This is a genomic window from Nocardiopsis sp. SBT366 (genome assembly GCF_001083815.1).
Classification (GTDB): Bacteria; Actinomycetota; Actinomycetes; order Streptosporangiales; family Streptosporangiaceae; genus Nocardiopsis; species Nocardiopsis prasina.
Window position 1 is genome coordinate 56,567 of record NZ_LAVM01000007.1, and the last position, 49,180, is coordinate 105,746.

The 49,180-nt window shown below is 70.7% G+C and carries 46 protein-coding genes (1 of these 46 only partly in view); 7 read left to right on the top strand and 39 right to left on the bottom strand.

The annotated features are described in order from the left end of the window. On the bottom strand, positions 1-89 hold the beginning of the coding sequence (locus tag ADX84_RS03430; RefSeq protein WP_049567309.1) for a 3-oxoacid CoA-transferase subunit A. Its footprint begins 607 nt before the window's first position; the window shows 89 of its 696 coding nt (coding positions 1-89); its start codon is at positions 87-89; its stop codon lies off the left edge, out of view. After that, complete coding sequence (locus ADX84_RS03435) at positions 86-1,291, bottom strand: thiolase family protein (protein ID WP_049567314.1); 1,206 nt, start codon at positions 1,289-1,291, stop codon at positions 86-88. Before ADX84_RS03435 ends, ADX84_RS03430 begins: the two co-directional genes overlap by 4 nt. A gap of 71 nt (positions 1,292-1,362) precedes the next feature. On the opposite strand from ADX84_RS03435, the gene ADX84_RS03440 reads away from it, so the two are divergent. Together ADX84_RS03440 and ADX84_RS03445 are read left to right on the top strand one after the other, a co-directional pair. After that, entirely contained in the window at positions 1,363-2,244 is an 882-nt protein-coding gene (locus ADX84_RS03440) for a LysR substrate-binding domain-containing protein (RefSeq protein WP_049567319.1), read from the top strand. A gap of 315 nt (positions 2,245-2,559) precedes the next feature. After that, positions 2,560-3,333 carry an IclR family transcriptional regulator gene (locus ADX84_RS03445; RefSeq protein ID WP_255352544.1) on the top strand — a complete coding sequence of 258 codons (774 nt, stop codon included), beginning with the start codon at positions 2,560-2,562 and terminating at the stop codon, positions 3,331-3,333. Positions 3,334-3,337: 4 nt separating this feature from the next. Here ADX84_RS03445 and ADX84_RS03450 read toward each other — a convergent pair whose 3' ends face one another. The 8 genes from ADX84_RS03450 to ADX84_RS03485 form a co-directional block, all read right to left on the bottom strand. Further along, positions 3,338-3,988, bottom strand: a complete 651-nt coding sequence (locus tag ADX84_RS03450; protein WP_234003829.1) for a flavin reductase family protein — start codon at positions 3,986-3,988, stop codon at positions 3,338-3,340. Continuing rightward, positions 3,981-5,060: an ABC transporter substrate-binding protein gene (locus tag ADX84_RS03455; RefSeq protein ID WP_199776460.1), complete on the bottom strand. Its 1,080-nt coding sequence runs from the start codon at positions 5,058-5,060 to the stop codon at positions 3,981-3,983. The genes ADX84_RS03450 and ADX84_RS03455 overlap by 8 nt, the downstream gene beginning before the upstream one ends. 31 nt (positions 5,061-5,091) lie before the next feature. Continuing rightward, positions 5,092-5,952 carry an ABC transporter permease gene (locus tag ADX84_RS03460; protein WP_049567332.1) on the bottom strand — a complete coding sequence of 287 codons (861 nt, stop codon included), beginning with the start codon at positions 5,950-5,952 and terminating at the stop codon, positions 5,092-5,094. Continuing rightward, positions 5,949-6,719, bottom strand: a complete 771-nt coding sequence (locus ADX84_RS03465) for an ABC transporter ATP-binding protein (protein WP_234003830.1) — start codon at positions 6,717-6,719, stop codon at positions 5,949-5,951. Before ADX84_RS03465 ends, ADX84_RS03460 begins: the two co-directional genes overlap by 4 nt. Further along, complete coding sequence (locus tag ADX84_RS03470) at positions 6,712-7,455, bottom strand: HpcH/HpaI aldolase/citrate lyase family protein (RefSeq protein ID WP_234003831.1); 744 nt, start codon at positions 7,453-7,455, stop codon at positions 6,712-6,714. The genes ADX84_RS03465 and ADX84_RS03470 overlap by 8 nt, the downstream gene beginning before the upstream one ends. A gap of 5 nt (positions 7,456-7,460) precedes the next feature. Beyond that, entirely contained in the window at positions 7,461-8,375 is a 915-nt protein-coding gene (locus ADX84_RS25105) for a hypothetical protein (protein ID WP_053107243.1), read from the bottom strand. 3 nt (positions 8,376-8,378) lie between these two features. Beyond that, positions 8,379-9,341, bottom strand: a complete 963-nt coding sequence (locus ADX84_RS03480; RefSeq protein WP_369801049.1) for a DUF6282 family protein — start codon at positions 9,339-9,341, stop codon at positions 8,379-8,381. 638 nt (positions 9,342-9,979) lie between these two features. Next, positions 9,980-10,810 carry a class I SAM-dependent methyltransferase gene (locus ADX84_RS03485; protein WP_049567343.1) on the bottom strand — a complete coding sequence of 277 codons (831 nt, stop codon included), beginning with the start codon at positions 10,808-10,810 and terminating at the stop codon, positions 9,980-9,982. Positions 10,811-11,033: 223 nt separating this feature from the next. Here ADX84_RS03485 and ADX84_RS03490 point away from each other — a divergent pair, with 223 nt between their 5' ends. Next, positions 11,034-11,594: an NUDIX hydrolase gene (locus ADX84_RS03490; protein WP_049567349.1), complete on the top strand. Its 561-nt coding sequence runs from the start codon at positions 11,034-11,036 to the stop codon at positions 11,592-11,594. Positions 11,595-11,602: 8 nt separating this feature from the next. Here the strand turns inward: ADX84_RS03490 and ADX84_RS03495 are convergent, their stop codons facing one another. The 10 genes from ADX84_RS03495 to ADX84_RS03540 are packed head-to-tail and all read right to left on the bottom strand — an operon-like array spanning position 11,603 to position 19,104. Further along, positions 11,603-12,268: a PolC-type DNA polymerase III gene (locus ADX84_RS03495; protein WP_049567352.1), complete on the bottom strand. Its 666-nt coding sequence runs from the start codon at positions 12,266-12,268 to the stop codon at positions 11,603-11,605. A 58-nt stretch (positions 12,269-12,326) separates the two neighbouring features. Then, positions 12,327-13,043: an HAD family phosphatase gene (locus ADX84_RS03500; RefSeq protein WP_049567462.1), complete on the bottom strand. Its 717-nt coding sequence runs from the start codon at positions 13,041-13,043 to the stop codon at positions 12,327-12,329. Beyond that, positions 13,040-13,810, bottom strand: coding sequence for a thymidylate kinase (locus tag ADX84_RS03505; protein WP_049567355.1), 771 nt, complete (start codon positions 13,808-13,810; stop codon positions 13,040-13,042). Before ADX84_RS03505 ends, ADX84_RS03500 begins: the two co-directional genes overlap by 4 nt. A 47-nt stretch (positions 13,811-13,857) precedes the next feature. Further along, the gene (locus ADX84_RS03510) at positions 13,858-14,973 is read right to left on the bottom strand and encodes a DegT/DnrJ/EryC1/StrS aminotransferase family protein (protein WP_049567358.1); all 1,116 of its coding nucleotides are present in this window, start codon (positions 14,971-14,973) and stop codon (positions 13,858-13,860) included. Beyond that, positions 14,970-16,004 carry a radical SAM protein gene (locus ADX84_RS03515; RefSeq protein WP_049567362.1) on the bottom strand — a complete coding sequence of 345 codons (1,035 nt, stop codon included), beginning with the start codon at positions 16,002-16,004 and terminating at the stop codon, positions 14,970-14,972. Before ADX84_RS03515 ends, ADX84_RS03510 begins: the two co-directional genes overlap by 4 nt. Continuing rightward, the gene (locus ADX84_RS03520) at positions 15,994-16,704 is read right to left on the bottom strand and encodes a thymidylate kinase (RefSeq protein ID WP_049567366.1); all 711 of its coding nucleotides are present in this window, start codon (positions 16,702-16,704) and stop codon (positions 15,994-15,996) included. The genes ADX84_RS03515 and ADX84_RS03520 overlap by 11 nt, the downstream gene beginning before the upstream one ends. 55 nt (positions 16,705-16,759) lie before the next feature. After that, positions 16,760-17,290: a phosphoribosyltransferase gene (locus tag ADX84_RS03525; RefSeq protein WP_049567369.1), complete on the bottom strand. Its 531-nt coding sequence runs from the start codon at positions 17,288-17,290 to the stop codon at positions 16,760-16,762. Next, positions 17,287-17,928, bottom strand: a complete 642-nt coding sequence (gene folE / locus ADX84_RS03530) for a GTP cyclohydrolase I (RefSeq protein WP_053107245.1) — start codon at positions 17,926-17,928, stop codon at positions 17,287-17,289. The genes ADX84_RS03525 and folE overlap by 4 nt, the downstream gene beginning before the upstream one ends. Positions 17,929-17,974: 46 nt before the next feature. Continuing rightward, entirely contained in the window at positions 17,975-18,694 is a 720-nt protein-coding gene (locus ADX84_RS03535; protein ID WP_049567373.1) for a 7-carboxy-7-deazaguanine synthase QueE, read from the bottom strand. After that, positions 18,691-19,104: a 6-carboxytetrahydropterin synthase gene (locus tag ADX84_RS03540; RefSeq protein WP_049567377.1), complete on the bottom strand. Its 414-nt coding sequence runs from the start codon at positions 19,102-19,104 to the stop codon at positions 18,691-18,693. Before ADX84_RS03540 ends, ADX84_RS03535 begins: the two co-directional genes overlap by 4 nt. Before the next feature lie 234 nt (positions 19,105-19,338). Between ADX84_RS03540 and ADX84_RS03545 the strand changes: the two genes are divergently transcribed. Next, complete coding sequence (locus ADX84_RS03545) at positions 19,339-20,619, top strand: helix-turn-helix transcriptional regulator (protein ID WP_049567380.1); 1,281 nt, start codon at positions 19,339-19,341, stop codon at positions 20,617-20,619. A gap of 158 nt (positions 20,620-20,777) precedes the next feature. On the opposite strand, the gene ADX84_RS03550 is transcribed toward ADX84_RS03545, so the two are convergent. From ADX84_RS03550 to ADX84_RS03590, 9 genes are all read right to left on the bottom strand, one after another. After that, positions 20,778-21,545, bottom strand: coding sequence for an ABC transporter permease (locus ADX84_RS03550; protein ID WP_049567384.1), 768 nt, complete (start codon positions 21,543-21,545; stop codon positions 20,778-20,780). Next, on the bottom strand, positions 21,542-22,453 hold the full coding sequence (locus tag ADX84_RS03555; protein WP_049567387.1) for an ABC transporter ATP-binding protein: 912 nt from the start codon (positions 22,451-22,453) through the stop codon (positions 21,542-21,544). The genes ADX84_RS03550 and ADX84_RS03555 overlap by 4 nt, the downstream gene beginning before the upstream one ends. Continuing rightward, the gene (locus ADX84_RS03560) at positions 22,450-22,902 is read right to left on the bottom strand and encodes a type II toxin-antitoxin system RatA family toxin (protein ID WP_082206277.1); all 453 of its coding nucleotides are present in this window, start codon (positions 22,900-22,902) and stop codon (positions 22,450-22,452) included. The genes ADX84_RS03555 and ADX84_RS03560 overlap by 4 nt, the downstream gene beginning before the upstream one ends. Positions 22,903-23,011: 109 nt before the next feature. Further along, positions 23,012-23,473: a hypothetical protein gene (locus ADX84_RS03565; protein ID WP_049567394.1), complete on the bottom strand. Its 462-nt coding sequence runs from the start codon at positions 23,471-23,473 to the stop codon at positions 23,012-23,014. Positions 23,474-23,671: 198 nt separating this feature from the next. Beyond that, positions 23,672-24,916 (bottom strand): aspartate aminotransferase family protein, encoded by a 1,245-nt coding sequence (locus tag ADX84_RS03570; protein ID WP_199776461.1) that lies wholly within the window; start codon positions 24,914-24,916, stop codon positions 23,672-23,674. After that, entirely contained in the window at positions 24,903-26,132 is a 1,230-nt protein-coding gene (locus ADX84_RS03575) for an acyl-CoA dehydrogenase family protein (protein ID WP_049567400.1), read from the bottom strand. Before ADX84_RS03575 ends, ADX84_RS03570 begins: the two co-directional genes overlap by 14 nt. Further along, entirely contained in the window at positions 26,129-27,142 is a 1,014-nt protein-coding gene (locus ADX84_RS03580; RefSeq protein WP_049567402.1) for an SDR family oxidoreductase, read from the bottom strand. The genes ADX84_RS03575 and ADX84_RS03580 overlap by 4 nt, the downstream gene beginning before the upstream one ends. Before the next feature lie 9 nt (positions 27,143-27,151). After that, positions 27,152-28,165, bottom strand: a complete 1,014-nt coding sequence (locus ADX84_RS03585; protein WP_049567405.1) for a hypothetical protein — start codon at positions 28,163-28,165, stop codon at positions 27,152-27,154. A gap of 617 nt (positions 28,166-28,782) precedes the next feature. Next, entirely contained in the window at positions 28,783-30,054 is a 1,272-nt protein-coding gene (locus ADX84_RS03590) for an XRE family transcriptional regulator (RefSeq protein ID WP_049567407.1), read from the bottom strand. 1,016 nt (positions 30,055-31,070) lie between these two features. On the opposite strand from ADX84_RS03590, the gene ADX84_RS03595 reads away from it, so the two are divergent. Next, positions 31,071-31,388, top strand: a complete 318-nt coding sequence (locus ADX84_RS03595) for an antibiotic biosynthesis monooxygenase family protein (protein ID WP_049567409.1) — start codon at positions 31,071-31,073, stop codon at positions 31,386-31,388. Between the two features lie 280 nt (positions 31,389-31,668). Here ADX84_RS03595 and ADX84_RS03600 read toward each other — a convergent pair whose 3' ends face one another. From ADX84_RS03600 to ADX84_RS03645, 10 genes are all read right to left on the bottom strand, one after another. Further along, positions 31,669-32,358 (bottom strand): sirohydrochlorin chelatase, encoded by a 690-nt coding sequence (locus tag ADX84_RS03600; RefSeq protein WP_049567411.1) that lies wholly within the window; start codon positions 32,356-32,358, stop codon positions 31,669-31,671. 40 nt (positions 32,359-32,398) lie between these two features. Further along, a complete protein-coding gene (locus ADX84_RS03605; protein WP_369801051.1) occupies positions 32,399-33,538 on the bottom strand; it encodes a uroporphyrinogen-III synthase in 1,140 nt (379 codons plus the stop codon). A gap of 29 nt (positions 33,539-33,567) precedes the next feature. Beyond that, the gene (gene nirD, locus ADX84_RS03610) at positions 33,568-33,930 is read right to left on the bottom strand and encodes a nitrite reductase small subunit NirD (RefSeq protein WP_049567416.1); all 363 of its coding nucleotides are present in this window, start codon (positions 33,928-33,930) and stop codon (positions 33,568-33,570) included. After that, positions 33,927-36,437, bottom strand: coding sequence for a nitrite reductase large subunit NirB (gene nirB, locus ADX84_RS03615; RefSeq protein WP_049567418.1), 2,511 nt, complete (start codon positions 36,435-36,437; stop codon positions 33,927-33,929). The genes nirD and nirB overlap by 4 nt, the downstream gene beginning before the upstream one ends. 586 nt (positions 36,438-37,023) lie before the next feature. After that, on the bottom strand, positions 37,024-38,466 hold the full coding sequence (locus tag ADX84_RS03620) for an FAD-dependent oxidoreductase (RefSeq protein ID WP_049567421.1): 1,443 nt from the start codon (positions 38,464-38,466) through the stop codon (positions 37,024-37,026). Then, on the bottom strand, positions 38,463-40,598 hold the full coding sequence (locus ADX84_RS03625) for a molybdopterin oxidoreductase family protein (RefSeq protein WP_049567425.1): 2,136 nt from the start codon (positions 40,596-40,598) through the stop codon (positions 38,463-38,465). The genes ADX84_RS03620 and ADX84_RS03625 overlap by 4 nt, the downstream gene beginning before the upstream one ends. Continuing rightward, positions 40,595-41,980, bottom strand: coding sequence for an MFS transporter (locus ADX84_RS03630; RefSeq protein WP_049567429.1), 1,386 nt, complete (start codon positions 41,978-41,980; stop codon positions 40,595-40,597). Before ADX84_RS03630 ends, ADX84_RS03625 begins: the two co-directional genes overlap by 4 nt. A gap of 352 nt (positions 41,981-42,332) precedes the next feature. Continuing rightward, positions 42,333-42,710 (bottom strand): DUF2255 family protein, encoded by a 378-nt coding sequence (locus ADX84_RS03635; protein ID WP_049567432.1) that lies wholly within the window; start codon positions 42,708-42,710, stop codon positions 42,333-42,335. 221 nt (positions 42,711-42,931) lie between these two features. Beyond that, positions 42,932-44,341: a sodium:solute symporter gene (locus ADX84_RS03640; protein ID WP_049567435.1), complete on the bottom strand. Its 1,410-nt coding sequence runs from the start codon at positions 44,339-44,341 to the stop codon at positions 42,932-42,934. Positions 44,342-44,451: 110 nt separating this feature from the next. Continuing rightward, entirely contained in the window at positions 44,452-45,285 is an 834-nt protein-coding gene (locus tag ADX84_RS03645; RefSeq protein ID WP_049567438.1) for a MurR/RpiR family transcriptional regulator, read from the bottom strand. 159 nt (positions 45,286-45,444) lie between these two features. Here ADX84_RS03645 and ADX84_RS03650 point away from each other — a divergent pair, with 159 nt between their 5' ends. Together ADX84_RS03650 and ADX84_RS03655 are read left to right on the top strand one after the other, a co-directional pair. Then, positions 45,445-46,692, top strand: coding sequence for an amidohydrolase family protein (locus ADX84_RS03650; RefSeq protein WP_049567441.1), 1,248 nt, complete (start codon positions 45,445-45,447; stop codon positions 46,690-46,692). Positions 46,693-47,418: 726 nt separating this feature from the next. Then, positions 47,419-48,984, top strand: coding sequence for a BCCT family transporter (locus ADX84_RS03655; RefSeq protein ID WP_049567444.1), 1,566 nt, complete (start codon positions 47,419-47,421; stop codon positions 48,982-48,984). Positions 48,985-49,180: the final 196 nt, after the last annotated feature.

Genomic DNA, 49,180 nt, shown 5'->3' on the forward strand with positions numbered 1-49,180 from the left:
AGACCGAAGCCGCCGACGAGGACGGTGGCCCCGTCCTCGACCCCGGCCACGGCGGCGTCGGCGCTCTCAGCGACTTCCGCGCGGCTCATCGGACCCGCTCCGTGACATCGCAGTTCTCCAGCACGACGGCCAGCCCCTGGCCGACCCCGACGCACAACGCGGCGACTCCGTAGCGCTGCCCCGACTCGCGCAGCACCTTGGCCAGGGTGGCGAGGATACGACCACCGGAAGCGCCCAGCGGGTGTCCGATCGCGATGGCCCCGCCCTTCTGGTTGACGATGGCGGGATCGATCCCCCAGGCATCGAGGCAGGCCAGCGCCTGCACGGCGAAGGCTTCGTTGAGTTCGACCGCGCCCACCTGGTCCCAGCCGATCCCGGCTCGGGCCAAGGCGCGGTTGGCAGCCTCGACCGGGGCGTAGCCGAAGTCCTGCGGCTCCAGCGCCATCACTCCCCGGCCAGCGATGCGGGCGATCGGGTCGGCCCCGATCGTGTCCGCGGCCCTCTCACTTCCCAACAGCACCGCGGACGCTCCGTCGTTGAGGGGACTGGCGTTCCCCGCGGTGATGGTGCCGCCCTGCTCCGGTGAACGGAACACCGGCTTGAGTGTGGCCAGTACCTCCGGTGTGGATTCGGCTCGGATGCCTTCGTCGCGAACCAGGTCGGCCCCTCCCACCGGTGCCACCAGGTCGTCGTAGAAGCCTGATTCCCAGGCCTGGTCGGCGAGTCCGTGAGAGCGTGCGGCGAACCGGTCCTGACGCTCGCGGGAGATCCCGAAGCGCTCCTGGAGTAGTTCGTTGGCCTCACCGAGGCCGACCGTCCACTCCTTGGGCATGCGCGGGTTGACCAGACGCCAACCGAGCGTGGTCGACACCGCGGTGACGTCGCCGACCGGGAACGGCCTCGCCGATTTGGGCAGCACCCACGGCGCCCGCGTCATCGACTCCACACCACCGGTCAGCACGACCTCGGCGTCGCCGGACTCGATCGTCCGGCTGGCCGTCATCGCCGCGTCGAGGCCGGAGCCGCACAGTCTGTTGACCGTGGTGCCCGGGACACTGACCGGCAGTCCGGCGAGCAGCGCGGCCATGCGGCCGACGTTGCGGTTCTCCTCTCCGGCTCCGTTGGCGTTGCCCCAGACCACGTCGTCGATCGCGGCCCGGTCGAACCCGGGCACCTTGGCGAGCGTCGAGGTGATCGCGGCCGCGGCCAGGTCGTCAGGGCGGACGCCGGCCAGCGCGCCGTTGAAGCGACCGAACGGCGTCCGTGTCGCGGCGTACAGGAATGAACTCATGCCAACGACGCTAATCCCTGAGCGCGATATCCTGAAGTACTCATATCCAAGGCTATTGATATGGACCAGATATGGATCTGCGTCATCTCAGGTACTTCGTGGCGGTGGCGGAGGAACGCCACTTCGGTCGGGCCGCCGAGCGGCTTCACATGGCCCAGCCGCCGCTCTCCCAGCAGATCCGCCAACTCGAGGCGGAACTCGGTGTCGAACTGCTGTACCGCACGACACGTCGCGTCGACCTCACGGAGGCCGGTCGGGTCTACCTGGATCTGGCGCGCGGGATCCTCGCCGACGTCGAGAAGGCAGCCCACCACGCCCGCCTCATCGCCTCCGGCTCTGTGGGCCACCTCGCGCTCGGATGTGTGGGATCGGCGACGTACAGCCTCCTGCCGACGCTCTCCCGCCGGCTTTCGGTCGAACTCCCGGGGGTCGACTTCTCCTTCCGGGGTGACATGCTGGGCCCCGACCAGGTCGAGGCACTGCGCAAGGGAACGATCGACGTCGCGTTGTTGCGTCCCCCGGTGGCCGATCGCTCCATCATCGTGCACACACTGCGTCGGGACCGGCTGGTCGTCGCCCTGCCGGTGAACCACCGCCTCGCCCAGCGCAGACGCCTGCGTGCCGAGGACCTCGCCAGCGAGGATCTCATCGTGCACTCCGCCGACCGCCGGTCGGTGATGTACGACATCGTCCTGGGCCTGCTCCGCGACGCGGGCGTCGAGCCACGCATCCGCCATGAGGTCGGCGAGACCTCGACTCTGGTCACTCTGGTGGCCGGGGGTCTCGGTGTGGCGGTCGTGCCCGAACCCGTCACTGCGCTGGAACTCCACGGCGTCGCCTACCGGCCACTCACCGGGGCCGACGCGCACGTGGAACTCGCCGTCGCCCACCGCGCCGACCGTTCCGAGCCCCACCTGGCCCGTACCGTGGAGATCGTCCGGGCGACGGTCTGAGGGATCCCCGGACCGCCCCCACCGGAGGGAGGCCGCCCACGCGGGCACGGAAGGGTCACCGGCCGGTCGGTGCGTGAGCCACACCGGACACCGCGGCTTCGATCGCACCGCGGACACTGGCGTCGTTCTCCGTGAATGCCGCCGGGACGACCGGCGGCGAGTGCCTGTGCCTCGCCACCAACCAAGGCTCGCCTGGTCAGGGCCGCCCCCGCCCCGGATGGTCGGCTCCCCGCCGACTCCACTGGGTTCCCAGGCCTGGTTCCGAGGGGCTGGGCGTCGCCAGCAGTTCTTTGGGGTGCCCGCTGGCGGGGTACGATGTGGTCGCCATGTGAACAACTGGAACACATCACGTCAAGGGGCGCCGGAGTGGACATCCAAGCTGTAGACCGCGTGGGCATGATCCTCGCACTGTTCGGTCCGCATCGTGAATCGGTGACTTCGACCGAAGCCGCCGACCTCATCGGACTCAATCGCACGACGACCTACCGCTATCTGACGTCCCTGGTCAACGCCAACGTGCTCGACCTCCGCGATGACCGCACGTATGTTCCGGGGCCGGCGCTCGTGCAACTCGGCGCCTTCGCTCTCGGCCGACGCGACATCCTGCGCCTGGCCGTGGACCCCATGCAGACCCTGGCTCGCGACACCGAGATCACGGCGGTCCTGTCGCTCTGGGGCTCTTCGTCACCGGTCGTGGCTCACGTCGAGGAACCTCCGCGCCGCGAGATCGTCGTCTCCGTGCGGGTGGGCATGCAGCTGTCGACCGCCGCCGCGCAGACCGGCATCTTCCACACCTTCATGGCCGACTCCCCCAGCGTGGCGCGGGCCTCGCGGCAGCTCCCGTCCGGGGAGCGTGAGCGGATCGAGCGCCTGGTGCGCGAGACCTCCGAGCGTGGTTACGCCGCGCAGGTCAGCACCCGGGGCATTGCCGTGCTCGCCACTCCCGTGTGGGACGAGCACGGCCTCGCGGCCTCCCTCGCGCTCCTGAGCACCCGCGACGTGCTCGACGTACACGCCGAGAGCGTCGAACTCGCGGCGCTCCGGAACGCCGCGACCACGATCTCCCAGTCGCTCGGTGCCGAGGACTGACCCGTCAGGTGCGTTCCGCCAACGACTCCCCCTGACCCGGGCCCCTCGGCGCGTGACCGATGCGTTCGACGTTCCCGAGCCGTCCGTAGGTCGGACCAGCCAGGCGCGACGCCGGATCGATCATCGCGGTGTCGATCTTGAGGCCGTCCAACGCCGACGAGAGCACATGGAACCGCACGACCTCACCCACTGTGAACTGCGCGCCGGCCCGACCGAACTCCACCACGCGCGCGAGCCGACACTCCAGACTCACCCGAGCCGTGGCCAGCCGGGGCACGCTCACCACGTCGCTCGGCTCGGTCCCGAGTCCGAGGATCTCGGCTTCGTCGACGCCGGGGGGATGTACCTCCCCCGACTCGTGGACGTCCCTCCAGTGCTCCCAACCAGGGATGTTCACGACGTACTCGCCCCGCTCGGCGATGTTGCGGGCCGTGTCCTTGAACTCACCCTCACGCCGACCGATGTTGATTCCGACCATGGGCGGATCGTTGGACACCATCGTGAAGGCGCTGAACGGCGCCAGATTCGCCGCACCGTCACGACTCACGGAAGTCACCCACGCGATGGGGCGGGGAACGACGCAGCCCGTGAGCAGCCGGTAGTTCTCCTGCGCGCTCAGCCCCGAGGGGTCGATCACGGTCATGTCATCAGGCATGGTCGGCGGCTTCCTGACGGACGGCGGCACGGTCGAAGTCGTTGATGTCCTGGATCAACGAGTCGTCGTACAGGTCGGCGGGGTCCACCGGCTCGGTGAGCTCGCCCGCGTCGAGCAGGAAGTCCACGTTGGCCTGTAGCGCCTGCTGATCGATGGCGCCGTACGGGTCGTCCTCGGCACCGAGGTTGGCCAGTCGCGCTTCGAGGACGGAGACCGACGACGCGACGGCGACGTCGTCCTCGAGGCCCGAGGGGCGCGCCTCGGGGTGGGCGTCGAAGAGCAGCTCGATGGCGGCTTCGGGGTTCGCCTCGCTGAAGACCACGCCCTTGGCGATCGCGCGTCCGAGCTTGACGTAGAGCTCGCGGTCCTCCTCCAGGTCACTGGTCCGGGCCGCGAGTCCGCCGCTCGTGAGCTCGTCGGTACCCGGGACCTCGATCTCGCGCAGCTCGATCCCCTGGTTCTCGAGGACCTGGAACGACGTGTCCAGCAAGGCGAGCGCGTCGACCTGGCCGTTCTCCACGGCAGTGGCCTGCTGGCCTCCCGTCCCGATCGCGACGAAGGTCACCGAGTCCTCCGGTACCCCCGCCTCACGCAGACCGACCTGGGCCTGCGTGACCGAGGCGCTCGCGAGGCTGATCGCGCCCACCGTCTTGCCCTCGAGGTCCTCGATCGACGTGATGTCGCTGTCCGCGGGGACTCTCAGACCATAGATGTTGTCCTTGTAGTAGGACATGAAGTAGGTCAGATCGAGGTTCTTGCCGGGCTCACGGCCCAGGATCACCGGTTCGGGGCTGACGGCCCCGGTCGCCACCTGCCCGGTCGCGATCTGCTGGACCTGGGTCGTCGCGGAGTCGGCCAGGATGATCTCGACGTCCAGGCCCTCGTCCTCGAAGTAGCCCATCTCCTGGGACACCGCGATCGAGGCGATTCCCGCGTTCCAGGTCGGGGTCGCGAGCGTCATGGAGACCTGCTGGTCGCCACCGTCGCCGCTCGACCCGCCACAGGCCGCGAGCAGGGAGGTGATCATCAGTACGGCGCCGCCCTGCAGCACCTTGCGAGACACATGTGTCATGGGCATGGGTTGTCCTTCGGTTTGAGGGGAGTCAGTTGGCAACGGAGCGGGCGCGGTTCTCTTCGGACCAGAAGGCGAGTCGCCGCCCGCCGAGGACGACCGCGTAGTGCAGCACGAGACCGATGGTCGAAAGCACGACGAGAGCCGCGAACATGGTGGCCACGTCCAGCGAGGTGTTGCTGGCGATGATCAGGTAGCCGAGCCCGGCCTGCGAACCCACGAACTCCGCGACGATGGCACCGATGACCGAGAGCACGACCGCCACGTCCAGACCAGCGACGATGCTGGGGATGGCCGTCGGCAGACGCAACCGCGTGAGAACCTGCAGACGCGTCGCTCCGAAGGAACGCATCATGTTCACCTGGTCGCTGCTGGTGGAGTTGAAGCCGAGCGTGGCGTTGACGAGGATCGGGAAGAACGCGATCAACGCCGTCGTGAGGATCTTCGACTCCATACCGAAGCCGAACCAGACGAGGAACAACGGTGCGAGGGCCACCTTCGGCACGGTTTGCAGCACCACGACGATCGGAAGCACGATCTTCTCGGCCAGACGCGAGGAGCTCACCCACACCGCGACGAGCAGTCCGGAGACGACGGCGATGCCGAATCCGTAGATGATCTCCTGCAGCGTGACCCAGGTGTGCCGCAGGAACGGCCCGTCGGTGAAGCCCTCGACCAGCGCCTGGACGATCCGGGTGGGCGCGGGGAAGAGGATCACCGAGATGTCGAAGGTGCGGACCACCACTTCCCAGACGGTCAGCAGGATGAGCACTGTGGTGCTCGACAGCAACCAGCCTGGAAGGTCGGAGAGCCTGCGACGTGTCTCGGTGTTCCCGGCCTCGCGTTCCACTGTCAGGGTCTGCCTGGACGAGGAGGAGTTGGATGCGGTCATGGGCTGTTCACCACTTCGGCTCTGTCAAGAACGGTTCTGATGCGACGCGTGTAGTCGCCGAACTCGGCAGTGCTCACGACGTCGAGGGTGCGCGGGCGCGGTAGGTCGATGTCGATGACCGCGCCGACGCGGCCCGGACGCGGGGTCATCACCACGACGCGATCGGAGAGGAGCACCGCCTCGGAGATGCTGTGGGTGATGAAGACGACCGTCTTGCGGTCCCGCTCCCAGATCTCCAGCAGGTCCATCGTCAGCTGGTCGCGCGTCATCGCGTCCAGTGCGCCGAACGGTTCGTCCATGAGCAGGATCCTCGGGTCGTGCAGGAGGGCACGGGCGATCCCGACACGTTGTTGCATCCCACCGGACAGCTGGTACGGGTGACTGGTGGCGAAGTCCGACAGTCCGAGCATCTCCAGGAGCTCGCGCGCCCGGCCTTCGTCGCGTTTGCGCTGGGAGCGCCCCTGAAGGATCGAGGGGACGAGCACGTTGTCCAGGACCGTGTTCCAGGGCAGCAGGAGCGGCTGTTGGAACACCATGCCGGTCATCGCCGACTCGTTGCGCGCTTCGGCGCGGTACCTGATGCTGCCCTCGGTCAGCGGTTCCAGGCCCATGATGAGCTTGAGCAGCGTGCTCTTGCCGCATCCGCTCGGTCCGACGATGGAGACGAACTCACCGTCGGCGACGTCGAGGTGGAAGTCGTCGACCGCGACTGTTCCTCCGCGATAGTGCTTGCTGACATGGACGAAGTTCATGACTGGCTCAAGCATGGAGCGACGCCTTTCCCGTGTGGTCCTCGGTTGCCCGCATGCGCCTGAGGGCACTCACGGCGGCCTCGGCGAGCAGTGTCGTGTCGGCGGCACCGACGAAGAAGTCCAACGCCAGTTCGCGGGCGCGCGCGGCGCCATCGGGGCCTCCCGCCGCCCCTGCGGCGATCCCGTGCCTGCGAGCGGCGGTGACGATGGTGAGATCGGCGTCGCCGATGGCACGGCCGGCGTCGAGCCTGAGGTCCGCGGCCCCGAGGAGGAGCCCGGTGATCCCGTCGACCGCGGCGATCTCCTCGACGGACTCCAGCGCGGCCAGTGACTCGATCTGCGCGATGACCTCGACCGGCCGGGACAGGTAGTCGGCTCGCGGGCCCTGCCCCCACGCTCCGGCACGCGACGTCGCACCGGAGCCACGTCGCCCCCCAGGAGCGAATCGCGTCGCGGAGACGACCTCGGCAGCGGCCTCGGGACCGTCCACGTGGGGAACGACGATCCCGTCGGCGCCAGCGTCGAGCACCCGTTGGACGAAGGACGGCCCCTGGTCGGGAACCCGCACGAGCGCGCGCATGCCGTGTGCCTGGCCGACGGCGATGTGCCGGGCGATCGCCGACATGTCCAGCATCGTGTGTTCGGCGTCGACGACGATCACCTCGACACCGGCGTGGGCGAGGATGGCCGTGGACTCCCAGGTGTCGAGCTTGACCCAGGCGGCCCACCGCGTGCCCTCGGATCCGTTCACGCGGCTCATCGGAGTGCCTCCGGCACCGGGTAGTCCCCGGCGTTGAGCACCCAGCCCGGACGGCGCGAGAAGTCCTCGCGCGGCCCGGCGAAGAGGTCGACCATGCGGTTCTCGTCGGCTCCGACCGCCTCGCTCGTGTGCACCAGCGGCGGCGGGATGATGGTCAACGACGGCCCACCGATCTCACGGTGCTGGTCCGAGCGCCACGCGGTGCGGTCGTTGCCCCACGCACGCCGGATGTGATGGACGTACTCACCGGCGTCGACGAAGCTCAACTGCTCGAAGTCGTCGTGGGTGTGGGGGGACAGAGTGCGTGGATCCCGAGGACCGACGCGTGGGTACAGCAGGTTCACCATGGCGTGACGGCTACGGAGGATGCGCCCCAGGCGTCCTTCCTGCGGGGCGATGTCCTCGATGGCGTCGTAGACGCGGATCGCGGCGTCGCCCGAAGGTGCGGGCCAGGGCTCGGCACGGATGCTGAGTCCGAGGCCGTCGGCATAGGCTTCGCCGTTGAGCGCCTGGTCCAGCACGTCCGATGTGGCCACCGTGTGCAGACGCAGCAGCCGCAGCTCCCCCTCGACCTCGTATCGCCAGGGGCCCGGCTGGACCGTGATGACGCTCGTCGGTTCGACGGTGACCGTCTCCCCCGCCGTGCGCACCGTGAGGCGACCCGTGGACGGCAGGACCACCAGCATCGTCTCGTCGACGTCCTCGCGATCGAAGGTGTCTCCGTCGGCGTGTTCGGCGTAGACGACGGCGGCGTTGGCGGCTCGTACCGTCCACAGACGCCCGCCCCGCCCCGTGGTTGCGGTGGGGTCGAGCTCACTGAAGTCGAAGTACTGCGGTTCGTGCGCGGCGTCGGTGTCGAGCCCGCTCGAAGCGGCCAGTTGGCTGCGTGGGTCACTCGCGAGGTAGGCCATCCTTCAGCGCCCCTCGACCGAAGCGGGCCGGTCGTCATCCAGACCGAGCAGGAAGGCGGCGTTGTGCGAGGTGACCTGGCGAAGCTCCTCGACCGTGAGGCCTTGATCGAGCAGGGCCTCACCGACGCGCATGAAGGCGTCGACGGGCATGGGGCGCCCTCGTTGTCCGAGGTCCGAGGAAAGCACCGTGTGGTCGGGGCCGATGGCGCGGATCCACTTGACCAACAGTGCCGGGTCCCACTTGCGAAAGCCCTGGGGGTCGTACATGCCGACCTCGTGCTCGATGTAGCCGCCGAGGTCGGCCAGCTGGCGGCAGCGCTCGACATCGGCGTCGACGATGAAGTTCGGGTGGCTGAGGATCATGCGTCGCACTCCGCGCTCGGCGGCGGCGGCGAAGAGCTGGGCCGACTGGGCCGGTTCCAGATGGCCCGCCGAGAGGAGCACGTCCGCCTCCGCCACCAGGTCGATGACCTCGTGGGCCGCGTCGACGAGACGTCCTTCGGCGTCGACCACGTCGACGATCCGGTTGGGGATGTCGTAGTCGGACTCGGGGAAGCCGTGGTGCTCGTTCTCGCAGTGGCAGCGGCTGGAGAAGGTGGGGAACCACACCGCGCGCCCACCCATCTGTAGCGACATCGCGACCGCGTACGGGTTGAGTCCACCCACCTGGGCGTTGAGAGCGATCCCACCGAAGATCGGCGTCGCGACGTCGTCCAGTTCGCGGTGCATCGCGAGCAGGTCCATGACGGTGTTGTGGTGGTGCGACTTCACCAGGATTCCCCGCATGTTCAGGCGCTCTCCGTCGCGAGCCGCCTCCACGTGATCGAACTCCCGTGAGAAGGGATTCGGTCCCGAGTGGCAATGCAGATCGACGGCTCCGTCGAGTGCCTCCGCGACGGGTGGGAGGGACGTGAGAGTCATAGAGCACACCTCTGAGATCAGGGTCACATGTTCGTATTGAATCATCTATGTTCGGATTGCGACTGTCAAGTGTGGGTGTGAGTTCGCCCCCGCACGGCCCACGAGGCTCGCGCCTTCGCGGGGCACAGCCGCGTTCTCGCAGCGTGTGGCGCCTGCCCTGGCCGGGGGGACACCTCGCGCCGCGATGTCGACGCCCCAGGGGCCGGGTTCCCCGGCTGGCACCACACTTTGTGGACGCGCGTGCTGATTCGGCCCGCGCCCGCCCGTGGCGAGTCGGAGCCACCGGGCGTCGGGAGCGTGGGCGTCGGGACCGTGGGGCGCGGCGCCCGCTTCGCGGCCTTCGCCACCGTGACGAGGCGAGGACGAAGGCCGAGCCCCGCACCCCCGGGCGCCCAGGCGGGCGGGGGCCTTGGTGCGCCCGGCGCTCTCCCCGAGTGGGCCCCGGCGGGGTGCACCGGTCCGAGGAGCGACCCGCACCGCTTGGCGCCGGGGCCGCTACGTCCGAGCTACCTCGAAACGGCGGGGGTCACGGATCCGAGTTCTGTGTCGCCCACACCGTTTGACCAGCGAAGGACTTGTTCCGGATCTCTCCGGAACAAGCCCTTTGCCGTGTCCGACCGCCGCTGGGCGGGTTCACCACCGTGGAGGTTCGGACGCACCAGGGTGGTGATCGCGTGGGGACGTCATGGCCGATCCCGGTCCAGCTGAGCGGTGACCACGAGCCAGCGGGTCACGGTCGTCTCGTCGGGGCTGGTCCGGGCGTAGGCCGCCTCCAGCATCCGCATCCTCTGTTCGTGGGTGAAGACACCGGCGGGACGGGCGAACACCGGGATGGACAACCAGGCCCTGCGCTCCGCCATGGTGGTGTGCTGCTCCTTGACCTCGGCACCCACCAGCGCGAGCCCCGCTTCGGTCAGGTGGCGGGTGACGGTGACCAGGGGCAGCTTCGGGCCGCTGGTCGTCGCCGGTGGCGGGGTGTGGCCGTGGTCCCGGGCAGCGATCACATGGATCAACGAGTCCAGCGACGGTCTGGCGCGATCGTTCGGGTCGGTCAGGCCCGCGAAGCCGCCACCGATGTTGAACACGAACCGGCCACCGGGGCGAAGGACCCGGCGGACCGCCGCGGCCACGGCCGGGACGTCCGTCTTCCAGATGCCCGAGTTGCACACCACGGCGTCGACCCGGTGCGCGGGGACGTGCTCGGTCAGGGCCTCGGCGGGTGCGGTGACCCAGGTCAGGCGTGCGTCGTCCAGGGTGCGCCGGCCGATGCGCTGCATGGCGGCGGCGTTGTCCAGGGAGATGACCCTGGCGTCGCCCGGGACCTGCTCGAGGACCGCCCGGGCGGTCACGCCGGTACCCCCGCACAGGTCCACGACCAGGCGACCGTCGGCGAGGCGGGCACGGCGGGCGAGGTCGCGGCTGGTGTCGCTGTACATGGGCCAGTCCCGCGCGAACGCGGCGTAGGCCTCGGCGGTGGCCTCCTCGTCCCAGCCGGTGAGGGCGTCCGTGGTCATCGCGGGCACCCCGTTCCGCGGTCGGGCGGATCCGAGGGGTACGCGTGCCCGTCCCGGTGGTGGTGAAGTGGCGCGTTGGCCCTCCACGGGCCGAGTCCCGCCAGTAGGCTACGGACCTCTTCACCGCCGTGTGTTCTGGAGCTGATCGTGTCGCTGTTCATCGGTACCCGCCTGTCATCGGGGCATGGGGAGCCTGGCTCCCCGGTTGGTGCGGGGGTGTGCCATGGCGGTCGGTGACGCCCAGATCAGGTCCGTGGTGGCCGACTACCTCAACCGTCACCCGGAGGAGGCGGAGCCACTGGCCGATCCGGTACGCCAGCTGGCCGAGGGGGCTGACTTCGCTTCTCGGCACACCTATCCGATGCACGTCACCGTCGGTGCGCTGCTGGTGCGCGGCGAGGAGGTCCTGCTGGTCGACCACCTCGCGTACGGGATCCTGTTGCAGCCGGGCGGGCACCTGGAGCCGACCGACCTCACGCTGATCGACGCGGCGCTGCGCGAGCTGGTCGAGGAGGCCGACGTCGATCCCGGTCAGATCGTCCCGGCCTCCCACGCCCCCGTCTACGTCGAGTACGGACCGGTTCCGGCCCGCCCGGCGAAGGGCGAGCCCGCGCACTTCCACCTGGACATCGGGTACTCCTTCACCGCACCGGCGCATGTGGACGTGGGCCGTGTCCAGGGCTCGGAGGTCAGGGGCGCCGCCTGGTATCCGCTCACGACGGCGGAGCGACTGGTGGGGCAACGCGTCTCCCAAGCGATCCGGGGCCCGGCCGACGTCGGCTGACCGGGCCGTCAGAGGTCGAACAGGTGTTCCTGGGTGGGCAGGTTGGCTTTGGCCGTGCGCCCGGCGACCTTCACCAGCGCGGCGAGGTCATGGAGGTCGCCCGCGCGGTCGGCGGCGTCGATGAGCCGTACGAACACCTGCGCGGTGACGTCGACATCGGCGTAGGCCCGGTGTCGGTCCGCCGGGCGCGGGATCGAGAAGTGGGCCAGCAGGGTGTCGAGCTTGTAGTTCTCCAGGCCCGGGACGAGGCGCTTGGCCAGCGGAATGGTGTCCAGGTAGTCGATGCGCGCCAGTCTCGGACAGTGCTCGCGCTGATGATGGATGACGTTGGCCTCGGTGGCCGCGTGCTGCGCGACCAGGAGGTACCGGTTGTCCGCGGCGAACCGTCGATCCAACGCGCCCAGCGCCTCGGAGGGGGCGGGGGCCGTTGTGAACTGTTCGGGGCTCAGCCCGCTCTGGGCGGTGTCGGCGGACGTCACCGGCGCGAACTCGGGTGGGCGGATCAGGGACGTGGTCCGGCCCGCCTCGACCCACCCGCCCTCCTGCTCGTAACGTAGCGCGAGCACGGCGACCTCGATGGGCTGGGCCGGATGACCGGCGGGGGTCGTCGTCTCGAAGTCGATGACCCCGAAGGTCGTCGCCAGAAAGGCGGGGTCGCTTGTCAGGGAGCCCATGCGGTTCACCCTCCTGTCGCAGGTGTTCTGGTTCCGTGGCGTCGCCGGTCCCGGGCGGTCATGAGGCGGACCCGGCCGATCGTCTCGGCTTCGCCCCGCTGGTGTCCCCGAACACGCTGCCCGTGCCGTGGGCTCCGGTGGGGGCGAGATGACCGTCCACGACGGTGAGCACCCGCATACCGGCGGCGCGGGCGGAGGCGATGCCCTCGGGAGCGTCGTCGACGGCCAGGCAGGCGCTTGCGTGGACGCCGAGTCGGTGGGCGGCGGCCAGGTACAGGTCGGGGGCGGGTTTGCCGTGCGGGGCGTCCTCACGTGTGACGACGGTCGCGAACTCCTGCCCCAGGCCCAGGGTCCCGAGACCGGGCCCGACCAGGAGGCGGCTGGCCCCGGAGGCCACGGCGCAGGGCAGGCGGGCGCGGCGCGCGGCGCGCAGCAGGCCCAGCACGCAACCGAAGGGCGTGATGGTGTGCACGTGGGCCAGCAGGTGGGAGCGGCTGCGCTGGATGATCTCCTCGTGCGGCAGGCGCCCCCCGCCCGGGAGCGCCGCCAACAGGTCGTGGATGGACAGGCCCACGTGGCGGCGGTACCAGTGCGGGTCCAGGTCCACACCGTGCGGGCGCAGGGCCGCCCGCAGTGCCCGCTCGTGGCCGGGTGTGGTGTCGGCGATGGTGCCGTCGAAGTCCAGGATCAGCGCTTCGACGCCGTCGGGGATCGCGGAGGCGCAGCCCGGCGCAACGGGTCCCGGGCAGGTCCAGGGGTGCGGCGCCGCGTTCACGCCGGTACCGGTTCCGCGCCCTGCCCGCAGCACAGGCACGGGGCGTGTGGGTCCTGCCACGGCTCCCGCACACATCCGAGGTCGGCCCCGGCGTCGAGGATCCACGACCGGATCAGCTCGGCCGCCTCGAACTCGTCGACCTGGCGCCGGTCCACGACCCGGTAGCGCGCCGGGTCGGTGGCTGCGAGCCGCTCGTAGAGCTCGCACGCGGCCACCAGGAACGTGGACTGCTCAGGGGTGAGGATGCGCCGGTCGCGCCGTTGGGCGCGCTCGACGGCCTGTGTGGCGTCATCGGTGACCAGGACCGTCAGGTCCGGCAGACAACGGTAGGAGGCCGCCAGGTCGAGCAGCGCCCTGGCCGTGTCCAGGGCGGCCTCCGGGTCGTTGGGACACAGCAGCAGGGCCTGGTAGACGGCCGTGGTGTCGACGCTGCGGCCCTCCACGACGGACCGCCCCGCGGCCAGGTCGGGCAGGACGGTGTCCAGGTCATGGCGTTTCATGGCCAGCAGGAGCAGGGCCTCGGCCATCGGGGTGCCCCCGCGCAGGAACGGATCCCTGCCGCTGGCCTCGCGAAGCGCGTCCAGCAGGTCCTCGCCCAGGCCGTGGCGGCCGTGTACGCGTTCGGAGAACTCGTCGAGCATCAACGGCGGTTCGCGGAGGGTTTCGACGGCGCGGTTGGTCAGGTAGGTCTTGCCGACGCCGTTGACGCCCTCGGCGGAGATCAGCGGACCGCGGGTGCAGGCGGGGTGGACTGCTGTGTTTCGCATACGGCTGGGTTCCGTTCCAGAGGTGGTCGGCGGGGACGGGTCGTGCTTCACCCGGTCCACGCGGCGGCCTCGCGGGCGATGACGTCGGCGCGGTGGTCCAGCACCGGTTCGGTGTCGGACTCGGTCACGATCACGGCGAGCGTGTGGTCGAGGATCTCGGCGGCGCCCCGGCACGGCGCGCCGGGTTGGTCGGTGAACATGGGTCTGGTGTCACAGGGCACGAGCCGGAAGCTGCCGGTGGAGTTGGGCACGCCCCGCTCGGCCAGGTGCTCGGCGAAGGCCCGGGGGCGGGGCAGGTCCAGGCGCAGGAGCGGGGCGTAGGCGTTCCACTCCTCGCCGGGCGACGGGACCAGGGGACGCAGTCCGGGTGTCCCCTCCAGGGCGTGCAACAGGCGCTGGGTCTGCGCGCGGCGACGCTCCACCAGTGCGTCCAGGAGGTGGAGGTTGGCGCGGGCAATCGCCGCCAGTGGAGCGGCCAGGCGGGTGTTGGTCGCCAGACGGCTCTGCGGCGCCTGGCCCTTCGGAGGCGGCTGCCAGTGGCTGCGCGACGCGCGCGCGTGCTCGGAGATCCCGGGGTCCCGGGTGACCAGGAAGCCGCCCTCACCGCTCCACACGACCTTGCCGTCCTTCATGCTGAAACAGCCCACCGTGCCGACCGTGCCCGCACACCGGTGGTCGCGGACGGTGCCGATGGCCTGGGCGGCGTCCTCGATGACGGCGAGCCCGTGCGCGGAGGCGAAGGCGGTCAGGGCCGCCGGATCACCCATCCGGCCCCACAGGTGCACGGGCAGGACGGCCCGGGTACGCGGGGTGACCTTGCGGGCCGCGTCGTCGTAGTCCAGGTCGAGGTCGGCCACGTCGCTGTCGACGAACACCGGACGCGCCCCGAGCGCGGCCAGGGGGGCCACGGTCATGACCACGCTCAGCGCGGGCACCAGGACCTCGTCCCCCGGTCCCACGCCGAGGGCCGACAGCCCGGCGTGCAGGGCCGCGGTGCCGGAGGAGACCGCCACCACGTGCTCGGCACCGAGGGCTGAGGCGAGTTCGCGTTCCAGCTCCGTCACCGTGCTCCCGCCGCTGGGGTCGGGCATCTGTTCCAGGACGGGGCCGAGGTGTGTGGCGATCAGCCGTGCGCGGTCGGGCACGGTCGGGAGCCCGGTCATGGCGCCTCCGTGCTCAGTATCCGCGGCATGTCCAGCACCAGGGGCCACATGTTCACGCAGTCCCTGCTGAACTGGTCGCAGTCGTTGCACTTGGGCCGTTCGGCGAAGAGGGTGCGTGCGTCGGCGCCACGGATGGAGCGCCGCCGCTCGGGGGGTGTGGCGGCGATGCGCCGGTCGGAGGGGCAGTCCCACACCGACCCGTCGGGCTGGACGAAGAACAGCCGCGCTCCCCCGAAGCAGCCCGCCACCCGCCCGCTGTCGTGGGTGGAGATCGCCTCCAGGAACCGCCGCGCGTACGAGGGGTCGGGCAGGGTCAGGCCGGACGGGTCGGCGTAGAGGTCATCGAGCTGATCGGCCACGTCCGCCACGTCCGACGGGCGGTGGGCGTGCTTCTCGAAGAGGGCGTGGTCGGGTGCCAGGGAGATCGGTTGGGGAACGTAGTAGTCCACGCCCAGGTCCGCGGCCAGGCGGGCCACGTCGCCGATCTCCTGGGGGCGGGAGCGCATGACCACGGTGTAGATCCCCACCCTCGGGGCGGCCCGGCCCTCCCGTGCCGCCAGCAGGGCCCGGATGCCCTGGAGGACCTGGTCGTAGCCGAACCGGCCCGAGCGTGAGGGCCGCAGCAGGTCGTTGGTCGGGGCGTCGGCGCTGTCGAGGGAGACCGACACGCCGTCCACGCCGAGGGCGACGAGGCCCTCGACGATGTGGGGCCGGGTGAGCGGTATGGCGTTGGTGGCGATCACCACCTGGCAGCCCGCCTGCTTGATGAGCCCGATCACCTCCAGGGCGCCGGGCCAGTCCAGGGGTTCGCCCCCGGCGATGACCACCCGTTCGACCGGTGAGTCGGCCAGGGTACGGGCGAAGGCGGTCAGTTCCCGGCCGGACAGGTCGTTGCGCGACAGGTGCGACAGGACTCCGAGCTGGTCGGGTGGAGCGTCCTTGTGCTCCTCGATGGTCCCGAAGTAACAGTGGGGGCAGGCGAAGGCGCACGGGCTGCGCAGGCCCCACAGCAGGGTGACGTCACGCGACATGGGCGACCTCCCGCGTCCGGATCAGGTCCCGCACGCTCTGTTCGACGGCCTCGGCGCTTTCCTGCGGGGACAACCCGGTGGTGTCCACGACGGTGTAGCGGTCGGGCTCCCCTGCCGCGAGCACACGGTAGAGCTCCTCGGCCCGATGGATCACGTCCAGGTCCCGGGGCTCGAGCGTGCGGCCGACGCGCGCGGCGAACCGGTCCGTGCAGACCGCCCGGTCGCCGGTGAGCCACACCGTGGCGTCCGGGAGCCGGGACCAGGCGCGCGCCGTGGCCAGCACGTACCGGGCCAACCGGGCGGGGTCCTCCTCGCCGTAGTGGGCGGCCAGGATCGCCGCCTGGCACACCGCGACCGAGTCCGGGCCCCGGTCCTCGAGGATCACGTCCACCCCGGGCAGGTGCCGGTCGGCGAGCCGTTCGGTCTCGCGGACCTTGAGGGCGAGCAGGGCGAGGGTCTCGGCGACCGGGTGGCCCGTGCGCAGGTACACGTCCCCCTCGGCCGCCAGTGCGGCGGTGACCCGGCCGGGCAGGGTCTCCTCGGACCGGTCGGTGAGTTCGTCGAGCAGTAGGCACCGTTCACCCAGCGTGGTGGCCAGGGACCGGGCCACGGTGGTCTTGCCGACGCCGTTGACGCCCTCGATGCTGACCCACAACGGGCGCGGGTGCGCGGGTTCGGCGCGGATGACAGGAGCGGTCATGGCTTCCTTCGGCGGGTAGGGGGCGGGCCGCTGGCCGCCGGGTCCGTGCGGGGGTTCAGCCCTCATTGATGCCGCCCTCCCAGGGAAAGACCACCCACCCGCGGGTGTTCTCCCCGATGTAGGTGATGGTCGCCTCGGCGGGTGCGGAGCCGGCCCAGTTGTCGTTGTTGACCGCGCACACCGCCGTGCGCACCCGGGCGGCACCCGCCTGGGAAACCAGGCGCACCGTCGCCGCCAGGGTGTGACCGGTGCCCGCGACGTCGTCGACGATCAGTACGTCCTGGCCGGTCAGGTCGCCCAGCGACCCCGGGTTGACCGCCACCGGCTCGGGGGTCTTGGCGGCGTGCCGGCTGTCGTCTGCGGTGTGGGTGACCTCGACCGTGCGCACGTCGCGCAACCGGAGGCGGTGGGAGAGCCACACCGCGGGGGTGGCTCCGCCGCGCAGTACGGCCACCACGACCTGGGGGGCGCCGTCCACCCGGACCTGCTCGGCGACGTGGTCGACCATCTCCCCGATCCGGTGCCACGTCAGGTGCACGACCGCCCGGTCCTGATCGGTGCGGGTCGGGGTGCTGTGCTGGCTCATGCGGCTCCCCGGGGGGCGGCGGTCAGGGTGAGGAAGCGCTGGGCCAGCGCCGGATCGCCGTCCAGGCGCCCCCGGTGTTCCAGCGTGGTGGTGCGGGCCGCTTCCATACGTACGCCCCGCATGCTCATGCACAGGTGGGTGCCGTGGACGGCGACCGCCACGTCCGGGGTTCCCACGGCGGCGGCGACCCTGTCGGCGACCTGCCGGGTGAACCGCTCCTGGACGTGCAGACGCGCCGCGCACTCGCGGGCGATGCGCCCGAACTTGGACAGACCCAGTACCTGGTCACCGGGCAGGTATCCGGTGGCCACCTCCAGGCGCATCGGGAGCATGTGGTGTTCGCACAGCGACCACACGCTCATTCCCGAGACCACGACCAGTTGGCCGCTCACCTGGGACTCGGCGAAGCTGGTCTCCATGTTGGCGGCATCCGGTGAGAGGAAGTCGCGGTACCAGGTCGCGACCCGGCCCGGAGTGTCGGCCAGGCCCTCCCTGCCGGGGTCCTCACCGAGCGCCGACAGGAGCTGGCCGACCAGGTCGGTGATGCGGTCGACGTCAACAGGCGGCGACGTTCGGGAGTCGGCTTCGGGCAGCGGGGGTGGGCTCTGTTCGGGGGGCGAGCTGAGGGTGTGCGTCACAGGGGCCTCGCTTCCAAGGGGTCCGGGCAGAACGGAGTGGGCGGGGTCAGCGGCCCCGGGTCTGGGCGAACGCCATGACGTGCAGGCGCTGGGCCAGGTGCCATCGGCGCGCCGCGACGGAGTCGGCGAGAACGCGCGTGGTCGCGATCAGCTCCTCCGGAGTGGCGCCCTCAGGCATCACCCAGATCGGGGCCAGGCCGTACCGTCCGGTGAGGGCGTCGATCTCGTCCAGGTCCGCCTCGGTGCGGGCGACGAACTTGAACACCGCTCTGCCGCTGGCCGCGAAGGCCCGCAGGGTCTCGGGGACGAGACGTCGGTCCTCGGCGACGCCGGAGTTGGCGAGCTTGGGGCTGACGTTGAACCGCACGCCCTCAACCAGCAGTTCCGGGTCGGGGGTGATGGTGCCGTTCGTCTCGAACTCCACGCGGTTGCCTCGGGCCAACAGGCCCCGCACCAGCGGGACCAGGGGCCGTTGTTGGATCAGGGGCTCGCCGCCGGTGATGACGACCAGTTCCACCCGCGAACCGTGCGCCCACGCCAACAGCTCCTGAACCGTCTGCCGCGAGGACTCCGCGCGCAGGTCGAACCGGGAGGTGTCCCAGGTGTAGGGGGTGTCGCACCAGGTGCAGGTGAGGTTGCACCGCGACAGTCGGATGAACAGGGCCGGAACTCCGCAGCTCGGGCCCTCCCCCTGGAAGGTGGGCCGCTCGACCCCGAAGCGCTCGGCGACGAGCAGTCCGGGCCCGTCCACGCGTTCGGGGCTCATGTGCGCTCCACGTCGAAGCGCGCCCAGCTGCGCGTGGTCTCCCGGACGCGGACGGCGACCAGTCGGCCGGGCAGCTCCGGTTCGACGTGGTGGATGAACCACCCGGCCAGGTACCCGGCCAGGTTCTCCGAGGTCGGCTCGAAGGGGAGGACGTCGTTCAGGTAGTGGTGGTCGAGCTCGGTGTCCAGATACGCCTTGAACGGCGCGAGGTCTCCGAAGTCGGTGACGAACCCGGGCCCGGTCAGGGCCGGGGCGGTGAGGATGACCTCGACCTGGTAGCTGTGTCCGTGCTGGCGTGAGCACTTGTGGCCGGGCGCGAGGCCCTCAAGGCGGTGCCCCGCCTCGAAGTCGAAGGTCTTGCCGATGGTGTGGGTCCCTGCGGGGGGCGAGACGACGGTCTCGTCTGGCATGGGCGTCCTTGTTCTCTCGTGGGGCCACCACCCCTGGCCGTGGCCGGTCGGGGTCGTGGGCCTCGGGCAAGGTCGTTCGCTGACATCGGGGGCGGAACCGGCGGTGTCCCCTCCGGCCCCGGAGGCGCAGGTCGGAGAGGTGCCCGATTCGTCATTTCGAGTACAACCCCGCGGCCTCCCGAGGACAATGGCGAGAGCCGATCCAGCACCGATTCCACAGCGGAGGCGCCCTGCATGTCCGATCGACTGCGCGACGAGATGCGGCAGGAGCGCCGCGCATCGGGACTGGTCTGGGCTCGGTTCGCACGCGAGGCGGGGTTCAGTGCCACCTATCTGCGCAACATCGAGAACGGAAACAGGGCGTTGACTCCCGAGGTGGCCAGGGCCTACGACGGGGTGCTGAGCACGGGCGGCCGCTTCACCAGGGCCCTGCACGACCCCACCCCCGGCACCTGTGGGCTGGTCTGGGAGCGACCGGAGAGCATGGCGGTACTCACCGGCCTGTTGAAGGGCGGGCACGTGGACCGGCGCGAGCCCCTCACCGTGGCGCAGGCCCTGTCGGTCTCGGCGAGCAGCTGGGCCAGGGCGCTGGAGTCGGCGCCCCGAGAGCCGCTCGACGTCCCCGGCGGTCCGGGGCTCCTGGCACACATCGGAGACCGACTCGACCACCTGCGCCACCTGGACGACAAACTCGGCAGCGGCGACGTGCTGCACCTGGCCCGCGGCGAACTGGCGCTCATCATCAAGCTGATCCGTTCGGGCCGCTACAACGGAGCCACCGTGACCCGCCTGTACGCGATGGCCTCCGAGGCCTCGCGACAGGTGGGATGGGCCGCGTTCGACCAGGGCAAACCGGGCTTGGCGGGCCGGTACTTCGACGGCGCGCTGCGCGCCTCGGCCGAGGCCAACGACCCCGTGGGCGGTGCCTACGCCGCTTCGTTCGCCGCGATCCAGTGCTATTCCACGGGACCGGGCGACCGGGCGGTGAACCTGCTGGAGGTCGCACACGCGCAGGTGCGGGGTAGGGCCACCCCGCGTATGCACGCCATGCTCGCGGCCCGCACCGCCCGCGCGCTGTCCACGACCGGGGCGAAGCGGGAGTGCGCGCGCCAGCTCCACCTGGCGCGTACGGCGTTGGACCAGGGCCGACATGAGGACGATCCCGAGGTCCTGTACTGGGTGGACCACGGCGAGATCGAGATGATCGCGGGGTCGGCCGCCCTGAGTCTGGGCGACCCGGCCGAGGCCCTGCGCCGTTTCGAGGCCGCCATGGCCGCCGCCTACCCCGGGGACACGGAGTTCCCGCGTAGCCACGCGATCTATCTGGTGCGTGCCGCGGAGGCGCATCTGGCCCTGGGGGACCTCGACGCGGCGGTCGCCACCGCACGCCACGCGGCCCGGTGCCTGAGCTCGGTCGACTCGGTTCGATCAGCCTCCGAGCTCAGGGGGCTGCGCGAGAAGCTGCGGGCCCACACCTCGTACACGGCCGTGCGGGAGCTCCTACAGAGCGAGTAGCTCCCGTCGCAGCAGCCGTTGGAGCAGGGGTCGGGCACCGTCCGGATGGTCGGGACCCAGGGTCCGGCGGGACCACGCGGCCGTTTCGTCCGTTGGTCTCTCACCTCCGAAGGGCACGACTCTCAGGATCTCCCAGGGATCCAGGGAACTCGAAACGCTCACGACCTGAACTCCTTGTCGACCCTCGTGGACACGCGCCAGAAGGCGATCATGGCGAACACGAAGGAGAAGGCGAGAAGGCACACCACCGGCGGCACGACCTGACGCAGGTCGCCGCCGCCGACGATGACCTCGCGCAACCCCGTGATGGCCCAGTACACGGGGGTGACCGTGGCCAGGGCCTGCACCCAGGAGGGCATCAGGTCGATCGGGACCAGAGCGCCCCCGACAACGGTCCACAGGAGAGTGACCACCCGGTCGTAGGCGAACGCCTGGCTACGAGAGCGTGCGAGTGCGCACAGCGCCAGGGAGAAGGAGACGACGCACGCCGCGACTCCGACCAGAAGCACGACCAGGGCGACCACGCTCCCCCGCACGTTCAGGCCGAGCAGCAGCCACCCCACCAGGAACAGCACCGAGGACTGCATGAGGACCAGAGTCCCGCCCAGGAGCACCTTTCCGCCGAGGAGATCCCTGGCGGAGAGACCGGAGACCCGCACCCGCTTCCAGGTGTTCAGCTCGAACTCACGGAAGATGGACTCCTTGATGACCCCGCCCATGAAGAAGGAGAACATCAGAGCCATACCGGGAACCGAGAAGTCCGCACCGCTCGCGTCGTCATAGCCGAACTGGGACGTGACGACGGCGTACAGCGGCGCCGTGAAGGACATCAGCAGGCAGGGCGTCAGAAGCAGGGTCACGAACGGCACCGGATCCCGGCGCAACCAGATCAGGTCGTGTCGGAGAACGGACAGTGCGTTGGTCACCGGCCTGGCTCCGTCTTCAGGATGTTGAAGTAGGCGGACTCCAGGTTGGCCCTGGAGATGTCCACGGAGCGCAGTCGATCGCGCTCGACACCCACCAATTCGACGGCCTTGATGATGTCGATGGCGGGATCCGACGTCGGAAGGCGGAGGAGGTCGTCGTCCACCCTCGCCCCGGGCCAACTCATCGTTGGCGGGGATCCGTCGAACTGGAGAACGAGTTCACTTCTGGCATGCCGGGACACCAGGTCTCCCACGCGGCCCTCGTCGAGGAACCTGCCCCCGCAGAGCACGGCGACACGAGCGTCGAGCTCCTCGATCTCTCCGAGGTAGTGGGAGGTGTAGATCACGGTGGCCCCGTCCCGGGCGATCGAGGTCACCAGGCGCAGCAGATCGCGTCGGGTTTCGGGGTCAGCTCCGACGGTGGGTTCGTCGAGCAGGATGATCTCCGGCTTGTGCACGAGTGCGCACCCCGCATGCAACCTGCGTCGCTGTCCTCCCGACAGGTTCCGAACCAGGGTGCGACGAAGCCCGGTGAGGCCGAGAGCCTCCATGACGGCTTCGACCGACGCGCGTAACTCACCACGGCGGACTCCGCCCAGGGTTCCGAAGTACCGAAGGTTCTCAACGACGGTGTGGGTCGGATAGACGGCCGTGTCCTGGGCCGCCAGACCGATCCGACCGCGCACGGCCTTCGGATGCGCCCCCACGTCGACACCGAGGACGCGTACCCGACCGGCGCTGGGCGAGGTGACTCCGGCGATGACGGAGAGCAGGGTCGTCTTCCCGGCTCCGTTGGCACCCAGTATCGCCAGGATCTCACCGCGCCCGACAACGAGGTCGACGCCGCTCAGCACCTGCTGCTCACCGTAGGACTTGGTGAGTCCCTCCACCCGCAGGCTCGGCGTCATACGCCGACCCGTCGGCCCAGCGAGAGCAGCATGTCCGACGAGTTGCGCTCGATCGCCCGAGCGGCCACGGGCTCCAGCATGGGCTTGAGCATCGCCACGCCGATCTCGAACTCGACCTCGAGCGTGGCCTCGGTCACTTCGTCGTCGACCCGGACCACCTGCCAGAATCCCTGGAACACCTCCAGGTCGCCGGATTGCTGGGTGTAGTCGATACGCCAGCGCTCCGGGTAGCGGATCTCCCTCTCGACCCACTTGAGTACGGACCCCTTGATCTGCACCTCCCACTCGGTCACGACCTCGACCTGGCCGTTCTCCAGAGCGGACTCGGACAGCACGCTGGTGCTGATCACCGATTCCATGAACCTCGGGTACGACGCGACGTCACACACCAGGTCCCAGACCTTTTCCGCCGACACCTGCAAACGCTCGGTCACTGTCACAATCGGCATGGACGCTTCCTTTTCATGGAGATCGGCTCACTTGACGGGGAACGAGGGGTCGAGCCGCTCGAGCTGGCGGGTTTCCGGGAGGTCCGGGCGCGGCGGTCGGGCATGCTGCCTAGAGTGGCTTCGTCCAGTCGCTGGGAAGCAGGGGCGGGAGTCCAAGGGAGTCGACGGTTTCGGTCCACCCCCGGACCAACCGGAGCCCTCCGAACATTCCTTGGGGGGAACGGAGCTCGGGCAGGTTCTCGTCCACGCCGAGCCCCCTCTGCACCAGACCGGCCCACTCCTCGAGTCGAGCCAGCCAGGAATCGGCCCCTGAGGGGTCGCTGGCGAGTTCGTTCGCCTCGTGGACGAGTGCGAACCCCTGGACGCGGAGCGGTTCCGGCGCACAACTGATCTGGTCGAGGGCCCCGCCGTTCTCCTGCCAGAAGGGCTCACCCCCGAACTCGAGCCCGCTCACCTGGAGACTCGCCAGAACCAGCTGCCGGGTCTGCGCCGCCACCATCCGCCACTGGCCAGCGCGTACTCCACCGGCGATGTCCTCCAGGGATCCCTGAATGATCACCAGTGTGATCACCGCACCGTGACTGGTTCGGCAGACGTGGGACCGCAGCCCACTCGTACTTCGAACACTCATATGACTCCTGTTCGGAAAAGTAGGCCATGGCATGACAGCCGGGCGGAGGAGAACCCCGCCCAGGCCAAGGGGGACTGCCTCCTCCGGGCCGGTGACCCTCAGGCGCTTCGCGCCGACGGCAACGGGACCGCGAAGGAGTCAGGCAAGCTCTCTTTCCACTCTCGCGGCCGCGATGTCCAGCCTCCGCCCCAGGAACTCCAGTTCGTCGGCGTCGATGAAGGCGGACGGCGTCAATCGCAGCACGGTCGGAGTGGTGAGACACATCGTCAGCAGCACACCCTCGGTCAGGGATTCCCGCATCAGTTCGGCCGTGACATCCGCCTTTCGGCAGTGCAGGCCCAGCATGAGGCCGCGCCCGGTCACGGCGGAGAACAACGTGGGCCAATGGGAGACGAGCCGGTCCAGGATCTCCCTCAGCGACTCACCCGCACGCCTGACCTTTGTCGGGACGTCCAGCTCGGCGATGACCTCCAGCGCACCGAGAACGGCGGCCGACGCCAGGGGGTTTCCGCCGAACGTGGAGGTGTGCAGCAGTGGATCGAGGTCGTACGGACGGAACGCGTCCTCGGTGGCGATCACCGCCGAAGCCGGCATGACACCGCCTCCCAGCGCCTTCCCGCTGAGCAGGATGTCGGGGAGCACGCCGAGACCCTCATGAGCCCACAACGTTCCGCACCGCCCGAGACCGGACTGGATCTCGTCGAAGACCAGCAGGCTGCCCGATCGAGTGCACGCCTCCCGCAGGACCGCCGCGTACTCCCGTTCGAGCGGATACATGCCGCCCTCGCCCTGTACGGGTTCGGCGAACACGGCGGCCGGCCGGTGGCGTTCGATCAGATCGGCGGCCACGGCGGCGTCGTCGCGTGGAAGCCTCACCACCTCCGGCAACAACGGGCCGATTCCCTGTCGGAACGCGCGTGCGTCGGTGAGACTCAGCGCGCCGGTGCTCTTGCCGTGGAAGGAGCCGGAGAGGTGCGCCAGGGGTGTCCGCCCGGTGCGGGCTCTGGCGAGTTTCAGCGCGGCCTCCACTGCTTCGGACCCGGAGTTCAGAAGAAGCACCTTGGACAGGCCCGGTGGTGCCGCCCCCGCCAGCGCGGCCGCCGCACGGGCGTTGACCGGGTTGGGAAGGGTCCTGCTGGCACCGGCCATGAGGTCCAGCTGCCGGGCGACCGCGCCGACCGGCCCGGGGTGCCCGTGGCCGAGGAGGAACACCCCGAAGGAACCGACGTCGAGATAGCGGCTGCCGTCCCGGCTCGTTATCCACTGCCCCTTCCCCGAGACCTCCGGGTCGACGGCCCCCATGATGTTGTGGAGGAACGACCGACCGGAGGACTGGTGGGTACGGATGAGATCGACGGGTTCGAGCATGTCAGTGGTCTCCAACCGGCTTCTCGTCCAGCTCGAAACCAAACGGAAAACCGAGGGCCCAACGCCCCAGGAGCTGTCGTGTGGCGAACCGGGTGGGCGGGTGGTAGCGGGCCGCCTGGGCGTCTCGCAGGAGCCGCGCCACCTTGCCGTTCGCCGAGTACGACCCCACGCCGACGAGTTCGGCCGCCATCGCCACGGCGGTGGTCGCCAGCTGGGCCGTCTGCTGCTTGAGGGCCAGCGCCGAGGGGATCAGGGCACGCGGATCGGTGCCCTTCTCGCCCAGTTGACGCGCGAGTCCCGCACAGGCCCATTCCATCGGCAGCACCAGGGACATGATGTCGCCGAGTGCTCCCTGGAAGGAGGGGAGCTGCGCCCGTGACGCGTTCAGGTGCGTGATCCGGGACTTCTGGAGAGCGGCGCGGGACTCGTCGACGGCCGCCGAGATGACACCCAGGTAGGACGCGGTCGAGGCGACACAGAACCAGGCGATGCCGGCGGCGAAGACCTCGTCGCTCTGGGATCCTGGCTCCGTCCGATGGAAGACCAGGTCATCGGAGAACCTGCATTGTTCGAACCGCACGGAGTCCGACTCCGTCGCTCTCATCCCGAGGGTGTTCCAGGTGCGTTCCGTCCGGATTCCGGGACTCCTGGTCGCGAGCAGAGCGACCATCAGGGCGTCCTCCCCGTCCTGCTCGTCCATCATCTGCAGACAGAGCAGGTCACTGCGCTCCGCCAGCGAGCAGGGCACCTTGAGTCCGTCGAGGATCCAGTCCTCACCGGATCTACGGGCGACGCAGTTCGACCGCGTGAGCGCTCCGGCGAGTCCGGGCTCCGCGAACGCGTTGCTCACGATCCGCTGCTGACTGGCGATCGCCTCCAACAGCATCCACGCCTCGTCGTGGTTGCGGTTCCAGTGCTCGACGACGACCCCGACCGAGAAGAGGTGCATGCTCGTGGCGATCGCCAGCGCGGGATCAGCCGCCCCGATCCGACGCTGTACCGCGCAGCACTCCTCGACTGTCGCTCCCTGCCCCTCGAAGTCCCGAGGGACGGGCAGGCCGAAGTATGCGGCCTCACGCAGGACATCGATGCTGCGATCCGCCAGTCTGCCGGACCTGTCGTTCTCCTCGGCGTGGGTGGCGAGTTCGTCGATGCTGCCCTGCGAGATCAGATGCGACGTGTCCGACCAGGCAGAAACCCTCGCGGCTTCGAAGGCGTACGCGTCCGTCATACCTGCTCCTTGACCGTCCAGGGCTGTGGGCTTCGCATCGCCAGGCCGGGCAACCGCTCGGCCCAGCTCCGCACGATGGCGGGCAGGGCGGCTTCAATGGGATCGACGTACCAGTTCACGCCGATCGGATCGACCCGGGAGAGGTAGGGAATGAACTCGCTGAGCAGGTCGATGGTGTGCAGTTGGAGATCGGAGAGGTGGGGCCTGGCGAAGGGAAAGTAGAAACGGTTCCACTGGTCAGGTGTGATGAAGGTGGGCGCCTCCAGTTCACCCGCTCCGCGCTCGACTCTCCATTCGTTCAGCGAGGCGAAGGCGAGATCCCAGATCTCCCCCGCGGGTGCCGCGTGTTCCGCGCGGCCCAGAACTACGGGACGTGCGGCGGGCCCCCCGTCGGCGATCGCCAGCACACACTTGGCGACGTCGCAGGTGGTGACGGCCTCGAAGCCGGCGTCCGGCTCTCCCACGAGCACGGGGAGGGCTCCGGTCACCGATGCCTGGAGCAGGGAGTAGAGCCCGCTCCGTCTCCTGACCACTCCGTCCGAACGGCGTCCAAGGATCAGTGGGGGGCGGACGATGCTCGCCGAGTAGCGTTCCCGTGCTTCTCGCTCCGCCGCGGCCTTCGACCATTCGTACGTGTTGCGGTAGTCATGGAGGGAGTCGGAACGTGTGTCCCCTCGCAGGCCGATCGAATACGCGGTGGAGATGTGGATGACGTGCGTCCCCCGGCCCACCAGCGGAGCCAGCGCCGCGACGGGTGCCAGGTTGCCACTGACCGCCTCGTCCTGGGGAAGGTTCCAACGCGGCCGGGCGGCGGCGTGCACGATGACCTGCCACTGCCTGTCCAGTCCCGCGGGCGGTGGCTCCTTGCCCATGCGCCAGGCGGTACTGGTGTCACTCCCCCGCGCCGAACAGCCGACGACGTCCCAACCCGCCGCGCGTGCCTGTTGTACCAGTTCCCAGCCGACCACTCCGGTGGCACCGGTGACCAACATGCTGCGCCGCACGTTCATTCGTCCTCCTCATTCCGGTTGACCTGGGAGCTGTCCCGCCTGCTGTACGCCGAGCCAGAGCATGTCCTCACTGAAGAGCGCCTCGACGTCCGGATCCCACGTCTCAGAGAGGCGATAGGTCCAGGTGCCGGGCTCACCGACGCTGCTTCCCGCTGAGATCGCCGCCGCCCGCAGCCCCCACCGGGAGACCAGGTGTTCCTCCCCGAACGACTCCCAGGTGGTGCCGACCGCCGGTTGCAGGCTCAGGCGCCAGGAGCTCGTGTCGACACCGCCCAGATAGGAGTGGAGCAGTTCCTCCGTGCTCTCGACGTAGCGCGGCACGTCGACTTCGGAGAGCGGAGGACTCAGCGCCTGTTCGTAGGCCGAGAGCGCCTTCGAGTCCCCCAGGCGTTCCAGCTTCTCCCCCAGCCACTTCCATTTGAAGTACGGTTCTCCCTGCGCGACCGCGTGGCGTTCGAGCGCCGCCATGAGCGCGTCGCCCGCCCGGATTCCGGCCACGAGGGGCTTGTGGGGCAGCAGGGCCCTCGCCGCCGCCCGCATGCGGTACGCGTCCACCGCGTGCCAGTCACTCATCCACCCGTGGACTTCGGTCTTCAGGCGCTGCTGCCAGGCGGTCCACCGGTCTGTGCCGAAGAGCGGAAGGCCCAGCCCGTACCTGGTGATGGCGTCGATCGCCTTGCGTTTGGCCCAGATGTCCCCCGGCTTCACCTCCCGCGGGGGCCACGTGTCCGAACCGAGTTCGCGGTGGCTGTCCAGGAGTTGTCGGGCGCCGCAGAGAACCGCGTCGACACGTGCGCCGTTCGGATACGACATCAGCGGAAGCAGGCTGGCCACGTCGTCCTCCACGACGGTGTACAGGTCGAGGTCACTGGTGTCGTTGCCGAATCCGGAGATGACCGATCCCGCGGCGACCACGAGGAGCGGCTCTCCGAACGTCTCGTCGACCTGGTCCAGTACCTGTTGTTCCGTGAGCCCGTGCCGCTTGATGTATTCCTGGTATCTGTCGAGCCTGACATCGCCCATCGACTAGCCCGTTCTGGTTGGTGCGCTCATGAGCTGGCACTGATGTGGATCACGGCGGGTCTGTTGTGACAGCGACCGTTGTTCGTCCAGGACGGACCTGTGGACACGCGTCGGCGGATCCGCGGAAAGGGGACGGAGGGAATCACACTCGCCGAATGGTCCGGCGACCCGCCACTGGTGTCGGAGTTCGTCTCCGGGCTGACCTGCCGGAGCGGGTCGGATCGGTGGCGGTGCACGGCCGACTGGCGAAAGTGCGCTCGCCCCATGGCGCGATCCCCTTGTTCCTGTCGTCGAAGCGGAGGGAAGTTGCACGTGTCCGTCCTCAATCACCGATGGACGACAAGTCTGCATTCGTTTCGACATCGCTGGGGAGGCGTTGTCCGTTGCCTGTTCTTCGGAGATCGCAGACAACGGCCCTTGTTCGCACAGAAACGGCGAAGTCGCAGATAAATGCGACTAAGGGGCATTCCTCCACGAGCGAGGACATCCCAAGGCCGGACGGCGCCCTTCGGGTCGGCCGTTCTCCGCTGCTGCAACGGTGGGCACCACCGCGCGGCACCTCCCCCTCCCGTGTCCCGCACAGAGGCCGGTGCTGAGTCGCCACACCTGCGAGCGGCCTACACAGGTCCGTCGCGCCGCTCCGACTTCACCGCGCCCGCCCGTTCGATCGCGAAGGCACGGTGCAGGGCATCGAAGGAGAACCACCCGTCCCGGTACCGGATCAGGTGCAGGTCGGCCAGTTCGGACAACAGCTCCTCGGCCGCCGACTGTCCGGTGTCCAGGAGTCTCGCGGCGTCGCGGGCCGTGCACCACCCCTCGGTGCGGGTACCCAGCAGCCTGAAGGCCCGGGTGGCCTCTTCGGTCAGCACCTCGTACGACCCCAGCAGCAGGGACCGCAGGGACGTGGAGTCGTCACCGCCCGTGGAGAAGAGCCGCAGCATCGCGGCGCTCTCCCAACGGCAGGGGCTGTCGTAGAACTCCGGGTTCATGTTCCGCCGGGAGGCGATGCGGACGAGCAGGGGTACGTGCCCGCACGCGTCGAGGTACTCGGGCCTTTGGGCCAGGCGGCTCTCGGGGTCGAGGGTGGCCAGGAGTTCCAGACTCTCCTCGGGATCCATGGGCGGGACGTGAAGGCGCAGCGCACCGTCTCTGACGAGCAGGCCCGGCATACGGCTACGGCTGGTGACAACGGTCATGCAGCCGGGACTGGCGGGCAGGAGGGGGCGCACCTGCTCGGGCCGGGTGGTGTTGTCCAGGACGATCAGCATGCGTTTTCCGGTGAGCAGGCTACGGAAGCGAACCCCCAGTTGCTGCGCGTCCCTCCCCTTCAGAGCCGCGCCCGAATCGCCCAGGTCGTGGAGGAAACGGTGGAGCACCTGCTCGGCGGTGAGGGGCGAACCACCCTGCCGGAACCCGTTCAGGTCCGCGAAGAGGGTGCCGTCGCGAAACCTCTCCGCCGCGACGTGCCCCCAGCGCAGTACCGTCTCGGTCTTGCCGATCCCGGCGGGTCCGTCGACCAGGACGAGCGGGGAGCCTCGATACCGCCCGTCGGAGCTTTCCGGGCACATTCCGTCGAGTCGCCGAAGGAGATCGACCCGCCCGACGAAGTCGGTGACCGAACGCGGGAGCTGCCGCACCGTGGGAGCCGTCATGGCCTGTTTCACGCGGCGCGGAACGCTCATGGCGATACGGACGAGACTGCCCTCGCCACCCAGCGCCACGTCACAGTGCCGGGCCAGGTCCGAGGTCGGCTGCTTCTTGCCGTTCTCCACCCGGCTGAGATGGCTCTTGCTGTAGTTGACCAGGCGCGCGAGGTCTCCGAGGGACAGGCCCTGACGGCTCCGCATCGTCCTCAACGCGGGGCCGAACTCCACGGGTTCCACGCTCACCGGCCTCCCACGCTCCAACCGAAGGCCCCGGAGCGGGTTCCGCCTGTTCCCGCGCGGCCTCGCGGCACCGCGTCCGAAGAGTCGTGTTCCATCCGCCGTCCTCTCTCCGTGCAAAGCGTTGCGCTGCGGGACACCGGCCGGGCCCCAGCCACTCGTCCCACCGGCCAGGGACCGTGGAAAGGGTGGGCCAGCGAAGCCGGGTTCGGATCGAGGCGACCCGCGCGGTCCGGGTGTCGCGGCCGTCGGGTTCCGAGCGGACGGGTGGACCACTGGAGCCCGCGCGGGCGTGCCCGGATCGCCTCGCAGGTGGGGGGATGAGAGAGCCCCCGCGCGGGCCCGGGGGCCGGTGGTCAGGACCAGCGTGCGCGGGTCCTGGTCGGCGAGCGGTTGAACCTCGGTGGTCTGTCCGCCCCGGGAGCGTCCGTTGACCGCAGGCCCGTCCGGTTCGTTCCGGGCCGTGCCCCTCTTCTGGCGGCACCCGCGAGGCGTCGCCGAGCCGGGAACGGGATCCCGTCGACGGCCTCGCGCTGATCGACCCACGTCTGGCCCCTGAGTGCGTCGGTGGGCGGGGACGGGGCGAGCAGGGCCCACGCGGCATCGGTGTGTTCATGACGACCAGGCACGTCAACCAGGATGCCAGGCGGGCTCCCGCCCCACTCCCACTTCCAGGAAACAGGCGCCGGGTGTTGGAGAGCGGGTCCTGGTCACCACGGGTCGGCTCGGTGCGGGGGCTTCGCGTTAGTGAGGTGCTTCGCGACGATCTGGTGTTGTCCGGTGCCTCTGGATGGACAACCCCGAGACGGACGGCCGGTTCGACCGACTTTGCTCCGTGGTGCCTCACCGCACGCGTACGACACACCATTTCAGGGCCAGTCGTTTGCAGTACACGCACCCTACGCTGGGATGACTGTGAGGCGGGCCACGGTGCGAAGCCGCGCGCCGACACCACGAGACCGATGGTGACCCGCGAGCCGTGGTGTCCGCCGCCCGAGCCGTCCAAGTGAGGTATCCCAGCCATGCCCGTGATCAGCACCGACCGCGACGGCGTCGCCCTCGTCAACACCTTCACCGTCGAGCCCGAGAACCACGAGCGGCTGCTGGAGATCCTGCGCGAGGCGACGGATGACGTCATGCGCCACCTCCCCGGGTTCGTCTCGGCGAGCGTGCACGCCAGCCTCGACGGCACCCGGGTGTGCAACTACGCCCAGTGGAGCAGTGAGGAGGCCTTCCGGGCGGCCATCGCCCACCCGGACTCCAAGCCGCACTTCGCTGCCTGCCAGGCGATAGCGAGCTCCGACTCGGCCCTGTACCAGCTGCGCTTCACCGAGGGGTGAGCTGAGCCCCGCCTCCACCCCAGGGGACATGCGCGCCGGACGGGACCACGGTTCCGGGCCCCTGTGCCGAGCGAGCTTGGAGCGCCGGTCCGACCCTCGAGCGCTGACCGAACGGCACCGACGCGGTGGTCGACCCCTCGCTGTTCCCGGCGGTGCAGGTGTCCGCCCCGAACCTTCGACGACCGGCCCGGGGTCCCGGGGCACGCCGGGACCCCGGGCCGACCACGCCTTCGCTGGGAGGTCGACCAGGAGTCCCGCGCCGCGTGACGCCAGCGGTCGCTCAGGCGGGCTGGCTGATAGCGGCCCGTTGGTAGCGGGCCACCACGGCGTGGGAGATCGCCGGGTCCGGGCACAGGGGGTCGGCCACCAGGTCGGCGCCCGTGTGGGCCAGCCGGTCATGGAACAGGCCCGGAGCCAGCAACCAGGTCGCCACGGCCACCCGCCGGTGGCCCCGCTCGCGCAGCTGGGCGACCCTTTCGGTGACGGTGGGCCTTCCGGTGGCGATGAAGGCCACCTCCACCGGGGCCGCCAGGCGTCGTGACAGGCGGGAGGCGGCCTGACGCAGTTCGGCACCGGCGTGGGGGTCGGAGGTTCCGGCGCAGGCCAGCACGACGGCGTCGCCAGGGCGGTGTCCGGCGGCGACCAGGCGGCGCACGGCGGTGTCCAGGACCGCGGGATGGTCGCCCAGAGCCGGGGTGACGACGGCGTCGGCGCGCCCGGCCTGGGCGAGCTGGTGTGGGATGTCGGTGCGCACGTGGTAGCCCGAGGCGAGGAACGCGGGCACGACCACCAGGGGGCCCGGGGTCCGGGCCGCGACCTGGCCGACCGTGGGTGTGCGCACGTCGGCGAAGGCCAGCCTGGTGGGCTGGCTGACCAGTTCGGCCACGTCGCGGGCCAGGGTTCGGGCGACGGCGGTGCCGTGGGGGTCGCGGGTGCCGTGGACGGCCAGGATCAGGGTGTCTCGGTTCATCGCGTGGCGGGCGCGCCCGCCCCGTCCTTCCTGGTGCGGATCAGGCGGTGCAGTCGGGTGTGTCGAGTGCCAGCCGGTAGCCGCGCTTGACCACGGTCTGGACGATCCTGGGGTCGCCCAGGGCGGTGCGCAGCCGGGCCACGGCCGTCTCCACGGCGTGGGCGTCGGCGTCCTCTCCCAGGCAGGTGAGCAGGCGGGCCCGGTCGAGGACCTGTCCGGGGCGGTGGGCCAGGGCGCGCACGAGCCGCATCAGTGTGGGCGAGAGCGTGCGGACGGTGCCGTCGACCAGGACGGCGTGGCCGCGCAGGCGCAGGCGGTGTCCGGCCACGGTCAGGGCGGGGAAGCGGCCGGGCAGTTCCTCGGAGAGCTTGCGGACCTGGGAGCCGATGCGGGCCCGCTCGGGCCACACCGTGGGGATGTCGTGGGCCATGAGCGGCCGGGCGGTGACCGGCCCCACGCACATGGCCAGGACGTCGCCGCGCAGGGCGCGGACGAGGCCGCCCTGGTGACCGGTGGTGTGGGCGCGTGCGAGCAGTCCGGCGGCGGCGGGCGCGCTGGTGAAGGTGACCGCGTCCACTCCCCCGCTGGTGACGGCCTCGATGAGCCGGTCCAGGGCGGCGGTGTCCTCGGGTTGGGTCCAGCGGTAGACGGGCACCTCGACCACGTCGGCTCCGGCCATGCGGAGCGCGGCGGTGAAGTCGGGCAGGGGTTCGCCGTGCAGCTGGATGGCCACGCGCAGGCCCTCGACGCCCTGGTCGAGCAGGTGGTCCAGCACTTCGGCGGAGGACTCCGAGGGCGGTGACCACTCCTCGGTGAGTCCGGCCGCGCGGATGGCGCCGCGGGCCTTGGGGCCGCGGGCCAGCAGGCGTGAGGCGCGCAGGCTGGCCAGGAGCTGTTCGGCGGTGCCCCACGTCTCACATGCCTCGACCCAGCCCCGGAAGCCGATGCCGGTCGTGGCCACGACGACGTCGGCGGGGCGTCGGGCGAGTTCCTCGGAGACCGAGGCCAGGCGCTGGTCGTCGCTGAGCGGCACGATGCGCAGGGCGGGCGCGGCCACCACCTGGGCGCCCTTGCGGCGCAGCAGGGCGCTGAGCTCCTCGGCGCGGCGGGCCGCGGTCACGGCCACGGTGAAACCGGCCAGTGGTGCGGTGGTGGCGGGTTCGGCGGCCTGGGCCGGGATGGTGTCCTCGGGAACGGCGGGGACGGGGTTCACGGTGTTCCCTCCTCCGTGGCGATCTGCACGGTGGCGCCGCGCTGGCGAACGGGCCAGGTGGTCAGGTGGGTGTCCTCGTCGTCCAGGCCGTGCCCGGTGCGCAGCGAGAAGACGTTCTTGAGCATGGGTGAGGCGACGGTGGGTTCTCCGGCCCTGTCGCCGACGATCCCGCGTGAGATGACGGCGGCTCCGGTTCGGGGGTCGATGTTGTCCACCGCGTACAGGTGGTGGTCGCGGGTGCGGAACAGGGCGGCCTGTCTGCCGTCGGGGAGCAGTACGGCCACTCCGTCTTCGACGCGCAGCAGGTGCGCGGGGCAGACGTCGGTCCAGGTGGTGGCCGGGGCGGTGGTGACGGTCATCGGGTGGCCTCCTGGGGTCGGCGGGCGGGCATGCCCAGGTTCACGGACGAGGTGTCGGGTACGCGCTGGTCACGGGTGGTGGTGAAGCTGATGGTGGGGTCGGGGGTGTGGGGGGCGTTGGCGAAGGAGACGAACCGGGAGAGCTTGTCCGGGTCGGCCAGGACCGCAGCCCACTCGTCGGCGTAGGAGGCCACGTGGCGGTCCATGGCCTCCTCCAGTTCGGCGGCGATACCCAGTGTGTCGTGGACCACGACGTCGCGCAGGTGGTCCAGGCCGCCTTCGAGGGACTCGATCCACGGCGCGGTGCGCTGGAGCCGGTCGGCGGTGCGCACGTAGAACATCAGGAACCGGTCGATGTAGCGGATGAGGGTCGGCTCGTCCAGGTCCGCGGCCAGGAGTTCGGCGTGACGGGGGGTGAAGCCGCCGTTGCCTCCCACGTACAGGTTCCACCCCTGGTCGGTGGCGATGACTCCGAAGTCCTTGCCCCGGGCCTCGGCGCACTCGCGGGCGCATCCGGAGACGGCGGACTTGAGTTTGTGCGGTGAGCGCAGACCCCGGTAGCGCTCCTCCAGGCGGATGGCCAGGCCCACCGAGTCCTGGACGCCGTAGCGGCACCAGGTGGTGCCCACGCAGGACTTGACGGTGCGCAGCGACTTGCCGTAGGCGTGCCCGGACTCGAACCCGGCCTCCACCAGGCGCGCCCAGATGGCGGGCAGCTGTTCGAGGCGGGCGCCGAACAGGTCGATGCGCTGGCCCCCGGTGATCTTGGTGTAGAGGTCGAAGTCGCGTGCGACCTCTCCGATGACGATGAGCTTGTCGGGGGTGATCTCGCCGCCGGGGATGCGCGGCACGACCGAGTAGGTGCCGTTGCGCTGGATGTTGGCCAGATAGCGGTCGTTGGTGTCCTGGAGGGTGGCCTGTTCACCCTCCAGGATGTGCCCGTTGCCCAGGGAGGCCAGGATCGAGGCGACGGTGGGCTTGCAGATGTCGCATCCGTGTCCGCTGCCGTGGGCGGCGATCAGTGCGGAGAAGGTGGCGGTGCCGGTGGCCCGGACGATCTCGACGAGTTCGGCGCGCGACTGGGGGAAGTGCTCGCACAGGGCCCTGGACTGCTCGATGCCGGACTGGGCAAGGATCTGTTTGAGCACGGGTACGCAGGAGCCGCAGCTGGTGCCCGCCCGGGTGCAGGCCTTGAGGGAGGGGACGTCGTGGTTGCCGCAGGCGACGGCCCGGGTGAGGTCGCCCTTGGTGACGGCGTTGCACGAGCAGATCTGGGCGGAGTCGGGCAGGGAGTCCGTGCCCAGGTCGGCGGTGCCCTCGGGGGTGATCAGGGTGAGCGGGTCCCCGGGCAGGGGTGATCCGACCAGGGGGCGCAGGGTGGCGTAGGCCGAGGCGTCTCCGACCAGGACGCCGCCGAGCAGCGTGGTGGCGTCGTCGGAGACCACGAGTTTGGCGTAGCGGCCGCCGGCGGCGTCGTTGACGACCACGTCCAGGGCCCCGGGTGTGCGCCCGTGGGCGTCGCCGAAGCTGGCCACGTCCACGCCGAGGAGTTTGAGTTTGGTGGAGGTGTCGGCGCCGGTGAAGGTCGCCCGGCCACCCAGGAGGCGGTCGGCGACGACCTCGGCCATGGCGTTTCCGGGGGCGATGAGGCCGTAGACGGTGCCCTGGTGGTTGGCGGCCTCGCCGATGGCGTGGACGCGGGTGTCGCTGGTGGTGCAGGTGTCGTCGATGACGATGCCGCCGCGTTCGCCGACCTCGAGTCCGGCGGCGCGGGCGAGATCGTCGCGGGGGCGGATGCCGACGGAGAACACGACCAGGTCGGTGTCCAGGTGGGAGCCCCCGTCCAGGACCAGGCGGGCGGCGCGGCCCCCGGGTGAGGCCTCGACGGCCGTCGAGGCGGTGCCGGTGTGGACCCGCACGCCCATGTCGGCGACCAGCGTGCGCAGGAGGGCGGCGGCGCCCTGGTCGATCTGGGCGGGCATGAGGTGGGGGGCGAGTTCGACCACGTGCGCCTCCAGGCCCAGCAGACGCAGGGCGTTGGCGGCCTCCAGGCCCAGGAGTCCGCCGCCGACGACCACTCCCGTGCTGGCGCCCCGGGCGGAGGCGGTGATGGCGTCCAGGTCCTCGATGGTGCGGTACACGTGGCAGCCGGGCAGGTCGTGGCCGGGGACCGGTGGCACGAACGGGGTTGAGCCGGTGGCCAGGACCAGCCGGTCGTAGGGCAGTACGCGTCCGGAGGCGGTGGTCACGGTGCGGGCGGCGCGGTCGACGGCGGTGGCGCGTTCGTTGACGTGCACGTCGACGGCGGGGCCGGAGAGGTCGCCCAGGGACAGGTCGTGGGCGCTGGCGCCGTCGAAGTAGGAGGACAGGGCCACCCGGTCGTAGGCGGTGCGGGGCTCCTCGCCCACGACGGTGACGTGCCACCGGCGGGCGGTGTCGCGGTCACGGAGGGCCTCGACCAGCCGGTGGCCGACCATCCCGTTGCCGATGACGACGAGTTCTTCCATGGTGTGCGCGGCTCCTCCTGCTGCGGGGGCTGACTGTCCTCAGGCAACCTCCCGGGTGTTTCCCCCGGGTCAGTCAGGCGTGTCGCGACTGTTTCGTTGTGCTGCCACCACAGGTGAGAGGCACGTGATTCCGTGGGGCATGGAGCGGTACGGCCCTGGCACCCCGGCGGGAGGAGCCGGTGCGGCCATGGCGCCCCAGTGGGGCGAGGCATGGAGCGGTACGGCTCTGGCATTCCAGCGGGAGGGGCGTGGAGCGGTACGGCTCTGGCGCCCCAGCGGGAGGAGCCGGTGCAGCCCTGGCACCCCAGCGGGGCCGGGTGGGGCGATACGCCCCTGGCGCCCCAGTGCAGGCAAGGAGCCGTACGCCTCTGGCACCCAAGCGTGGAGAGGCGTGGAGCGGTACGCCGCTGGCACTCCAGCGGGAGAAGCCCGTGCGGCGCTGACGCCCCAGTGGGGCGGGGGCATGGAGCGTTACGCCTCTGGCGCCCCAGCGGGGCCGGGGCGTGCGGCGATACGGCCCTGGCGCCCCGGCGGGACGGACCGGTGGCGGCGCCGAACCCTTCCGCCCCTTCGGAGGGGATGGGGATCACCCCACCGGGGTGCCCCCCATCCCCGAAAGCAGGGCCTGGACGTCGCGCACGCAGCCGCCGCAGCCGGTGGTGGCCCGCGTGCTCTCGGCGATGGCCTCGCGGGTGCGGGCGCCGTCCAGCCATGCCTGTTCGATGTCGTTGCGGCTCACGGCGTTGCAGCGGCACACCTGCGCCTCCCCCGCCTCCTGGGGCTCGGGGGCCGCGGTGGGCAGCCCCTGGAGCAGGGCCAGACGGTCGGAGGGCACCGGGGCGCCGGTGTCGTAGAGCTGGGACAGGGTGGCTGCGACCTCGGGGAAGCCCAGCAGCACCGCGCCCACCACCTTCTCCTCGCACACCGACAGCTTGGCGTAACGACCGCCGTAGGGGTCGCTGATGGTCACGGTCTCCAGGCCCTGGGCGTCCTCGTCCTCGTGGACCCGCCCGAACGCGGTCAGTTCGATGCCCTCGGCCTTGAGGCGGGTCAGCGGCCGGGCCCCGGTGTAGGTCGCGTGGGGAGCGGTGCCGGTCAGCCGTCCGGCCAGGACGGCGGCCTGTTCCCAGCCGGGCTGGACGAGTCCGGCACCTCCACCAGGGTGCTGGGCGCAGTCGCCGATGGCGTGCACGCGGGCGTCGGAGGTGGCCAGGCGGTCGTCCACGACGACGCCGCGGTCGACCACGATCCCGGCTTCGGAGGCCAGTTCGGTGTTGGCACGCACCCCGGCGGTGACCACCAGGGCGTCGCCGGGCAGGACCCGGCCGTCGTCCAGTTCCAGACCGGTGCCGGGGATCCAGCGCGCGGCGACCCGCCAGGAGTGCACCTCCACGCCCAGGGCGGCGTAGCTGGCGGCCAGGACGCGCGCGGCCCCCTGGTCGATCTGTCGGCGCATGATCCAGGGGGAGGACTCCACGAGCGACACCCGCATGCCCCGGCCCACAAGGCCGCGTGCCGCCTCCAGCCCCAGGACGCCGCCGCCCAGGACCACCACGGGGGCGCCGGGTCGGGCCAGGGCGAGCAGACGCTGGCAGTCCTCCAGGTCGCGCAGGGCGCTCACCCCCTCCCCCGGACCCTCGTCCGGGGCGCGCACGCCCGGGATCGGAGGGAGTGCGGCGCGCGCCCCGGTGGCAAGGACGAGTTCGTCGTAGGGCAGTCGGGAGCCGTCGTCCAGGGTGATGGTCCGGCGTCGTGTGTCCAGTGCGGTGGCGGCCACGCCGGTGCGCACGGTGACGCCGGGGCCCCCGGGGGCGGGCAGGCGGATCTGCTCCGGGGTGTAGTCCCCGGCGAGCACGCCCGAGAGCAGGACCCGGTTGTAGGCGGGGTGGTGTTCGGTGCCGACCACGCTCACGTGCACGCGTTCTCCGGCCGGGTCCAGGCGGGCCGTCTCCTCAGCGAAGCGGGCACCGACCATCCCGTTGCCGACGACCACGACCCGGCGCGGGGGCGCGCCCTGCACGGTGTTCAACTGCTGCCTCCTGGTGTGGGGGTGTCGGCCGGGTCGGGGGCTCCCCGGCTGCTCCGGACGGGCGGGGCGGGTTCCAGGCGCACCGCGCTGACCTTGAACTCGGGCATACGGCTGGTGGGGTCCAGCGCCGGGTGGGTGAGGTTGTTGGCGGACTGGGCCCCGGCGAAGTGGAAGGGCAGGAACACCGTGTCCAGGCGGGCGGTGGGCACCAGACGCACCCTGGCGTCGGTGTGGCCGCGGCGGGAGGTGACGCGGGCCCGGTCCCCGGCCGCGAGCCCGGCGCGCGCGGCCGTGTCGGGGTGCACCTCCACGTACGCCTCGGGTTCGGCGCCGTCGAGTTCGGCCACACGGCGGGTCTGGGCGCCCGACTGGTAGTGGCCCATGAGCCTGCCGGTGGTGGCCACCAGGGGGTAGTCGGAGTCGGTGGTCTCGGCGGGGGGACGGTGGGCGACCGGGACGAGGCGGGCCCGCCCGTCCGGGTGAGCGAAGGAGTCCAGGAACAGGCGGGGGGTGGACTCGGTGGGAGTGCGCACCGGCCAGTACAGCGCCTGGCCGTCGGCCAGGCGCTGGGGGGTGACCCCGGAGTAGTCGGCGGCTCCTCCGGCGGAGGCGCGGCCGAGTTCGGACAGGACGGTGTCCGGGTCGGTGGGGAAGCGCTGGACGGGTTGTCCCAACCGCACGGCCAGAGCGGAGAGGACCTCCAGGTCGGTCCACACCCCGTCGGGCGGGGCGAGGGCCCGGGCGCGGCGCAGCACGCGGCCCTCCAGGTTGGTCATGGTGCCGCTCTCCTCGGCCCACTGGGCCACGGGCAGGACGACGTCGGCCATGGCGGCGGTCTCCGAGAGCACGAAGTCGGCCGCGACCAGCAGGTCCAGGGAGTCCAGGCGGGCGCGTACGCGTGCGGTGTGGGGCGCGGAGACCACGGGGTTGGAGCCGAACAGCAGCAGGGCGCGTGGTCCGTCGGTGGTACCCAGGGCGTCGAGGAGTTCGAAGGCCGAACGGCCGGGCCCGGGCAGGGCACCCGGGTCCACTCCCCACACCCCGGCCACGTGGTCGCGGGCGCGGGGATCGTCGATGCGGCGGTAGCCGGGAAGCTGGTCGGCCTTCTGGCCGTGCTCACGCCCGCCCTGACCGTTGCCCTGCCCCGTGATGCACCCGTAGCCCGAGCCCTGGCGGCCGGGCAGCCCCAGGGCCAAGGCGAGGTTGATCCAGGCCGAGACCGTGTCGGTGCCCTTGGCGTGCTGTTCGGTGCCTCGTCCGGTGAGCACGTAGGCGGAGCGGTTGCGAGAGGCCCGGCCCAGGAGGTCCGCGGCGGCGCGAATGCCCGAGGCGGGAACGCCGGTGACCTGTTCGGTGCGTTCGGGCCACCAGGCGGCGGCGTGCTCCCAGGCGGCGTCGAACCCGGTGGTGCGTTCGCCGACGAACTCGTCGTCGCACCAACCCCCCACGCGCGCGGCGTGCAGCAGTCCCAGTGCCAGGGCCAGGTCGGTTCCGGGCCGCGGAGCCAGGTGGATGCCGCCGTGGTCGAGGGCGACCTGCGCGGTGGCCGAGCGGCGCGGGTCGATGACGATGAGGGTGGGCGCGGACAGGTGGCCCATCATCGGCGGCATGGTCTCGGCGGGGTTGGCCCCCGCGAGCACGACCACCTCGGCCTCGGCGACGTCGGTCAGCGGGAAGGGCATCCCCCGGTCCAGGCCGAAGGCGCGCGTGCCCGCGGCGGCGGCCGAGGACATACAGAAGCGGCCGTTGTAGTCGATCTGCGAGGTGGCCAGGGCCAGGCGGGCGAACTTGCCCAGGGTGTAGGACTTCTCGTTGGTCAGACCGCCGCCCCCGAAGACCGCGACGGAGTCGGGTCCGGATTCGGCGCGCAGGGACAACAGGCGTTCGGCGACGTGGTCCAGGGCGGTGTCCCAGTCGGTCTCGACCAGGTCGGAGCCGCGGTCCTTGCGCAGCAGGGGGCGGGTGAGCCGGTCGGGGACGGTGAGGACCTCAGCGGAGGTCCACCCCTTACGGCACAGCCCGCCCCGGTTGGTCGGGAAGGGGGCGGGATGGACGGCCAGGCGCCCGTCCGTCCCCGGTTCCAGGCGCATGGCGCACTGGAGCGCGCAGTAGGGGCAGTGGGTGGTGGTCATCGGGCCGTGGCCCGGACGGGCTCGTCGGCGGAGGCGGAGCGGGAGGGACGCCGCAGGTACACGGTCCAGGTCACCACGGCGCAGAGGAGGTAGAAGGCACCGAAGGCGACGAAGGCCGGGGCGCTGGAGCCGGTCGCGGCGAAGGCCTCGCGGAAACCGACGTTGATGGCCACCCCGCCCAGGGCACCGACCGCGCCGATGAGACCGAGCATGGAGGAGGCCACGCGCTTGGTGCGGGCCAGGGCCTGTTCGCGGGGTTCCCCGGCTGCGATGGCGTCCTCGGCACGGGCGGCGTAGATGGAGGGGATCATCTTGTAGGTGGAGCCGTTGCCCAGGCCGGTGAGGACGAACATCACCGCGAACGCACCGACGAACAGGACCAGGTGCCCGGCCTGGACGGCCAGGACGAGCACGGTCGCGCAGGCGGCCATGGCGGTGAACACCCACAGGGTGACGCGTGCCCCGCCCAGGGAGTCGGCCAGTCTGCCGCCGACGGGGCGGATGAGGGAACCGACGATCGGTCCCAGGACGGCGATCCCGGCCGACTGCACGGGTTCCAGGCCGAACTGGGCCTGGAGCAGCAGCCCGAAGGCGAACCCGGTGCCGATGAAGGAGCCGAAGGTGCCCACGTAGAGCAGCGACATGATCCAGAAGTGGCGGTCGCGGGTGGCCGACAGCTGCCCGGCCACGTCACCGCGCACGTGGACGAGGTTGTTCATGGACCGGTGGGCCCACCAGGCCGACAGCAGGATCAGCGGCGCGTAGAACAGCGGGACCAGGTACCCGGCGGAGGTGGTGAACAGGGCGATGACGGCCAGTCCGACCAGTTGGACGGTGGCGACCCCGATGTTGCCGCCGCCCGCGTTCAGGCCCAGGGCCCACCCCTTCTCCCGCTCGGGGAAGTAGGAGTTGATGTTGGCCATGGAGGAGGAGAAGTTGCCGCCGCCCACACCCGCGGTGGCGGCCAGGACCAGCAGCAGCCAGAAGGGGGTGTCGGGGTCGCGGATGAGGAAGAAGGCGGCGACGGTGGGGACGATGAGCGTCAGGGTGGCGATGACGGTCCAGTTGCGTCCGCCGAAGACGGGCACGGCCAGGGTGTAGGGGACGCGCAGGACGGCTCCGACCAGGGTGACCACCGACAGCAGGAGGAACTTCTGCTCGGGGGTGGTGGAGAAGCCGTGTTCGGGGGTCATGAACAGCACGAGCACCGACCAGATGCTCCACACGGAGAAGCCGATGTGTTCGGAGGCGATGGAGGCCCAGAGGTTGCGGCGGGCCACGCGGCGTCCCCCGTCGTTCCAGAAGCCCTCGTCCTCGGGGTCCCAGCGGGAGATCCAGCTCCTGCCGGTGCGCGGCGCGCGTCGGCCTGTTCCGGGGGTCACGGGGGTGCCTTCCTGCTTGACGGCTGTCGACGAGTCCGAAGGTAGGAAGGCCGCGTTGCCTGGGGGTGTCCAGCAGTAACACGCGGGAAACAGTCGGCTCACTCGGAGGGCGCGGCCGTGGTGAGAAGACCTGTCGGCGCAGGTGGGAAAGTAGTGCTCCGCCTGTGCCACAGCAAGTGGCGTGAGCCCCTTTTGCGCTGATGTGTGCGGAATCACTGCATGAGTCGATCTCCGACGTGCCCGACGAGGATCCCGGTTCGGCCCTCGCCTCCTGGCAGGTGGCGTCTCGGAGGAAGTGGTGGGCCTTGACGGAGAGGCGCGAGCGGCCCGGGTGAGGTTCGCGCGGCAAGGCTCAGGACTGGTCCGGTACCAGCCTCATCGTGGTGGCACGGGCGTCCGGGCCCGTGATCTGGTCGACCGCGGCGGAACCCGCCCCGTACTTGGCCCGGTAGGCGGCGTCGATCCGGTCGTCCAGGGAGTGGTCGGCGTCCTCGAAGGCCACGTCGGCCTCCACGCCGTCCGCGCTGACGTGCCCGGCGAGGTGGTCACGGGTTCCCCGGTACCAGGCGGCTCCCGACCCGTTGACGGACCGGACGTAGAGCTCGTCGCCCTCACGCACCACCCAGATGATCCGGGAACGCCGCAACTCCCCGTCATCGCCTCGGGAGGTGATCCGAATCTCCCCCGTGCCGCCGATCCCGTCGAGCTGCTCCTCGGTCCACCCGCTCATCGGTGCCCTCCCCGCTTCCGTCACACGACGTCCTCCCCACCCTTTCCAGGGACTCCCGGCCGGACACGGCCCTTTGCCCAACCTGTGGGGAGCGGCTGCCGATTCTTGGGAACCGGAACGGGGCGTGGACCGACCCCCGTGAGGGTCGGCCCACGCCCCGAGGGTGTGGGGTCCGGGCCCGTTGCGGGGCCCGGCACCGCGACGAGCGGTGCGTGTCCCGGTCAGTCCACGCCCGCGGCCTCCAGGGTCCGGGCGTCGGGCGCCTTGGTGAGCATGCTTCCGACGAACAGGGCGAGGACGGCGGCGGGCAGCGCGATGATCACGCCGTTGAATCCGCCCGGGGCTCCGGCCACCTCCCAGCCGATGGTGACGGCCGTGCCCGTGATCAGCGCGGCCACGGCACCGGTCGTGGTGGCGCGCTTCCAGAACAGGACCGCGAGCACGGCCGGGGTGATCGCCGCGCCGTAGACGGTGTACGAGTACATCTGGAGGTCGAGGACCGTGGGGAAGTACAGACCCAGGGCGACCGCGACCAAGGCGATGGCGACGACGGACAGACGCTGCACGACCAGGGTTCCCCGGTCACTGATCTTGTCCCCGCCGAACCTGGCGAACAGGTCGAAGGCGATGTTGGAGGCGCCGGAGAGCATGAACGACGAGCCGGTGGTGACGACGAACGCGACGGCACCGGCCAGCAGCAGCCCGCCGATCAGCGTGGGCAGGTGGCCGTCGGTGGCCAGGCGCAGGACGGACTCGTCGCCGTTGATCCCGGGCATGAGCACGGCCGCCGAGGTGGCCAGCATGATCACCGGAACGAACACGAAGAAGCTGGCGATGAGCATGCCCAGCGTGGAGTTGCGGGCGGCGCGCTCGTCCTTGGCCGCGGCCAGCCGCTGGTAGAGGTTCTGGTCCGCCAGCAGCAGCAGGAACAGCGGGAGGAAGTAGCCGAGCAGCTGGAGCGGGCTGAGCCCACCGCTGGGCGTGCGGGCCGCCTCGGGCAGACCCTCCCAGTAGAGCGGCAGGCCTCCGACCGCCACCAGGATCAGCGGCACGGCCACGATCAGCGCGCCGAAGACGAGGATGGCCGAGACGAAGTCGGTGTAGGCCACGGAGAACAGGCCGCCGGTGACGGTCAGGATCGTCACGACGGCGGCGACCACCAGGGCGCCCTGGGTCGTGGTGAGCGGGGTGATGAGGGCGAGGACGTAGCCGCCGCCGACGAACTGCGAGGCGACCAGGCCGATGTAGGCGATGGTGGTGACCACCGCCGCCACCGTGCGCACCCCGGTGCCGAAGCGGGCTTCGAGCAGTTCGGGCACGGTGTGCCGGGCGGCCCTGCGGATGCGGCGCGCGGCCAGCAGCAGGACCAGGATGCCCAGGGGCGTACCGGCGAAGAAGATCATGCCGGCCATGGGGCCGTGGTTGTAGGCGAAGTTCGCTCCACCGATGATCGTTCCCGATCCGACCCACGTCACGATGAGGGTCGCGATCATGACGGGCGTGGACAGGCTCCGCCCGGCGAAGAGGAAGTCCTCGCCGGTGCGGACCTTGGAGGAACGGGAGTAGTACAGGCCGATCCCGATCATCACCAGCAGGTAGGCGGTGATGAGGACCAGGTGGGTCGTTTGCATGAGCTGCCTCAGGAGGGGACACGGTGGGGTGAACTGCGGGTGAAGCCCGATGTAACCAGCAACGATGTCAATTATGCAATGCTTGTTGCATCTGGTGTGTCTCAGATCACCTAGAAGAGCTCGGCCCGTCGCCAGAGTTCCTCGGCCCGCCTGACCGACTCCAGCGCCGACTCTCCCCCGGCTCGCGCCAGTTCCGCCAGCACCGCGTGCACGACCGTCATCGCCGCGGTCAGGGACGGGAACATCCCCACCCCCTCACTGGGCACGGCCACGACGTGGTCGGCCAGCACGCCAAGAGGCGAGTCGCGCCGGTCCGTGATGAGGGCGATCGACACGGACTCCTCGGCGGCGATCTCCACCGCGCGACGCAGCGCGACCGGCAGCATCCACAGGTCGCAGACCACGAGCAGGTCACCCTCCCCCATCCTGGCCAGCGCGTTGGTCAGGGCGGTGCCCCCGGAGTCGAGCGAACGCACGTCGTAGCCCATGATCCCGGCGGCGTGGGAGAGCTGGACCCCGGGCGCGGCGAAGGTGCCCGAGCCCAGGACCAGGGTGCTCCGAGCACCGTGGATGGCCGCGGCCACGGCCCGCACCCGCTCGGGTTCGAGCGTCCGCTCCAGCAGCCTCAGGTTCTCCCGGTCCGAGCGCACCGCCGCCCGCACCGGGTCGGTGTCGGAGCCCGCGTGCTCGGCCAGCACCTCCCCCGCGCTGAGCGAGGCCAGGTAGCGCGAGCGCAGCTCCACCCGCAGGGCGGGCCATCCCGTGAACCCCAGCTGCTGGGCCGCGCGCACCACCGTGGCGACGTTGACCTCGGCCCTGGCCGCCACCTCGGCCGCGGTCGCGTAGGAGGCGAAACGGGGCTCGTCGCGCAGGACGTGCAGAACCCTCTCACTGGCCCTGCCCAGGCGCCCTCGCTCCAGGGTCTCCTCGATCCAGTCCGCCATCGGCCTTCCCTCCGTTCGAGCGGTCCGGAACACCCGGGTCGCGCCAACCCAGCGATACCACCCCCGTTCGACAACCGAAGCCAGATGCAACGTATATTGCATTGCATCGCTGCGGCTCGCCCCGCACCAGACCGCGCACCCGACCCCTGGAGGTTCCCCGTGTCCGACGGCCCCCGGCCCACCGCCTACACGAACACAGCCCTGCTCGACCCCGAGACCGGTTCCCGCACCCCCGGGTCCTGGCTGCTCGTCGAGGACGGCGTCATCGCGGCACGCGGCGCGGGCGAGGTACCGGTCTCCGTGACCGAACGGGCGGAGACCACCGACCTCGGCGGGGCCACCCTCATGCCCGGCCTCATCGACGCCCACGTCCACGTCACCGCGCTGAGCGCCGACCTCGGCGCGGTCGGCGACCACTCCCCCTCCTACGTCGCCGCCTTCGCGGCCAGATCGCTGTCCGACATGCTCGGCCGTGGCTTCACCACGGTGCGCGACGTCGGCGGGGCCGACTGGGGGCTCGCCGAGGCCGTGGACGACGGCCTCGTGGACGGCCCCCGCCTGGTCTTCGGCGGCAAGGCCCTCTCGCAGACCGGCGGGCACGGCGACTTCCGTCCGCGCGGCCGCCACGGCACGGACCAGCACGGGTGCTGCCCCGGTGCCGGTCTGGTCTGTGACGGTCCCGTCGAGTTCCGCAGGGCCGCCCGCGAACAGCTCCGCACCGGCGCGCACCACGTCAAGGTGATGCTCTCGGGCGGGGTGGCCTCACCCACGGACCGGATCGACTCCACCCAGTCGTCGGAGGACGAACTGCGCGCGGTCGTCGAGGAGGCCGAGGCCGCGAACCGCTACGTCACCGGGCACGCCTACACCGCACGCGCGGTCAACCGAGGGCTGCGCCTGGGTGTGCGCTGCATCGAACACGGCAACCTGATCGACGAGAGCAGTGTCGAGCTGTTCGTGGAACACGGGGCGTTCCTGGTGCCGACCCTGGTCACCTACCGCGAGCTGTCACGTCAGGGGGCACGCAACGGGCTGCCCGCCGAGAGCCAGGCCAAGGTGGACACGGTGCTGCACCGTGGGCTGGAGGCGCTGCGGATGGCGCACGAGGGCGGCGTGCGCCTGGTGTTCGGCACGGATCTGCTCGGGGGCATGCAGTCGCACCAGAGCGCCGAGTTCTCCATTCGCGGCGAGGTCCAGCCCGCGGCCGACGTGGTGCGTTCGGCCACCAGCGAGGCCGCGGCGCTGCTCGGTCTCGAGGGCGAGGTCGGCACGCTGCGCACGGGGGCGCGGGCCGACCTGATCGTCGTCGACGGGGACCCGCTCTCCGACCTCTCCCTGCTGGCCGAGCCCGAGCGGGGCGTGCGCACGGTGCTGCGTGACGGTGTGACACGGCGCACCAATTCGTAACGATCCCCGCCCCACCGGGGCTCGGACAGTGCGCTCGCGATCCCGTACGGGGTCGCGGGCGCACATCCTCGTGTCACGCCCGTTCGTGTCCACGCACGGGGCCTTCGTCCGCTTCTTCACACTGAAGTGAGGCCGCCCCCGGATCGATCCGCTCGCCTCCGACGGGGCCGACCGGTCCCGACTCGACTCACCGCCGAGGTGGCGCCCCCGCTCCCACATGCGAGTACGCTCTTCGGAGGCCACTTCCAGCTCTTCGGCCCCGTGGGGCTCGACCACTCCCGCACCGACCCTCGAAGGTCGGTACGCGAAGGTCGAACCACGAGCGGTACCCGGTCCGGAGCTGCGCGGAGGCCTCCTGAGTCAGTGCCCACCCGTGCTGTCGACCTCGCCGGGCGCCGACTCGGTCAGGGGCCGTCCCAGCCGTGGCGGCCACCGACACCCGCGTCGCGGACTCCTTCCGCGGCGCTGTTCTCGTTTCCCGGGTTCCGTCACGCTCGCCTCGACGCCGATCGTCCCGCCGCTCCGTTCGGCACGAAGGGCGCCTGTCGCCATGTGCGCTCCGGGACGGTTCCCCGGATCCCGACCTTCCACAGACGAACAGGCGGTTCACTCCCGTGCGACGCTCACCCGACCCCAGAACGGTCGTACTCCGCTGCCCACCGCCGTGCGACGCCCCCCGCGTGTCCCCCGTGACCGCGGCGCGTATCGCCCGAAAGGTGTCCACACATGAATGACGCTCCGACCGGCCGAAGAACCGTCGGAGTGGTCTTCTGGGCCTCTCTGGCGATCTCCGCGCTGTTCGTGGTCTGGGGCGTGATCGCCCCGGAACACCAGATGAACACGATGAACTCCGCCCTGAACGCGATCACCTCCGGATTCGGCTGGGCGTACCTGCTCCTCCCCCTCCTGCTTCTCGCGCTGCTGGTCGGACTGGCCTTCAGCCGCTACGGACGCGTCCGGCTGGGCGCCGACGAGGACCGCCCCGAGTTCGCCACGCACACCTGGATCGCGATGATCCTCTGCGCGGTGATGGGCATCGGTCTGGTCTCCTACGGCATCGCCGAGCCGATCTCGCACTTCGCCGTCCCGCCGCACGACCTCGCCGAGCCGGGAACCCCCAAGGCCGCCGTGCTGGCGCTCCAGTACTCGTTCTACGACTGGGGCCTGCACGCCTGGGCGATCTTCGCCGTCTTCGGTCTGGCCCTTGGGTACTCGATGTACCGCAAGCAGCGCCCCGGCCTGGTCAGCGCGCTGTTCCGGCCTCTCCTGGGCCGGCACGCCGACGGCCCCGTCGGCAAGGCCATCGACGTCTTCACGGTGTTCGCGACCCTGTTCGGCACCACCACCTCGCTCGGCCTGGGCGCGCTCCAGATCGACAACGGTCTGAACCGCATCGTGGGCACGCCCACCGGTGCCACCACCCAGGTCGTCATCGTGGTCGTGGTGACGGTGCTGTTCAGCCTCTCGGCGGCCTCCGGGGTCAAGCGGGGGATCCGCTACACCAGCGAGATCAACCTGTCAGTGGCCTCGGTGCTCTTCCTCTTCGTGCTGTTCCTTGGCCCGACGGCGTTCCTGGTCTCCCTCTTCCTGGAGTCCCTGGGCCAGTACGGCAGCGAGTTCCTGCTGATGAGCCTGCGGGGTCCGGCCTTCGGTGACACCGAGTGGCTCCAGGGGTGGACCTACTTCATGATGGCCTGGTGGGTGTCCTGGGGCGCCTTCGTCGGCGTGTTCCTGGCCCGCATCTCGCGCGGCCGCACGATCCGCCAGTTCATCCTGGTCGTCCTCGGGATGCCCAGCCTGGCCTTCTTCGCCTGGTTCTCCGTGTTCGGCGGCTCGGCCATCGACCTGGACCTGAACGGGGGCACGGACATCGCGGGCGCCACCGCCGCGGACCTGAACAGTGCCTTCTTCGTGACGCTGGCGGAGTTCCCGCTGCCCATGGTGACGGCGACGCTGGTGGTGATCCTGGCGGTGCTCTTCTTCGTCTCCGGGGCCGACGCCAACACCTACGTGCTGGGCATGCTCACCACGCACGGGTCCATCCAGCCCCGGACGCCGATCCTGCTGCTGTGGGGGGCGGTGACCGGCGCCCTGGCGATCATCCTGTTGATCTCGGGGGGTCTCAACGCCCTGCAACAGACCGTGATCGTGGCCTCGGCGCCCTTCCTCGTGGTCATCGTGGGCGTGGTGGTGAGCTTCCTGCGCGACCTGCGCACCGAGCCCGCCGCGGCTCCCTGCCAGCACCACGACCACGGCGCGGCCCAGGAGGACGCACCGGTCCGCACGGGCTGACGGCCGGGCACCGGCACATCGCGACAACGCCCCGGCCGCCACGGGACCACCCGTGGCGCCGGGGCGCGCCCGTGTCCGCCTGCCCTTCTGGACGGCGGGGAGCCGCTCCGGTTCACTGTGATCGCCACGGGGAACCTCCCCGCGCTCCACGGCCGCCCGATCCGATCACTCCCCACCCCCCTGGGAGCCCCCATGC

What these genes read in the sequence shown, in the direction of transcription:
- ADX84_RS03535 (WP_049567373.1), bottom strand. Translation starts at nt 18,694, where the DNA reads ATGAGCCCCGAACGCGTGGACGGGCCCGGACTGCTCGTCGCCGAGCGC.
- ADX84_RS03555 (WP_049567387.1), bottom strand. Translation starts at nt 22,453, where the DNA reads ATGACGCCGAGCCTGCGGGTGGAGGGACTCACCAAGTCCTACGGTGAG.
- ADX84_RS03485 (WP_049567343.1), bottom strand. Translation starts at nt 10,810, where the DNA reads ATGACCACGGACGCCCTCACCGGCTGGGACGAGGAGGCCACCGCCGAG.
- ADX84_RS03460 (WP_049567332.1), bottom strand. Translation starts at nt 5,952, where the DNA reads ATGACCGCATCCAACTCCTCCTCGTCCAGGCAGACCCTGACAGTGGAA.
- ADX84_RS03510 (WP_049567358.1), bottom strand. Translation starts at nt 14,973, where the DNA reads ATGACCGGGCTCCCGACCGTGCCCGACCGCGCACGGCTGATCGCCACA.
- ADX84_RS03580 (WP_049567402.1), bottom strand. Translation starts at nt 27,142, where the DNA reads ATGAACGTGCGGCGCAGCATGTTGGTCACCGGTGCCACCGGAGTGGTC.
- ADX84_RS25105 (WP_053107243.1), bottom strand. Translation starts at nt 8,375, where the DNA reads ATGGCCTACCTCGCGAGTGACCCACGCAGCCAACTGGCCGCTTCGAGC.
- ADX84_RS03625 (WP_049567425.1), bottom strand. Translation starts at nt 40,598, where the DNA reads ATGACCACCACCCACTGCCCCTACTGCGCGCTCCAGTGCGCCATGCGC.
- ADX84_RS03540 (WP_049567377.1), bottom strand. Translation starts at nt 19,104, where the DNA reads ATGCCAGACGAGACCGTCGTCTCGCCCCCCGCAGGGACCCACACCATC.
- ADX84_RS03445 (WP_255352544.1), top strand. Translation starts at nt 2,560, where the DNA reads ATGTGGTCGCCATGTGAACAACTGGAACACATCACGTCAAGGGGCGCC.
- ADX84_RS03560 (WP_082206277.1), bottom strand. Translation starts at nt 22,902, where the DNA reads ATGCCGATTGTGACAGTGACCGAGCGTTTGCAGGTGTCGGCGGAAAAG.
- ADX84_RS03585 (WP_049567405.1), bottom strand. Translation starts at nt 28,165, where the DNA reads ATGGGCGATGTCAGGCTCGACAGATACCAGGAATACATCAAGCGGCAC.
- ADX84_RS03525 (WP_049567369.1), bottom strand. Translation starts at nt 17,290, where the DNA reads ATGAGCCAGCACAGCACCCCGACCCGCACCGATCAGGACCGGGCGGTC.
- ADX84_RS03495 (WP_049567352.1), bottom strand. Translation starts at nt 12,268, where the DNA reads ATGGGCTCCCTGACAAGCGACCCCGCCTTTCTGGCGACGACCTTCGGG.
- ADX84_RS03490 (WP_049567349.1), top strand. Translation starts at nt 11,034, where the DNA reads ATGGCGGTCGGTGACGCCCAGATCAGGTCCGTGGTGGCCGACTACCTC.
- ADX84_RS03450 (WP_234003829.1), bottom strand. Translation starts at nt 3,988, where the DNA reads ATGCCTGATGACATGACCGTGATCGACCCCTCGGGGCTGAGCGCGCAG.
- ADX84_RS03505 (WP_049567355.1), bottom strand. Translation starts at nt 13,810, where the DNA reads ATGCGAAACACAGCAGTCCACCCCGCCTGCACCCGCGGTCCGCTGATC.
- ADX84_RS03480 (WP_369801049.1), bottom strand. Translation starts at nt 9,341, where the DNA reads ATGATTCAATACGAACATGTGACCCTGATCTCAGAGGTGTGCTCTATG.
- ADX84_RS03640 (WP_049567435.1), bottom strand. Translation starts at nt 44,341, where the DNA reads ATGCAAACGACCCACCTGGTCCTCATCACCGCCTACCTGCTGGTGATG.
- ADX84_RS03575 (WP_049567400.1), bottom strand. Translation starts at nt 26,132, where the DNA reads ATGACGGACGCGTACGCCTTCGAAGCCGCGAGGGTTTCTGCCTGGTCG.
- ADX84_RS03520 (WP_049567366.1), bottom strand. Translation starts at nt 16,704, where the DNA reads ATGACCGCTCCTGTCATCCGCGCCGAACCCGCGCACCCGCGCCCGTTG.
- ADX84_RS03635 (WP_049567432.1), bottom strand. Translation starts at nt 42,710, where the DNA reads ATGAGCGGGTGGACCGAGGAGCAGCTCGACGGGATCGGCGGCACGGGG.
- ADX84_RS03440 (WP_049567319.1), top strand. Translation starts at nt 1,363, where the DNA reads ATGGATCTGCGTCATCTCAGGTACTTCGTGGCGGTGGCGGAGGAACGC.
- ADX84_RS03545 (WP_049567380.1), top strand. Translation starts at nt 19,339, where the DNA reads ATGTCCGATCGACTGCGCGACGAGATGCGGCAGGAGCGCCGCGCATCG.
- ADX84_RS03515 (WP_049567362.1), bottom strand. Translation starts at nt 16,004, where the DNA reads ATGTCGCGTGACGTCACCCTGCTGTGGGGCCTGCGCAGCCCGTGCGCC.
- ADX84_RS03600 (WP_049567411.1), bottom strand. Translation starts at nt 32,358, where the DNA reads ATGAACCGAGACACCCTGATCCTGGCCGTCCACGGCACCCGCGACCCC.
- ADX84_RS03435 (WP_049567314.1), bottom strand. Translation starts at nt 1,291, where the DNA reads ATGAGTTCATTCCTGTACGCCGCGACACGGACGCCGTTCGGTCGCTTC.
- ADX84_RS03655 (WP_049567444.1), top strand. Translation starts at nt 47,419, where the DNA reads ATGAATGACGCTCCGACCGGCCGAAGAACCGTCGGAGTGGTCTTCTGG.
- nirB (WP_049567418.1), bottom strand. Translation starts at nt 36,437, where the DNA reads ATGGAAGAACTCGTCGTCATCGGCAACGGGATGGTCGGCCACCGGCTG.
- ADX84_RS03645 (WP_049567438.1), bottom strand. Translation starts at nt 45,285, where the DNA reads ATGGCGGACTGGATCGAGGAGACCCTGGAGCGAGGGCGCCTGGGCAGG.
- nirD (WP_049567416.1), bottom strand. Translation starts at nt 33,930, where the DNA reads ATGACCGTCACCACCGCCCCGGCCACCACCTGGACCGACGTCTGCCCC.
- ADX84_RS03465 (WP_234003830.1), bottom strand. Translation starts at nt 6,719, where the DNA reads ATGCTTGAGCCAGTCATGAACTTCGTCCATGTCAGCAAGCACTATCGC.
- ADX84_RS03455 (WP_199776460.1), bottom strand. Translation starts at nt 5,060, where the DNA reads ATGACACATGTGTCTCGCAAGGTGCTGCAGGGCGGCGCCGTACTGATG.
- ADX84_RS03595 (WP_049567409.1), top strand. Translation starts at nt 31,071, where the DNA reads ATGCCCGTGATCAGCACCGACCGCGACGGCGTCGCCCTCGTCAACACC.